Origin of the sequence: Pseudarthrobacter sp. NPDC055928 (assembly GCF_042270935.1) — a bacterium.
Classification (GTDB): Bacteria; Actinomycetota; Actinomycetes; order Actinomycetales; family Micrococcaceae; genus Arthrobacter.
On record NZ_JBHJZH010000008.1, the window covers coordinates 57,672 to 114,370 of the forward strand.

53 protein-coding genes and 1 pseudogene (2 of these 54 cut by a window edge) are annotated in these 56,699 nt (G+C 64.6%); 38 read left to right on the top strand and 16 right to left on the bottom strand.

The genetic code is table 11. The annotated features are described in order from the left end of the window. The 5 genes from pcrA to sucD all read left to right on the top strand — a co-directional run. A protein-coding gene (gene pcrA / locus ACFC25_RS11765; protein ID WP_376045526.1) for a DNA helicase PcrA crosses the window boundary here: on the top strand, nt 1-51 show its final stretch. It extends 2,442 nt beyond the left edge of the window; the window shows 51 of its 2,493 coding nt (coding positions 2,443-2,493); the start codon falls outside the window, past its left edge; the stop codon is at nt 49-51. A gap of 109 nt (nt 52-160) precedes the next feature. After that, a complete protein-coding gene (locus ACFC25_RS11770; RefSeq protein WP_376045295.1) occupies nt 161-1,459 on the top strand; it encodes a glycosyltransferase in 1,299 nt (432 codons plus the stop codon). An 18-nt stretch (nt 1,460-1,477) separates the two neighbouring features. Then, a complete protein-coding gene (locus ACFC25_RS11775; RefSeq protein ID WP_376045296.1) occupies nt 1,478-2,185 on the top strand; it encodes a hypothetical protein in 708 nt (235 codons plus the stop codon). A 222-nt stretch (nt 2,186-2,407) separates the two neighbouring features. After that, nucleotides 2,408-3,577 carry an ADP-forming succinate--CoA ligase subunit beta gene (gene sucC / locus ACFC25_RS11780; protein WP_337350367.1) on the top strand — a complete coding sequence of 390 codons (1,170 nt, stop codon included), beginning with the start codon at nt 2,408-2,410 and terminating at the stop codon, nt 3,575-3,577. Between the two features lie 11 nt (nt 3,578-3,588). Then, nucleotides 3,589-4,491 carry a succinate--CoA ligase subunit alpha gene (gene sucD / locus ACFC25_RS11785; RefSeq protein WP_337346361.1) on the top strand — a complete coding sequence of 301 codons (903 nt, stop codon included), beginning with the start codon at nt 3,589-3,591 and terminating at the stop codon, nt 4,489-4,491. A gap of 149 nt (nt 4,492-4,640) precedes the next feature. Here the strand turns inward: sucD and ACFC25_RS11790 are convergent, their stop codons facing one another. The 3 genes from ACFC25_RS11790 to ACFC25_RS11800 form a co-directional block, all read right to left on the bottom strand. Continuing rightward, nucleotides 4,641-5,123 carry an SRPBCC family protein gene (locus ACFC25_RS11790; protein ID WP_337350366.1) on the bottom strand — a complete coding sequence of 161 codons (483 nt, stop codon included), beginning with the start codon at nt 5,121-5,123 and terminating at the stop codon, nt 4,641-4,643. After that, a complete protein-coding gene (locus tag ACFC25_RS11795; protein WP_337346363.1) occupies nt 5,120-5,485 on the bottom strand; it encodes a metalloregulator ArsR/SmtB family transcription factor in 366 nt (121 codons plus the stop codon). Before ACFC25_RS11795 ends, ACFC25_RS11790 begins: the two co-directional genes overlap by 4 nt. A 171-nt stretch (nt 5,486-5,656) precedes the next feature. Further along, entirely contained in the window at nt 5,657-6,106 is a 450-nt protein-coding gene (locus tag ACFC25_RS11800) for a MarR family transcriptional regulator (protein WP_337346364.1), read from the bottom strand. A gap of 169 nt (nt 6,107-6,275) precedes the next feature. Between ACFC25_RS11800 and ACFC25_RS11805 the strand changes: the two genes are divergently transcribed. The 10 genes from ACFC25_RS11805 to ACFC25_RS11850 all read left to right on the top strand — a co-directional run bounded on the left by ACFC25_RS11805 (nt 6,276) and on the right by ACFC25_RS11850 (nt 18,353). Further along, the gene (locus tag ACFC25_RS11805; protein ID WP_376045297.1) at nt 6,276-7,487 is read left to right on the top strand and encodes an MFS transporter; all 1,212 of its coding nucleotides are present in this window, start codon (nt 6,276-6,278) and stop codon (nt 7,485-7,487) included. A 373-nt stretch (nt 7,488-7,860) separates the two neighbouring features. Continuing rightward, nucleotides 7,861-8,265: a tautomerase family protein gene (locus ACFC25_RS11810; RefSeq protein WP_337346366.1), complete on the top strand. Its 405-nt coding sequence runs from the start codon at nt 7,861-7,863 to the stop codon at nt 8,263-8,265. A gap of 202 nt (nt 8,266-8,467) precedes the next feature. Continuing rightward, nucleotides 8,468-9,469 carry a 5-dehydro-2-deoxygluconokinase gene (gene iolC, locus ACFC25_RS11815; RefSeq protein WP_376045299.1) on the top strand — a complete coding sequence of 334 codons (1,002 nt, stop codon included), beginning with the start codon at nt 8,468-8,470 and terminating at the stop codon, nt 9,467-9,469. Continuing rightward, nucleotides 9,466-10,407, top strand: coding sequence for a deoxyribose-phosphate aldolase (locus tag ACFC25_RS11820; RefSeq protein ID WP_376045301.1), 942 nt, complete (start codon nt 9,466-9,468; stop codon nt 10,405-10,407). The genes iolC and ACFC25_RS11820 overlap by 4 nt, the downstream gene beginning before the upstream one ends. A 39-nt stretch (nt 10,408-10,446) precedes the next feature. After that, on the top strand, nt 10,447-12,375 hold the full coding sequence (gene iolD / locus ACFC25_RS11825; RefSeq protein WP_376045303.1) for a 3D-(3,5/4)-trihydroxycyclohexane-1,2-dione acylhydrolase (decyclizing): 1,929 nt from the start codon (nt 10,447-10,449) through the stop codon (nt 12,373-12,375). A gap of 45 nt (nt 12,376-12,420) precedes the next feature. After that, nucleotides 12,421-13,932 carry a CoA-acylating methylmalonate-semialdehyde dehydrogenase gene (locus tag ACFC25_RS11830; protein WP_376045305.1) on the top strand — a complete coding sequence of 504 codons (1,512 nt, stop codon included), beginning with the start codon at nt 12,421-12,423 and terminating at the stop codon, nt 13,930-13,932. Between the two features lie 79 nt (nt 13,933-14,011). Further along, nucleotides 14,012-14,929, top strand: a complete 918-nt coding sequence (locus ACFC25_RS11835) for a sugar phosphate isomerase/epimerase family protein (RefSeq protein ID WP_376045307.1) — start codon at nt 14,012-14,014, stop codon at nt 14,927-14,929. A 34-nt stretch (nt 14,930-14,963) separates the two neighbouring features. Beyond that, entirely contained in the window at nt 14,964-15,977 is a 1,014-nt protein-coding gene (locus tag ACFC25_RS11840) for a Gfo/Idh/MocA family protein (protein ID WP_376045309.1), read from the top strand. A gap of 34 nt (nt 15,978-16,011) precedes the next feature. Then, on the top strand, nt 16,012-16,884 hold the full coding sequence (locus ACFC25_RS11845; protein ID WP_337346373.1) for a sugar phosphate isomerase/epimerase: 873 nt from the start codon (nt 16,012-16,014) through the stop codon (nt 16,882-16,884). Nucleotides 16,885-16,913: 29 nt separating this feature from the next. Next, nucleotides 16,914-18,353, top strand: coding sequence for a sugar porter family MFS transporter (locus tag ACFC25_RS11850; protein WP_376045310.1), 1,440 nt, complete (start codon nt 16,914-16,916; stop codon nt 18,351-18,353). A 99-nt stretch (nt 18,354-18,452) separates the two neighbouring features. Here ACFC25_RS11850 and ACFC25_RS11855 read toward each other — a convergent pair whose 3' ends face one another. From ACFC25_RS11855 to ACFC25_RS11870, 4 genes and pseudogenes are all read right to left on the bottom strand, one after another. Further along, nucleotides 18,453-18,677, bottom strand: coding sequence for a Gfo/Idh/MocA family oxidoreductase (locus ACFC25_RS11855; RefSeq protein WP_376045528.1), 225 nt, complete (start codon nt 18,675-18,677; stop codon nt 18,453-18,455). 101 nt (nt 18,678-18,778) lie between these two features. Continuing rightward, nucleotides 18,779-19,474, bottom strand: a pseudogene (locus ACFC25_RS11860) (Gfo/Idh/MocA family protein); the annotation flags it as partial. 149 nt (nt 19,475-19,623) lie between these two features. Continuing rightward, nucleotides 19,624-20,643: a sugar phosphate isomerase/epimerase gene (locus ACFC25_RS11865; RefSeq protein WP_337346376.1), complete on the bottom strand. Its 1,020-nt coding sequence runs from the start codon at nt 20,641-20,643 to the stop codon at nt 19,624-19,626. Further along, nucleotides 20,640-21,818: a Gfo/Idh/MocA family protein gene (locus ACFC25_RS11870; RefSeq protein ID WP_376045312.1), complete on the bottom strand. Its 1,179-nt coding sequence runs from the start codon at nt 21,816-21,818 to the stop codon at nt 20,640-20,642. Before ACFC25_RS11870 ends, ACFC25_RS11865 begins: the two co-directional genes overlap by 4 nt. A gap of 152 nt (nt 21,819-21,970) precedes the next feature. Between ACFC25_RS11870 and ACFC25_RS11875 the strand changes: the two genes are divergently transcribed. The 9 genes from ACFC25_RS11875 (at nt 21,971) to ACFC25_RS11915 (ending at nt 30,693) form a co-directional block, all read left to right on the top strand. Continuing rightward, the gene (locus tag ACFC25_RS11875; RefSeq protein WP_376045314.1) at nt 21,971-22,990 is read left to right on the top strand and encodes a LacI family DNA-binding transcriptional regulator; all 1,020 of its coding nucleotides are present in this window, start codon (nt 21,971-21,973) and stop codon (nt 22,988-22,990) included. 140 nt (nt 22,991-23,130) lie between these two features. Next, nucleotides 23,131-24,126, top strand: coding sequence for a substrate-binding domain-containing protein (locus tag ACFC25_RS11880; protein ID WP_337346379.1), 996 nt, complete (start codon nt 23,131-23,133; stop codon nt 24,124-24,126). Between the two features lie 52 nt (nt 24,127-24,178). Further along, nucleotides 24,179-25,234: an ABC transporter permease gene (locus ACFC25_RS11885; protein ID WP_337346380.1), complete on the top strand. Its 1,056-nt coding sequence runs from the start codon at nt 24,179-24,181 to the stop codon at nt 25,232-25,234. An 11-nt stretch (nt 25,235-25,245) separates the two neighbouring features. Next, a complete protein-coding gene (locus ACFC25_RS11890) occupies nt 25,246-26,172 on the top strand; it encodes an ATP-binding cassette domain-containing protein (protein ID WP_337346381.1) in 927 nt (308 codons plus the stop codon). Between the two features lie 107 nt (nt 26,173-26,279). Further along, entirely contained in the window at nt 26,280-27,278 is a 999-nt protein-coding gene (locus ACFC25_RS11895; protein ID WP_376045316.1) for a Gfo/Idh/MocA family oxidoreductase, read from the top strand. Continuing rightward, complete coding sequence (locus ACFC25_RS11900) at nt 27,275-27,751, top strand: Gfo/Idh/MocA family protein (protein WP_376045318.1); 477 nt, start codon at nt 27,275-27,277, stop codon at nt 27,749-27,751. Before ACFC25_RS11895 ends, ACFC25_RS11900 begins: the two co-directional genes overlap by 4 nt. Nucleotides 27,752-27,788: 37 nt before the next feature. Next, nucleotides 27,789-28,877, top strand: a complete 1,089-nt coding sequence (locus ACFC25_RS11905) for a Gfo/Idh/MocA family oxidoreductase (protein ID WP_376045320.1) — start codon at nt 27,789-27,791, stop codon at nt 28,875-28,877. Then, nucleotides 28,877-29,662 carry a TIM barrel protein gene (locus ACFC25_RS11910; RefSeq protein WP_376045322.1) on the top strand — a complete coding sequence of 262 codons (786 nt, stop codon included), beginning with the start codon at nt 28,877-28,879 and terminating at the stop codon, nt 29,660-29,662. The genes ACFC25_RS11905 and ACFC25_RS11910 overlap by 1 nt, the downstream gene beginning before the upstream one ends. Beyond that, nucleotides 29,659-30,693 (top strand): Gfo/Idh/MocA family oxidoreductase, encoded by a 1,035-nt coding sequence (locus ACFC25_RS11915; protein ID WP_337346386.1) that lies wholly within the window; start codon nt 29,659-29,661, stop codon nt 30,691-30,693. Before ACFC25_RS11910 ends, ACFC25_RS11915 begins: the two co-directional genes overlap by 4 nt. A gap of 64 nt (nt 30,694-30,757) precedes the next feature. Here ACFC25_RS11915 and iolB read toward each other — a convergent pair whose 3' ends face one another. Together iolB and ACFC25_RS11925 are read right to left on the bottom strand one after the other, a co-directional pair. Further along, complete coding sequence (iolB, locus tag ACFC25_RS11920; protein WP_376045324.1) at nt 30,758-31,651, bottom strand: 5-deoxy-glucuronate isomerase; 894 nt, start codon at nt 31,649-31,651, stop codon at nt 30,758-30,760. An 18-nt stretch (nt 31,652-31,669) separates the two neighbouring features. Further along, the gene (locus tag ACFC25_RS11925) at nt 31,670-32,410 is read right to left on the bottom strand and encodes a GntR family transcriptional regulator (RefSeq protein ID WP_337346388.1); all 741 of its coding nucleotides are present in this window, start codon (nt 32,408-32,410) and stop codon (nt 31,670-31,672) included. A 218-nt stretch (nt 32,411-32,628) separates the two neighbouring features. On the opposite strand from ACFC25_RS11925, the gene ACFC25_RS11930 reads away from it, so the two are divergent. After that, the gene (locus ACFC25_RS11930) at nt 32,629-33,762 is read left to right on the top strand and encodes an LOG family protein (protein ID WP_376045326.1); all 1,134 of its coding nucleotides are present in this window, start codon (nt 32,629-32,631) and stop codon (nt 33,760-33,762) included. Nucleotides 33,763-33,801: 39 nt separating this feature from the next. On the opposite strand, the gene ACFC25_RS11935 is transcribed toward ACFC25_RS11930, so the two are convergent. Genes ACFC25_RS11935 through ACFC25_RS11945 form a run of 3 tightly spaced genes read right to left on the bottom strand, consistent with a single transcriptional unit; the run spans nt 33,802 to nt 35,911 of the window. Continuing rightward, nucleotides 33,802-33,933, bottom strand: a complete 132-nt coding sequence (locus ACFC25_RS11935; protein ID WP_376045328.1) for a hypothetical protein — start codon at nt 33,931-33,933, stop codon at nt 33,802-33,804. After that, the gene (locus tag ACFC25_RS11940) at nt 33,933-34,637 is read right to left on the bottom strand and encodes a peptidase M10A and M12B matrixin and adamalysin (RefSeq protein WP_376045330.1); all 705 of its coding nucleotides are present in this window, start codon (nt 34,635-34,637) and stop codon (nt 33,933-33,935) included. Before ACFC25_RS11940 ends, ACFC25_RS11935 begins: the two co-directional genes overlap by 1 nt. A gap of 59 nt (nt 34,638-34,696) precedes the next feature. After that, complete coding sequence (locus tag ACFC25_RS11945) at nt 34,697-35,911, bottom strand: VIT1/CCC1 family protein (protein WP_376045332.1); 1,215 nt, start codon at nt 35,909-35,911, stop codon at nt 34,697-34,699. A gap of 257 nt (nt 35,912-36,168) precedes the next feature. On the opposite strand from ACFC25_RS11945, the gene ACFC25_RS11950 reads away from it, so the two are divergent. Continuing rightward, entirely contained in the window at nt 36,169-36,399 is a 231-nt protein-coding gene (locus tag ACFC25_RS11950) for a hypothetical protein (RefSeq protein WP_337346391.1), read from the top strand. A 111-nt stretch (nt 36,400-36,510) separates the two neighbouring features. Here the strand turns inward: ACFC25_RS11950 and ACFC25_RS11955 are convergent, their stop codons facing one another. Beyond that, nucleotides 36,511-38,025: a sodium:solute symporter gene (locus tag ACFC25_RS11955; RefSeq protein WP_337346392.1), complete on the bottom strand. Its 1,515-nt coding sequence runs from the start codon at nt 38,023-38,025 to the stop codon at nt 36,511-36,513. Nucleotides 38,026-38,323: 298 nt separating this feature from the next. On the opposite strand from ACFC25_RS11955, the gene ACFC25_RS11960 reads away from it, so the two are divergent. Continuing rightward, entirely contained in the window at nt 38,324-38,899 is a 576-nt protein-coding gene (locus tag ACFC25_RS11960; protein WP_337346393.1) for a cupin domain-containing protein, read from the top strand. 135 nt (nt 38,900-39,034) lie between these two features. Here the strand turns inward: ACFC25_RS11960 and ACFC25_RS11965 are convergent, their stop codons facing one another. Then, on the bottom strand, nt 39,035-39,862 hold the full coding sequence (locus tag ACFC25_RS11965) for a DUF559 domain-containing protein (RefSeq protein WP_376045336.1): 828 nt from the start codon (nt 39,860-39,862) through the stop codon (nt 39,035-39,037). A gap of 305 nt (nt 39,863-40,167) precedes the next feature. On the opposite strand from ACFC25_RS11965, the gene speB reads away from it, so the two are divergent. From speB to ACFC25_RS12015, 10 genes are all read left to right on the top strand, one after another. After that, nucleotides 40,168-41,244 carry an agmatinase gene (gene speB, locus ACFC25_RS11970; RefSeq protein WP_337350343.1) on the top strand — a complete coding sequence of 359 codons (1,077 nt, stop codon included), beginning with the start codon at nt 40,168-40,170 and terminating at the stop codon, nt 41,242-41,244. A 5-nt stretch (nt 41,245-41,249) separates the two neighbouring features. Continuing rightward, entirely contained in the window at nt 41,250-42,944 is a 1,695-nt protein-coding gene (locus ACFC25_RS11975; protein ID WP_337350342.1) for a thiamine pyrophosphate-binding protein, read from the top strand. 150 nt (nt 42,945-43,094) lie between these two features. Further along, nucleotides 43,095-43,568: a MarR family transcriptional regulator gene (locus tag ACFC25_RS11980; protein WP_337350341.1), complete on the top strand. Its 474-nt coding sequence runs from the start codon at nt 43,095-43,097 to the stop codon at nt 43,566-43,568. A 10-nt stretch (nt 43,569-43,578) separates the two neighbouring features. Beyond that, nucleotides 43,579-45,615, top strand: coding sequence for an MDR family MFS transporter (locus tag ACFC25_RS11985; RefSeq protein ID WP_376045341.1), 2,037 nt, complete (start codon nt 43,579-43,581; stop codon nt 45,613-45,615). 124 nt (nt 45,616-45,739) lie between these two features. After that, entirely contained in the window at nt 45,740-47,473 is a 1,734-nt protein-coding gene (locus tag ACFC25_RS11990) for an ABC transporter ATP-binding protein (protein WP_337346397.1), read from the top strand. Continuing rightward, nucleotides 47,470-49,530: an ABC transporter ATP-binding protein gene (locus tag ACFC25_RS11995; RefSeq protein WP_337350340.1), complete on the top strand. Its 2,061-nt coding sequence runs from the start codon at nt 47,470-47,472 to the stop codon at nt 49,528-49,530. Before ACFC25_RS11990 ends, ACFC25_RS11995 begins: the two co-directional genes overlap by 4 nt. Before the next feature lie 146 nt (nt 49,531-49,676). Further along, a complete protein-coding gene (locus ACFC25_RS12000) occupies nt 49,677-50,093 on the top strand; it encodes a thioesterase family protein (protein ID WP_337346399.1) in 417 nt (138 codons plus the stop codon). Nucleotides 50,094-50,169: 76 nt separating this feature from the next. Next, a complete protein-coding gene (locus tag ACFC25_RS12005) occupies nt 50,170-50,409 on the top strand; it encodes a PLD nuclease N-terminal domain-containing protein (RefSeq protein ID WP_376045344.1) in 240 nt (79 codons plus the stop codon). A 70-nt stretch (nt 50,410-50,479) separates the two neighbouring features. Further along, nucleotides 50,480-52,705, top strand: a complete 2,226-nt coding sequence (locus tag ACFC25_RS12010) for an McrB family protein (protein WP_376045346.1) — start codon at nt 50,480-50,482, stop codon at nt 52,703-52,705. Between the two features lie 166 nt (nt 52,706-52,871). Then, nucleotides 52,872-54,068, top strand: a complete 1,197-nt coding sequence (locus ACFC25_RS12015) for an McrC family protein (protein ID WP_376045530.1) — start codon at nt 52,872-52,874, stop codon at nt 54,066-54,068. 28 nt (nt 54,069-54,096) lie between these two features. Here ACFC25_RS12015 and ACFC25_RS12020 read toward each other — a convergent pair whose 3' ends face one another. Next, nucleotides 54,097-55,752, bottom strand: coding sequence for a sensor histidine kinase (locus ACFC25_RS12020; protein ID WP_376045349.1), 1,656 nt, complete (start codon nt 55,750-55,752; stop codon nt 54,097-54,099). Nucleotides 55,753-55,854: 102 nt separating this feature from the next. Here ACFC25_RS12020 and ACFC25_RS12025 point away from each other — a divergent pair, with 102 nt between their 5' ends. Next, nucleotides 55,855-56,628 (top strand): response regulator transcription factor, encoded by a 774-nt coding sequence (locus tag ACFC25_RS12025; protein ID WP_337346403.1) that lies wholly within the window; start codon nt 55,855-55,857, stop codon nt 56,626-56,628. On the opposite strand, the gene ACFC25_RS12030 is transcribed toward ACFC25_RS12025, so the two are convergent. Next, nucleotides 56,601-56,699: the end of an Hpt domain-containing protein gene (locus ACFC25_RS12030; RefSeq protein ID WP_337346404.1), read on the bottom strand. The gene runs 312 nt beyond the window's last position; only the last 99 of its 411 coding nucleotides appear in the window; its start codon lies off the right edge, out of view — the gene reads right to left on this strand; its stop codon occupies nt 56,601-56,603. The genes ACFC25_RS12025 and ACFC25_RS12030 overlap by 28 nt on opposite strands.

Here is a 56,699-nt window from a genome sequence, read left to right on the forward strand (position 1 = left end):
GAGAAGCGGCTCCTCCTGCGGTACGCGCCGTTGACCAAGCTCGACGCCTAGGCTGCGTGCCCTTGTCCAAGGACTAGGTCTGTCATACAGTTCAGGAACGCGCGGGCAGCCACGGAACCGGGCTGGGGCGTCTCCATAACGGCAGATTCGGGGCACTACCGTGAAGATCCTGTTCGCAAGCCAGGCAATCGACGGCCACTTCAACCCGATGACAGGCGTGGCGATGCGGCTTAAGGACCGCGGCCACGAGGTTGCCTGGTACACGGGTCCCACTTTCGCTGACCGGCTCCAGAGCCTGGGAATCCGGCATTTCCCCTTCCACCGGGCCATCGAGCACCGGGCTGACAACCTGAACGAACTGTATCCGGAACGGGCTAAGCTCAAGGGCCCATTGGCGATCGGTTTCGACGGCGAAAAGATCTTTGCCAGCAACGTCAGCAATTTTTTCGAGGACATCCGGGAGTTGGAAGCGGACTTTCCCTTCGATGTTGCGGTGGTGGATAGTTCCAATTTCGTTCACCGGCTGGTTTCCCACTTGATGGGCAAGCCCCTGGTGAATTTTGTAGCTATCCCGAACATGGAGAGCGACCCTTTGGTGCCGCCGCTGTTCTTTGGGTTCAAGCCGCCCCGCAATCCCGTGGAACGGGTGGTGCAGGCTGCTGCAGGCCTTCTTTCCGACAAGGTCATCCTGAGGCCTGCCAGTCAAAGCTACCGGAGGCAGCACGATGCCTACGGCCAAGTGGTACCCCGCCGCGGGCGGTTGACCGACGAGCCCTATCGGTGTTCTGAAGCCATCATCCAGACAGGCCCGGAGTCGTTCGATTTCCCGCGCAGGCACGTCAACCCGAAAGTCCATTACGTGGGAGCCCTCCTGCCCTATCGGCCCACAACTCCCGCCGGTCCGGCGGCGGTCGACGGTGAGGCATGGCCCGCCTATCCTGCCACTTTGGTGGTGACGCAAGGGACAGTGGACAACCTGGATCAGGACAAACTGATCATTCCCGCCCTCGAAGCCGTGAAGGACATGGGCGCCCTGGTGATCGTTGCGACCGGCGGCCGTGGAACGGAGGCACTCAAGGCCAAATACCCACAGGGCAACATCGTCGTCAGGGATTTTGTCGATTTCGCCCGCGTCTTCGAGTTCACCGATGTGTTCATCACTAACGGTGGCTTCGGAGGTGTGCAACTGAGCCTGTCGATGGGTGTTCCGTTGGTGGTTTCGGGCATCAACGAGGGAAAGAGCGACGTCAACGCCCGGGTGGAATATGCCGGTGTAGGCATAAACCTCCACTCGGACTCACCAAAGCCAGCCGCCATTGCCAAAGCCGTGGAGAATATTCTGGCCAATCCCAGCTGGAAAGAGCGCGCGCGGAAGATGCAGGAGCAGTTCGACCGGACGGACCCAGCTGAGGCTGCTGCCGCCGTCGTCGAGGGTGTGCGGAAGCCGACCGGCGGATAAGGTCACCGGACCGGCATAATGGAGCCCATGCGACGGACTGTCTTGGGGATCCTGGCCGCCTTCTTCCTGCTGGCTGGCACGGCGTGCACCATCACCACTGAGGACCCCGGCTACGTGGCTCCGCCGCCGCTGCCCGCACTGGAACAACTGGAACAGGCGGCCCTGGTGGATACTGCCCCGTTCAGGGCCGGCGAAGACATCCTGTCCTTCGTGACCGAGGACCGCAGCGTCGTTTGTTCGCTGACCTCGGCCCGGGGTGAACACGTCAACCTCCCCTATGAGCAGAACAACTTCAGTGACGGCGCGAACAACAAACTGCCCACCGTTCCCGTGGCGCACTGCGAGCTCGCGAAGTTTCCCATGCCGGCAGCCGATGACGTGAAGGACGATTGCGCCGGCACGGGCCTGGGGTATCTCGGCGGAACCGCGCTTCTGACCCCGGAATCTGCCACGTATGGCGGGTGCCGTTCCGGCGTCACACAAATGGAGGCAGCTTATGGGCCGAAGGGAAACAAAACCGGCCCGATCACCCAGCTGCCGGTGCTTGCCGAGGGGCAGAACGTGGAGCGGAACGGGCTGCGTTGTTCGGCCTACAACGGCGGCGTGGCGTGCGGAAACGTGTCCGCCGGCGTCGGGTTTTTTGTTACCAGGGACCGCTACGAACTTATTTCCGAGGCTTCAAAAACTGCCTCCCCGGCCCCGTCAGAGGCCGCAAAAACCCCGTAATCTAGGGCTTTTTCTACGTCCCATAGAATAGTGTCCTTACTCACATAAGCGGTAGTCTGGGACGGGCCGGTCCCCACAAAGGACTAGAGTTCCCCATGGAGCATCACGCCGCGTGGCTCGTTTCCAACAGGCCGCCGGTGCGTGCAATTCCGCAGCCCGGTCACCGTCTTCGATGGTGTCCGACTGTACAGAAACTACTTCGACGTAGAAGGACACTAAACCGTGGACCTGTTTGAATACCAGGCGCGCGATATGTTCGAGGCGCACGGTGTACCCGTGCTTGCTGGCATCGTGGCGTACACCCCAGAAGAAGCAAAGGCAGCTGCCGAGAAGATCGGCGGCGTAACTGTCGTTAAGGCCCAGGTTAAGGCCGGTGGCCGCGGTAAGGCCGGCGGCGTCAAGGTTGCCAAGACCGCCGATGAGGCACTTGAGCACTCCACAAACATCCTGGGCATGGACATCAAGGGCCACACCGTCAACAAGGTGATGATCGCCCAGGGTGCGGACATCGCCGAGGAATACTACTTCTCCGTCCTGCTCGACCGGGCAAACCGCAACTACCTGGCCATGTGCTCGGTTGAGGGCGGCATGGAGATCGAGCAGCTGGCCGTCGAACGTCCGGAAGCGCTGGCCAAGATCGCCATCGACCCCGCCGTCGGCATCGACCAGGCCAAGGCTGACGAAATCGTTGCAGCTGCAGGCTTCGCTGAGGAACTGCGCGGCAAGGTCGCCGCCGTGATCCTCAAGCTCTGGGATGTCTTCAAGAAGGAAGACGCCACGCTGGTGGAGGTCAACCCGCTGGTCAAGACCGGCGCAGGTGACATCGTGGCACTGGACGGCAAGGTCTCGCTGGACGAGAACGCCGACTTCCGCCACGCCAAGCACGCCCTCCTTGAAGACAAGGACGCTGCCGATCCGCTCGAGGCCAAGGCCAAGGCGCAGGACCTGAACTACGTCAAGCTGGACGGCTCCGTAGGCATCATCGGTAACGGTGCGGGCCTGGTCATGTCCACCCTGGACGTGGTTGCCTACGCTGGCGAAAACCACGGCAACGTCAAGCCCGCCAACTTCCTGGACATCGGAGGTGGAGCTTCTGCCGAGGTCATGGCAGCCGGCCTTGACGTCATCCTCGGTGACGAGCAGGTCAAGTCCGTGTTCGTGAACGTCTTCGGTGGCATCACCGCGTGTGACGCCGTCGCCAAGGGCATCGTTGGTGCGCTGGCCGAGCTGGGACACTCCGCGAACAAGCCGCTGGTAGTCCGCCTCGACGGCAACAACGTTGAGGAAGGCCGCCGCATCCTGGCCGAGGCCAACCACCCGCTGGTTACCCTGGCCGCCACCATGGACGAGGGCGCCGACAAGGCCGCCGAGCTCGCCAACGCAGCTAAGTAAAGGGACGCACCATGTCTATCTATCTGAACAAGGACTCCAAGGTCATCGTCCAGGGCATCACCGGCGGCGAAGGCACCAAGCACACCGCCCTGATGCTCAAGGCCGGCACCAACATTGTTGGCGGCGTCAACGCCCGTAAGGCCGGCACCACGGTCCTGCACGGCGAAACCGAGATCACTGTTTTCGGCACCGTCAAGGAAGCCATGGCCGAAACCGGCGCCGACGTCTCCATCGTCTTCGTGCCCCCGGCCTTCACCAAAAACGCCGTTGTTGAAGCCATCGAGGCAGGCATCGGCCTGGTCGTTGTCATCACCGAAGGCGTTCCGGTCCAGGATTCCGCCGAGTTCTGGGCGCTGGCCCAGTCCAAGGTTGACGCAGACGGCAACCAGGTCACCCGCATCATCGGCCCGAACTGCCCCGGGATCATCACTCCGGGCGAGGCCCTTGTGGGCATCACCCCGGCCAACATCACGGGCAAGGGCCCCATTGGCTTGGTTTCCAAGTCGGGCACCCTGACCTACCAGATGATGTACGAACTGCGCGACCTTGGCTTCTCCACCGCCATCGGCATTGGCGGCGACCCCGTCATCGGTACCACCCACATCGACGCCCTGGCCGCGTTCGAGGCCGACCCCGAGACCAAGGCGATCGTCATGATCGGCGAAATCGGTGGCGACGCTGAAGAGCGTGCGGCTGACTTCATCAAGGCCAACGTCACGAAGCCGGTTGTTGGCTACGTGGCCGGCTTCACCGCTCCCGAGGGCAAGACCATGGGCCACGCCGGCGCCATCGTCTCCGGTTCCGCCGGAACCGCCCAGGCCAAGAAGGAAGCCCTTGAGGCTGCAGGCGTCAAGGTTGGCAAGACGCCTTCCGAGACCGCCAAACTGCTTCGCGAAGTTTACGCGGCGCTCTAGGCTCCACAGCTTCACACAGCAGCGCGGGGTCACCCGCCGTCCCTCGGGACGGTGCGGTGACCCCGCGTTTCTTGCTTAACGCACGACGTCGGACGGTCACCTTCACGGGAAAGGTGACCGTCCGACGTCGTACTTTTGTGTTTTGGATTTCAGACTTTGGCGCCGCTGAGCAGTTCATCCAGCCGCTCGTAGCCTTCCGTCATTCCACCCTCCATGCCGGACTGCGCCATGCCGTCCCGTGCCTCCTGCGTGGGGTAGACCGAGTGGCCCTTCAGTCGGGTGCGTCCGTTGCCGAGGTCCTCGAAGGTCATGAACTCGAGGCTGACAATGTCCGGGTAGCCGCCGAATTCGAAGGTCTGGATGGCGAACTCGTTTTCACGGACGGTGTGAAAGATTCCCTTGAACTCGTAGGCGACGCCGTCCGGCCCCGTGTGTATGTAGCTGTAGCCGCCGCCGGTGCGGAAATCGTAGTGGTTGATTTCCATCTTGAGTCCCCGCGGACCGAGCCACTGGACGATCAGGTCCGGGTCCTTGTGGGCGCGGAACACGTCCGCGACCGGGAAGTCGAACTCCCGCTCGTAGTCGATAAAGGGGAGTCCCTCGGGGATGCTGAGTTTCAGTTCGTTGCTCATGATGGGTCCTTTGCCTGTGTGCCGCTCGCGGCGGCGCTGGATTGGTGCAGCACGGCATCGAGGCTGCGGAACTGCCCCTCGCGGACCAACCGGTACTGGTCAATCCATGCGGTGAGCGCCTCCAGCCGTGCGGGGTTCAGGTGGACGGGCCGGCGTTGCGCGTCGCGGGTCCTGGTGACCAGCTGTGCCTGCTCGAGTACCTGGATGTGCTTCGAGACCGCCTGCTTGGTGATCGCGAATGGTTCCGCCAATTCGTTTACCGTGGCCGGGCCCCGGCTGAGCCGGGCGATGATGAGGCGGCGCACGGGGTCGGCCAGGGCCATAAAAGCCGAGTCCAGTGAGGCGTCGTCGGTGGACTTCATCGTGCTGCGGGGCCTTCCTGAATCAAAATCAACCAAATCGTTGATCAACTAATTGGTTGATTACAAATCTATGCCTGATGTGGCCGCCGGTCAAGGAGTTTTTGTCCAGCTAATGCCGCGCGTGAGGTTTACCGGGGGTTATCTGGATAGAAACGCGATGCGGCAGCGCGGCTAGACCGGGGCGTGGAGGCCGGGGAGGGCGTCCACCAGGGCGGCCAATTCGGGAACCTCATGGGCCTCGGCCAGGGCGCGTTCCAGGGTGGCATCGTGTACCGGCCGGGCCTCCTCCAGCAGCTTGATCCCACCGGCCGTGAGCTCGGTGTAGATTCCGCGGCGGTCGTCCGCGCAGAGGATCCGGGTCAGGAGGCCCCTTTCCTCGAGCCGATTTACCAGGCGGGTGGTGGCGCTGGCGCTGAGGGCGGTGGCGCGGGCCAGTTGCTGCATTCGCATGTGCCAGCCGTCCTGCCGGCTGAGCGCGTCCAGCACGGTGTACTCCACTACTGATAGCTGTGATTCGGCCTGGAGCGAGCGTTCCAGCTCACCTTCGATCATCCCGTGAAGCGCCGCCAGGGTGCGCCAACCCTGCGCCCGGACCTCCATGGCGTCGTCCTTGATGCCCATTTCTTTATCCTCTTCCGATGCTGTCCAGCGGCCCAATGGGATGCGTGCGGACACGACCAATAATAGTTGCTTGCGCGCTGTATTTGCGTGTGCAACAATAAATAACGCGTCTGCAACTACTAGCTTACGCGTCCTATCTCATTCCGTACAGTTTTTGAAGGAGCATCCCATGCCCATTGGCCTGATAGCCCTCGCCCTTGGCGGGTTCGGCATCGGACTCACCGAGTTCGTCATCATGGGCCTGCTGCCCGAGGTTGCCGCCGATTTCCAGGTCAGCGAGGCCACGGCAGGCTGGCTGATCTCCGGCTACGCCCTCGCCGTCGTTGTTGGCGCCCTGCTGCTCACCGCGGCCGTCACCCGGTTCGAACGCAAGCCCGTCCTGGCGGTGCTGCTGGTGCTGTTCATCGCCGGCAACCTCATCTCCGCGATCGCGCCCGGCTACGGGATGATGATGATCGGACGCATCATCGCCGCCCTGGCCCACGGTGCCTTCTTCGGCATCGGTGCCGTGGTGGCCGCGGACATGGTGGCTCCCACCAAAAAGGCCGGGGCCATCGCCATCATGTTCACCGGGCTCACCGCCGCCAATGTCCTGGGCGTGCCCTTCGGCACCATGCTGGGGCAGGCGGCAGGCTGGCGCTCCACCTTCTGGGCCATCACCGTCATTGGCGTCATCGCCCTGGCGGGAATCCTCACCCTGGTTCCCAAAACCGGTCACGGAGACACTACTCCGGGAACCCTCCGCAGCGAACTGCGTGCCTTCCGATCCGGCCAGGTGTGGCTCTCCATCCTGGTTACGATCCTCGGCTACGGCGGCATGTTCGGCGCCTTCACATATATTGCCTTCACGCTCACCGAGGTCTCCGGCTTCGCCGCGACCACTGTGCCGTGGCTGCTGATCGTCTTCGGCGTGGGGCTCTTCATCGGCAACACCCTGGGCGGCAAAGCGGCGGACCGGAACGTGGACCGCACCCTCATGGTGGTACTCGCCGTCCTGGTGGTTGTCCTCGTCGGCTTTGCCCTGACCGCTGGCAATCAGGTCCTTACGGTCGCCTCGATAATCCTGATGGGCGGCTTCGGATTCGCCACCGTCCCAGGCCTGCAGATGCGCGTCATGAAATATGCCAGCAGCGCCCCCACCCTGGCCTCGGGCGCCAACATCGGTGCCTTCAATGTAGGCAACGCCCTCGGAGCCTGGCTCGGCGGCGTGACCATCACCGCCGGGCTCGGCTACACCTCGCCCATCTGGGCCGGCGCCGCCATCACCCTCCTCGGACTCGGCGTGATGATCATCGCCGCCGCCCGGGCCAAGCGGACTGCCGCGCAGCAGGTACCCACCGGCGGCCCCGTTGCCGCCGAGCCTGTCACCGTCCTTTCCTAGGCCGTTCTTTCTTATTCCACCCAACAGGAGAACCCCAAAACCTGAATGTCTTCGGCTTCGAGCTGACCGCCGACGAGTTATCAGTCATCGATGGCCTCGAAAAGGACGGCCGCACCGGCCCGCACCCCGCGGAGTTCAATGGCTAAGCATCTCCGGGACCCTGATTCCGGCCGCGTGTCCGCGGAACCGCACAACTGCATAAGTACGACGACGGACGGTCACCATCGCTGCGACGGTGACCGTCCGTCGTCGAACTTGGTTTCCTGTCTGTCCTCGGGGAGCGGGTGGCGCTGGGTGCACCGGCGTTGCCGGGACTCTTGCTTGCCGAGGACAAAGTTTGTTAGTATGTCAGGACAAACTTGAGGAGAAAAAAATGCCACTCGTTCGCATCGACGTCAACCAGGGACGCAGTGCCGAAGACCTGCGCCGTCTTAGCCAGGGGATCCATGACGCGATCCTCGCGGAATACAAGATCCCGGAGCGGGACTACTTCCATATCCTGACCGAGCACCCTGCCGGGCAGATTTTTGCCCAGGACGCGGGCCTCGGATTTGAGCGCACGAGCGAGGTGGTGATGATCCAGATCTTCACGCAGGGCGGACGCTCGCAGGAGGCAAAACAGCGACTCTTTGCAGCTGTAGCGGAAAAGCTTGCTGACGCAGGCATTGCCGGCGAGGACGTCTTTATTGGATATGTGGAGAACACTGCGGGCGACTGGTCTTTCGGTTTCGGGCGGGCCCAATATGTCACGGGCGAGCTGGCTGTTCCCCGGAAGTAGCCCCTCCCTGGCATCGTCCGGCGTCGTCCGGCGAGCCTCGCGTCATGGTCATAAACCCTGTTGTAAGTATGTCAGTACAAACCTTTGACAGGACATGTTTTCTAGGGCAAAGTAGTGGTTGTGGCCCCGCTCACGGGGGTCGGAACCGGAGCTCTAGCTGCTCAGAGGTACAGAGTTCAAACGAGAAAGGTCCGCGATTACCGTGACCCACGAACTGCTCACGATCGGGCGCATCAGCGTTGATATCTACCCGAACGACATTGGTGTGGACCTCGAGGACGTGACGTCCTTCGGGAAGTACCTCGGCGGATCGCCGTCGAACGTTGCCGTAGCAGCTGCCCGGCACGGCCGCCGGACCGGTGTGATCACCCGCACCGGTGATGACGCGTTCGGGACGTACCTGCACCGGGAACTGAAGAAGTTCAATGTGGATGATTCCTTTGTTACGCCGGTGAAGGAGTGGCCCACCGCCGTGACGTTCTGTGCGATCAAACCGCCGGAGGACTTCCCGCTCTACTTCTACGGCCGGTTCCCCACCGCCCCTGATCTTCAGATCAAGGCCGAAGAGCTGGACCTGGCCGCCATCCGGAACGCCGGGATCTTCTGGTCCACTGTCACCGGCCTGTGCCAGGAACCCAGCCGCGAAGCACACATCAAGGCGCACGAGGCCCGCCCGAAGGCCGGCTTGGAACAGGGCCAGTTCACTGTCCTGGACCTGGACTACCGGCCCATGTTCTGGGCATCGGAAGAGGAAGCCCGGGCCCAGGTCGCGAAGATCCTGCCGCACGTCACGGTGGCGATCGGCAATGACAAGGAATGCGCCGTCGCGGTAGGCGAGGGGACCCCTGATGAGCAGGCGGACCGGCTGCTGGCTGCGGGTGTGGAGATCGCCGTTGTCAAGCTCGGACCGGAAGGGGTCATGGCCAAGACCCGCACCGAACGTGTGGTGTCCGCCCCGGTTCCGGTGGATACCGTCAACGGCCTCGGTGCCGGAGACTCCTTCGGCGGGGCGTTCTGCCACGGGCTGCTGTCCGGATGGCCGCTGGCGCAGGTCCTGGACTACGCGAATGCCGCCGGTGCGATTGTTGCCTCCCGTTTGTCCTGTGCCGATGCGATGCCGACGCCGGACGAGGTCACCTCGCTGCTGGCGGAACGCGGCCGCCTTGTCCCTGGACAGTTCGCTACTGAAGGAGCAGCGCTGTGACACTCACGCCCCTTGCCTCGAACAATGCCGTGGACGATGATCCCCGCCGCTATGCGCACCTGAGCACCATCCGGCTCGAAGATCCGGACGCCATTGCCCGGGCAGCCGGGGCGCGGCGCCGGCACCCTGGCCTGAAGTACGGCCGGCAGAATTTCATCGTTGCGGCCGACCACCCCGCCCGCGGTGCACTCGCCGTCGGGAATGATCCGGTGGCCATGGCCGACCGCCGCCAGTTGCTGGACCGGCTGCAGATTGCGCTGGCCAATCCGGACGTGGACGGCGTGCTCGCCTCGCCGGACATCATGGACGACCTGCTCCTGCTGGGGGCGTTGGAAGGAAAGCTGGTCTTCGGGTCCATGAACCGCGGCGGCCTCGCCGGCCTGGTCAACGAGTTCGATGACCGCTTCACCGGCCACACGGCCGCTGCACTGGAGGCGCTGGGGGCCGACGGCGGCAAGATGCTGACCCGTATCTGCCTCGGCGACCCGGACACTGTGTCCATGCTGGAAGCGACCGCGAAGGCCATTGACTCCCTCGCTGAGCGGAAGCTGATCGCCATGGTGGAACCGTTCCTGTCCATCCGCGAACACGGCAAGGTCCGCAACGACCTGTCCACCAACGCCGTTATCAAGTCGATCGCGATTGCCGAGGGCCTGGGTTCAACAAGTGCGTACACGTGGATGAAGCTGCCCGTCGTGGCGGAGATGGAGCGTGTCATGGCTGCGACCACCATGCCCACGGTTTTGTTGGGCGGGGATCCGGACGGTACGCAGGACGAAGTCTTCGCCAGTTGGGAAGCCGCCCTGGCGCTTCCCGGCGTGCAGGGCCTCACTGTCGGGCGGACGTTGTTGTATCCGGCCGACGGCGATGTTGCCGGCGCCGTGGCCACCGCAGCTTCCCTCCTTAACCACACCGCATCAGCAGAAGTATCGGAGTAACTTCCCATGGGGACGAGAACAGCATCAGGGACCCGTCGAATGACCGTGGCCCAGGCCGTCGTCGAGTATCTTTCCAAGCAGTACACCGTCGATTCCGTCGGCGGGGTGGACTTCCGTGAACGCCTGATTCCGGGCACGTTTGGGATCTTCGGGCACGGCAACGTCGCCGGTGTCGGACAGGCTTTGAAGCAATACCAGCAGCTTGACCCGCAGATCATGCCCTACTACCAGGGCCGTAACGAGCAGGCGCAGGCGCACCAGGCTGTCGGGTACGCCCGGCACACCCGTCGGCGCCAGACGTTCGCGATCAGCACTTCGATCGGGCCGGGTTCCTCGAACCTGCTCACCGGTGCGGCCTTGGCGACGACGAACCGGCTCCCGGTACTGCTGCTGCCGTCGGATACGTTCGCCACCCGCGCCGCGGACCCGGTCCTGCAGCAGCTCGAACAGCCCTATGCCTACGACATCACAGTCAACGACGCGTTCAGGCCGTTGTCTAAATTCTTTGACCGGGTTTCCCGGCCGGAGCAGCTGTTCTCGGCGTTCCACCATGGCCTGCGGGTCCTGACGGATCCGGCGGAGACCGGTGCTGTGACGATTTCGCTGCCGCAGGATGTCCAGGCCGAGGCTTTTGATGTGCCGGAGGAGTTCCTGGCCGAGCGGGAGTGGCGGATCCGCCGCCCCGACGCCGACGACGACGACATCGCCCGAGCCGCCGAGGCCATCCGTGCTGCGAAGCGGCCGCTGATCATCGCCGGCGGCGGCGTCCTCTACGCCTACGCCAACGACGAACTCGCCAGGTTCGCGGAGCTGACCGGTATCCCGGTGGGGAACACGCAGGCCGGTGTGGGCGTCCTGCCCTGGGACCACGCCCAGTCCCTCGGCGCGATTGGTTCGACGGGTACGACGGCGGCGAACGCCATTGCTGCCGAAGCGGACCTGATCATCGGGATCGGCACCCGCTACGAGGACTTCACCACCGCGTCCCGCACGGCGTTCCAGAACCCGGACGTGCGCTTCATCAACATCAACGTCGCCGCGATTGATGCGTACAAGCACGGCAGTACGCTGCCGATTGTGGCCGACGCGCGCAAGGCCCTGGTCAAGCTCAATGCAGCCCTGGGCGGGTACCGCGTCGGTGCGGACCTCGAAGCGGCCATCGCGGCGCAGAAGCAGCGCTGGGACGCCACCGTGGACGAGGCGTTCGATACCCGGTTCACGCCGCTGCCGGCGCAGAACGAGATCATCGGCGCCACGTCCCGGGCCATGGACGCGCCCGATGTCGTCATCTGCGCGGCCGGTTCCCTTCCAGGTGACCTGCACAAGATGTGGCGCGTCCGTGACCCGTACGGCTACCACGTCGAATACGCGTACTCCTGCATGGGCTACGAAATCCCCGGCGGCCTGGGCGTCAAGCGCGCGGCCCTGGCCGAAACCGCACGCGGCGGAACCCAGCGCGACGTCGTGGTGATGGTGGGGGACGGCTCCTACCTGATGATGCACACCGAACTGGTCACCGCCGTCGCCGAACGGATCAAACTTATCGTGGTCCTGATCCAGAACCACGGCTACGCCTCCATCGGCTCCCTCTCCGAAATGCTGGGTTCGCAGCGGTTCGGCACCCAATACCGGGCCCTGAACGAAGAACAGCACAGCTTCGACGAGGGCGAAACCCTCCCCGTGGACCTGGCCCTTAACGCCGAATCCCTGGGCGTGAAGGTGGTCCGGATCGAGCCCGGCGAGAAGGTCATCGCTGAACTCAAACAGGCCATCCGCGACGCCAAAGCAGCCCCGGAACGCGGCGGGCCCATCTTGATCCACGTCGAATCCGACCCGCTGCTGGACGCCCCATCCTCCGAGTCCTGGTGGGACGTTCCGGTCTCCCAGGTCTCCGAGCTCGACTCCACAAAGCAGGCCTACCAGACCTACACCGACCACAAGTCCCGCCAGCGCAAACTGCTCGGCTAGAACCCCTGAACTTCATCCCCCTTCGACTACTCAAGGAAGAGTCCCATGACTGTCACCACTGAGACCACCACCATCAGCCACTTCATCAACGGTGCCGAGACTGTCGGCGAGGGCGATCGCACGCAGCCGGTCTATAACCCGGCCACCGGTGCCGTGTCCGGGGAGTTGCGGCTGGCCAGCCGGGCGGACCTGGACGCCACGGTGGCCGCTGCCCGGAAGGCTGCGGATACCTGGGGTGATATTTCGTTGGCGAAGCGGACCGCGGTGTTGTTCAAGTTCCGTGAACTGGTCGCGGCGCACGTGGATGAGTTGGCTGAGCTGATTACGGCCGAGCACGGGAAGGTCCTTTCGGATGCGAAGGGTGAGATCGGCCGCGGCCTGGAAGTCATTGAATACGCTTGTGGGATCCCGACCCTGGTTAAGGGCGATTACTCGGACCAGGTTTCCACGGGCATCGATGTGTTCTCTTTCCGTGAGCCGCTCGGTGTGGTCGCGGGGATCACGCCGTTCAACTTCCCGGTGATGGTGCCGTTGTGGATGGCGCCGATGGCGATCGCTACGGGTAACGCGTTCATCCTCAAGCCCTCCGAGCGTGACCCGTCTGCCTCGATGCTGCTGGCCAGGTTGTGGAAGGACGCCGGGCTGCCTGATGGGGTGTTCCAGGTCCTGCACGGCGGCAAGGAGACCGTGGACGGGCTCCTGACCCACCCGGATGTGGACGGGATCTCCTTCGTCGGGTCCACCCCGATCGCCCAATACGTCCATGAGACCGCCACCAAGCATGGCAAGCGGGTCCAGGCCCTCGGCGGGGCGAAGAACCACGCGATCGTGCTGCCCGACGCCGACCTGGACAACGCCGCGGACCACCTCGCGGCCGCCGCGTTCGGCTCCGCGGGGGAGCGGTGCATGGCGATTTCCGTGGCCGTCGCGGTCGGGGACGCCGCGGACCTGCTCGTCAAGAAGGTCGAAGAGCGTGCCTTGGCCGTGAAGGTGGATAACGGCACCGCGCCGGGCGCGGAAATGGGCCCGGTCATCACCCCGGCCTCCAGGGAGAGGATTGTCCGGATCGTCACGGAGGCAGAAGCCGCCGGAGCTGCGATGGTGGTGGATGGCCGCGACCTCGTGGTCCCCGGCCATGAGGACGGCTTCTGGGTCGGCCCCACCGTGCTCGATCACGTCAAGACCGGGATGAGCGCGTACACCGAGGAAATCTTCGGACCCGTCCTCGTGGTGGTCCGCGTGGACACCCTGGAGGACGGCATCGCGCTGATCAACGCCAACCCGTACGGGAACGGCACCGCGATCTTTACTTCCTCCGGCGCGGCCGCCCGGAAGTTCCAGCGCTCCGTGACCGTGGGCATGATCGGTATTAACGTGCCCCTGCCCGTGCCGGTGGCCTACCACTCCTTCGGCGGCTGGAAAGCCTCCCTGTTCGGCGACAAACACATCTACGGCCCCGAAGGCGTCTCCTTCTACACCCGCGGCAAGGTCATCACGTCCCGCTGGCCCGAACCCACCCACGCCTCCGGCGCCTCCTACAACTTCCCCTCCAACTGACCACGATCGATTGCTCCCTAACCGCCGTTTTGAACGTCCAAAAGGGCACCCACGGAGCAATCGATGAGAAGGAATGATCATGACTGACGTAGAGAACAAGCTGATCATCGGCACAGCGCCGGACTCCTGGGGCGTCTGGTTCGCGGATGACCCCAAGCAGACCCCCTGGGAGCGGTTCCTCGACGAAGTGGCCGAATCCGGCTATAAGTGGATCGAACTCGGCCCCTACGGCTACCTCCCGAACGACCCCGCCCGGCTCGCCGAAGAGCTCAAGCAGCGTGACCTGAAAGTCACCGCGGGAACTGTTTTCACGGCGTTCCACCGCGGACTGGACCAGTGGGAGACCGCCTGGGAGCCGGCCCGAAAGGTCGCAGAACTCACCGCAGCCATGGGCGGCGAGCACATGGTGGTCATCCCCGCGATGTGGCGCGATGACGTCACCGGCGAGGCCGTGGAAAGCGGCCAGCTCACCGAAAAGGCCTGGAGTGACCTGTTCGCCGGCCACAACCGCCTGGGCAAGACCCTGCTCGAAGACTTTGGCCTGAAGCAGCAGTTCCACTCGCACGCAGACTCACACGTGGGCGCCCAGGAAGACATCGAACACCTCCTCGCTGCCACGGATCCGAAGTACCTGAATCTGTGCCTGGACACCGGCCACGCCGAATACTGCGGAGCTTCCAGCCTTGAGCTCATCAAGAACTACCCGGACCGGATCGGCTACCTACACCTGAAGCAGATCAACCCGGACATCTTGAAAAAGGTCAACGAGGAAAACATGACCTGGGCCGCGGCCAACCTGGCCGGCGTCATGACCGAGCCACCGAACGGGCTGCCGGACCTGCGTGCAGTCATCGAAGCCGTCGAGGCACTGAACCGCCCCATCTTCGGAATTGTGGAGCAGGACATGTACCCGGTAGCGTTCGACGTCCCCATGCCGATCGCCAAGCGCACCCGCAACTACCTGCTGTCCTGCGGTTCCCGTACCGCCGTCAGCTGACGCCGCCCAGGCACACCAAACGTAAGGAAGAACCATGACTGAAACCCTTCGCGTCGCCGTCATCGGCGCCGGCCGCATGGGCGCGGACCACATCCAGCGCCTCAACAGCCGCATTCACGGCGCTGAAGTAGCCGCCGTCGTCGACGTTGACCTGTCCCGTGCCCAGGCAGCCATCGAAGGCATTCCCGCCGCCGTCGCCTTGGCCGATGCCAACGAGGCGCTGAACAACGGCGACGTTAACGCCGTCCTCATTGCCACGCCGGGTTTCCTGCACGAGGACATCCTGCTCAAGGCGATCGCCAAAGACATCCCCATCCTCTGCGAAAAGCCGCTGACTCCGGGCGCCGAGTCCTCCTGGAAGATTGTCCAGGCCGAAGTGAAGCTGGGCCGCAAGCGCATTCAGGTGGGCTTCATGCGCAGGTTCGACGCCGAATACGCCGCCTTGGGCGGCATCATCCGCAGTGGTGAACTTGGCGAGCTGCTGATGCTCCACCACCAGCACCGCAACCCCACCACCCCGCCCGGTTTCACCAACGAGATGCTGATCAACGACTCCGTGGTGCACGAATTCGACGCCATCCGCTTCTTCACCGGCGAGGAAATCACTTCCGTGCAGGTCCGCCTGGGCAAGGCAACAAAGAATGCGCCCGCCGGCCAGCACGACCCCCAACACGTCCTGATCGAAACCGAATCAGGCGTCCTGGCCGACGTCGAAATCTACGTCAACGCCAAGTTTGGCTACGAAGTGGCCACACAGGCCTCCTTCGAGGACGGCATCGTCACCATCGGCGGCGACGGCGGCCCGTACATCCGCACCTCGGGCCGTTGGGGCGGCAAGATCACCCCCGGATTCGAGGACCGCTTTGGTGCCGCGTACGACGTCGAAGTCCAGGCCTGGGCAGACGCCGCCCGCCGCGGCGAGATCGGTGGCCCCACCGCCTGGGACGGCTACGCCACCGCGGCGTGCTGCGAGGCCGGCGTCGAGGCCCAGAAATCCGGCGAAAAGGTACAGGTCCGGCTCAACACCAAGCCTGATCTCTACAGCTAGCCCCTGCCGACTGAACCACAACGGAGTGTCCCACGTGAAAATTGCCCTCGACCCCACCCCGTACCATCACAGCCACAGCCTGCTGGAATTTCCGCGCGTGGCAGCTGATCTCGGTTACAAGTACCTGCAACTGACGCCGCATGCAGACATGATCCCTTTCTACAACCACCCCAAGGCCGACGACGAGCTCGTGGCTCAGATGAACAAGGCCTGCAAGGACGCCGGCGTCGAAATCGCCTCAGTGCTTCCCGTGCTGCGTTGGTCCGGCCCCGATGAGGATGCCCGCGAAGCGGCCGTTCGCTACTGGAAACGCGCTATCCGCATCGCCGTGGACCTCGGCGTCAGCACCATGAACACCGAATTCAGCGGCCGCCCGGAAAAAGCCGAGGAATCCGAACGCGCCTTCTACCGGTCCATGGAGGAACTGCTCCCGATCATCGAACGCGAGGGACTGGATGTGCTGATCGACCCGCACCCGGACGACTTCGTCGAAGACGGCCTGGCCGCCATCCGCGTCATCCGCGGTGTCAATTCGCCCAACATCGGCATGGTCTACGTGGCCTCACACACATTCCACATGGGCAACAAACCCCTTGACATCATGCGCGCAGCGGGGGACAAGCTGCGCTTGGTCCACGTCTCGGACACGATGGACCACCACGCCTCCCACGGCCTGCGGTACATCACCAACCCACCCGGAAACGCCGTGCGCGTGCACCAGCACCTGAAGATCGGCGACGGCGACGTCAACTGGGACGAGTTCTTCGGCGGGCTCAAGGAAATCGGCTTCCTGGCCAAGGACAACACCGTGATGGTGTCCAGCGTCTTCGCCGAGGATGAAAACGCCGACGACGTGTCCCGCTACCAACTGGAGACCATGCGCAACTACGTCGCGAAGGCCAACTGATGGCAGGGACGGAACTAGACAAAGGAACCATGACAAAATCCGCGACAGTCCAGGCCGCTGCCACCGACGCCGCCCGGGCCGTCGGTGCGACCAACCCGAACCCGAAGAAGTTCATGCGGAAGGTAGCGTTGTTCTCCACCTTCGGCGGGTTGCTGTTCGGCTACGACACCGGCGTCATCAACGGCGCCCTTCCGTTTATGCAGAGGGACCTGGGGCTGACCCCGCTTACGGAAGGGCTTGTCACCTCCACCCTCCTGTTCGGTGCGGCCTTCGGCGCCATCAGCGCGGGACGGCTCTCGGACCGCTTCGGCCGCCGAAAGACCATCATGGGGCTGGCCTTGATCTTCGTGGTGGCCACCATCGCCTGCACCCTCTCACCCAGCACTGAACTGCTCATTGCGGCGCGGACCCTGCTGGGCCTGGCCGTGGGCGGTGCCTCCGTGATTGTCCCGGTGTACCTCGCCGAGATGTCGCCGGCAGCCCAACGCGGCCGCATCGTCACGCAAAACGAACTGATGATCGTTACCGGCCAGTTCCTGGCCTTCACGTTCAACGCCGTCCTCGGCAACGCCTTCCCCGAAGAAACGCATGTGTGGCGCTGGATGCTGGTTATCGCCACGCTCCCGGCCGTGGTCCTGTGGTTTGGGATGCTGGTCCTGCCGGAGAGCCCGCGCTGGCTGGCGTCCGCCGGCCGTTTTGGGGCCGTCCTTGACGTGCTGCGGTCCACCCGGGCCGCCGGCGACGTTTCTGCAGAGTTCGACGAGGTCCGGCAAGCGGCCAGGGAGGACTACAAGGCCAACCTCGGGACCTTCAGGGACCTCACCGTGCCCTGGATCCGCAGGATCTTCGTGGTGGGCCTGGGAATGGCCATCATCAACCAGATCAGCGGCGTCAACGCCATTATGTACTACGGGACGTCCATCCTGTCCTCGTCCGGATTCGGCGATCAGGGCGCCTTGATCGCCAACGTCCTGAACGGCGTGACGTCCGTTGTGGCCGTGATCATCGGCATGTACCTGATGACGCGCGTACCCCGCAAACCCATGCTGATCGTGGGGCTGTGCGGCACCGCTTCTTCCCTGACGGCCATTGCGCTCGTCTCCATGCTCCTGCCGGAGAGCACGTTACGCGGCTATCTTGTGCTGCTGTTTATGGTGACGTTCCTGGCTTCCATGCAGGGCTGCATCGGTACCGTCACATGGTTGACCATGTCCGAGATCTTCCCCATGCACGTCCGCGGCATCGCGATGGGCATCTGCGTCTTTGTGCTGTGGATGATCAACTTCCTGATCGGGTTCTCGTTTCCGCAGATGGTCTCGTGGATCGGTGTTTCGGCGACGTTCTTCATCTTCGTGGCACTGCAGCTGTCCGCCATTGTCTGGGTCAAGCGCGTCGTTCCGGAGACAAAGGATAAATCGCTGGAGGAGCTGGAGCACCTGTTCAAGCAACGCTCGGGCGTGCCCGTCTAGGGCGCCGAAAATGAGGCAGCAACAAACGCCCGACGCCGGCCGGCGTCGGGCGTTTATTCCTGTACCTCGCGGTGCGGGCCGGCGGGTGCGTTGTGGGTGCTAGAGCGCGATCACCACTTTTTCCTGCGCGCTGCGGCGGGCCGCGTCCAGGACCTCCAATGTCTGAATCCCCTCCGATGCGGGAACGGGTTCCGGCCCGTCGCCGCGGACCGCGCGGGCGAACTCGGCAAAAAGCCGGCGTAATTTCCCTGCGCAGGGGCAATGACCCTGCGGGCCTCCCTTGTGGCCAGGGTTCCCCAATTTTTGGCCGCATCGATGCCCCACGTTGCGGGTTCGTTCGCAGGCCTGCGCCCAGCAAACACGGCGTCCGCCTGGACGTCGGCACCTGAGGCCACGTAACTGCCCTTGCTGCCGTATGCGCGCAACTCCCGGGTGGCGGAATGGTTCAGTTTGCTGGCGGACACTGTGGAGACGACACCGGATGCATGCGTCAAGGTGACAACAAAGCCGCAGTCAGTCCGCTCCCCGAAACGGTCCGTCCAGTCCAGTGTTGCGTGCACGTGGGTCGCCGGTCCCAGGAGCCACAGCATCTGGTCAACCAGGTGGCTGCCGAGATCCCGAAGGAGCCCGCCGCTGGCCCCAAGTTCAAGGCTGTCCGCGTTGTCCTGGTCCATGGTCGAATGGATCCGCCACAACTCACCAAGTTCCCCGGCTGCCAAGACGTTCGCCAGCGTGAGGATGTCCACGTCGCGGCGCCGGTTGTGGTAGACGTTCAGGACAACACCTGCATGGTCCGCGGCCACGGCCAGTTCCCGGGCAGCGTCCGCATTGGCGGCGAAGGGCTTGTCTGCCACAACGTGCACACCCGCTTTGATGGCTTCCAGGACAAGCTCCTGGCGGGTGTGTGGTGGCGTGGTGATGGTCACCGCATCCACGCCGGCGTCCAGCAGCTCGGCGAGGCTCGCGTAGACCGGCAGTCCGGGGAAGTCTGCTTCGACCTGGGCTCTTTTCGTGCCTGAACGCGCTACGACGCCAACGAGTTCCACTCCGGCGGCGGCTTCAATGAACGGTGCATGGAAGTATCTGCCGCCTGCTCCGTAGCCGACTATGCCAATGCGCATCTGCAGTGGTCCTATTCTCCGAAGGCTGTTCGGGGGTACTAGGGGTGTTCCGGGCGTGCCCCGATGCCGAGTTCGCCGGAAGCGCGCCAGCTCGCCGGAAATCTCCGGCGAGCTGGCGGTGTTCCGGCGACCTCGTGGGTGCCAGGAGGCTAGGCCGTCAGGTTCAGCGATGCGGAGAGCGCCGCGTCAGCGTCCCGCAGGACCTTGGCCGCGACCTCGAGGCCCTCGATCCGGCCCAAGGACACATCCTCATGCTCGATGTTGACCAGCATGTCCGGGTCCACCTCGTGCAACGCCCGCAGGAATTCGGTCCAGAAGGCGGTGTCGTGCCCGCGGCCCAGAGCCACGAAGTCCCAGGCCGAGTTCTTGGGCCACTCGTTTGCCCACTCGTCGCCGCCGAGGTTGGTGCGGTTTTCGTCCGGGGCAAGCCTGCGGAAGCTGTTGTCCAGGACGCCGTATAGCGCGGCGTTTTCAGTGTTGACCCTGACATCCTTCGCGGCTGCCTGGAAGATCAGGGGGCCGAGTTCGCGGACAACGGCCACAGGGTCCATCTGCTGCCAGAAGAGGTGGGAAGCATCGAGTTCGACGCCGACATGCGTGGCGCCGGTGAGCTCGATGAGTTTGCGGACATCGGCGGTGTTGAAGACGATGTTCTGCGGGTGCAGCTCGAGGGCGACTTTGACGCCATGGTCGGCGGCGAGGCGATCGGTTTCCTTCCAGAACCGGGCAGCTACGTCCCACTGGTAGTCCAGCACGTCCAGTGCCGCTGAATTCCAGGCGTTGACCACCCAGTTGACCGTGGTGGCGCCGGGTTCTCCGCCGGGCAGGCCGGACATGGTTACTACCCGGTTCTGGCCGAGGCGGTGCGCCAGCCTGATGGAGCGGCGGATGTCCTCGGCATGCTTCTCGCCGATCTCACGTTTCGGGTGCAACGGATTGCCGTTGCAGTTCAGTCCGGCGATGGAGACACCGGTGCCTTCGAAAATCGCGAGGTAGTCGTCCCGGGCGGCGTCGCTTTCGAGGATCTGATCCATGGTGGGTACATGGACGGCGGGCAGGAAACCGCCGGTGTTGATCTCGATGCCGGTAAGGCCAAGGTCTGCGATGACCTTCAGTGCCTCGGGAAGCGGCCGGTCGTGCAGGATCGCGTTGTACACGCCGAGCTTCATAGCGTGATCTTCTTTCCGTTGTTGAGGGCGGATTCGGTTACCGCGCCGAGCAGTTCCATGTTGCGCACACCTTCGTCGAAGCTGGCGCAGCGGGGTAGGGATTCCTCTTCATTGATGCCGGCAACTTCCTCGAGGAATGCCCGGGCCTGGTAGCCGAAGGCGTCGTTCTGGCCGAAACCGACCTCGGGAGCATCCATGGCGAGGCCGCCGGCGATGTAGGGGTGGCCCGGGCCGAGGATGACCTGGCGGTAGCCGTTCTGATTGCCTGAGCCGTCGTTGAGGAACAGCTGGATTTCAGCGGGGCGGCGCTGGTCGAACTTTGCGGCACCGTTTTCGCAGAACACCTCGAACTGCAGGCTGTTCGCGTGCCCGGCTGCGACGCGGGAGACTTCAAAGCTGCCGGCGCCGTTTTCAAACTCCGCGTTGAACGCTGCGTAGTCGTCATTCTCGACGGCTTCGAAGGTATCGCTGACGGCAACATGGTCGTGGCCCATCACGGCGGCGAGCGGCAGCGGGCGCTTCCCTATGACGGTGCTCAATTGCCCGCCCGTGACGGACTTGATGTCGCCGCACAGGAATTCCGAGATGTACGTCAGGTGGCTTCCTACGTCGGCGAGGGCACCGGAGCCGGGGCCGCCCTTGTAGCGCCAGCTCATGGGGGCGGCGGGGCTGAAGCCATAGTCGGTCCAGTAGCGGCCGCTGAAGTGCAGGACGTTGCCGAGGACACCGTTGCGGATGAGGTCCCGAATGTAGGCGATGCCGGGGGTACGGCGGAACGTGAAACCGATCCGGGCAATGCTGCCGGCGTTCCGGGCAGCATCTGCCATGGCGCGGGCATCTGCCAAGGAGTCGCTCAGCGGCTTCTCGCACAGGACATGCTTGCCCGCGGCCAGCAGGCCTTCGACAACCTCGCGGTGGAGGGAGTTGGCGATGACGACGCTGACAACGTCGATGTCGTCGGCTTCGGCGATTGCCTGCCAGGACGTGTCGTTGCGCTCGTAGCCGAAGCGGCGGGCGGCCAACGAACCGAACTCGGCGTTGACGTCGCCGATTGAGACCAGCCGCACCGGCGGCAGCACAGGGCTGTACAGGGCAGATGCTGTGCGGTAAGCGGCAGCGTGGGCCTTGCCGGCCATGCCTGCACCGATGACGGCGACGCCTAGGCTTTCAGCCATTGATTTCTCCTTCGAAATTCAGCCGCGGCGGGACACTCTACGGCATTTTGTAGCGCTACAATTTGTACGCTGGATTCGAGCGTAACTATGTTCATATGTCCTGTCAATCATTCGGCAGATATCCTCGTAGCCAGAGAAGAGAGGCACTTCCGATGACGTTGAATCGCCCCAAGACGCGACGCCCCACGATCTACGACGTAGCAAGGCAGGCCGGCGTCTCGCCGTCTTTGGTTTCGCTGGTGCTGCAGAATCCCGTGCGCGTGAGCGAGAAGCGGCGCGAAGCCGTCCAAGCGGCCATATCGGACCTTGGGTACCGCCCCAGCCGGGCCGCGACGACGCTTGCCAGCAGCCGGACCAAAAGCATTGGACTGGTCATTGACGATTACCGGAACCTCTGGTTCGTCGACCTGCTCCGGGGTATGGAATCCGCGCTCACCGAGCATGGCTATCAGGTCATGCTGGCCGACTCCCGGCCGGGGGAGAATCGCATCAAGGAAGCCGTTGACGGGCTGCTTGCCATGCACGTTGACGGGCTGGTGATCGCTGCGGAGCCCAGCCCGTCCATGCTGAGCGGGGCGGGGGTGCCCACGGTGGTGGCCGGCTGGCGCGACGGCGTGCCAGCCGGCGCCGATCTCATAACCAATGACGACGACGGCGGCGGCGCGATGGCGGCGGATCACCTTCTGGGGCTCGGTCATAGGCGGATCGGCCACCTCACCGGGTCGGGCGGCGCCGCTGCCCATCGGCGGGAAGGCTTCCGCGCGCGGCTGCAGGAGGCCGGCGCTGAACAACGGATCGTTGGGGACGCGGGTGGCACGTCCGAGGAGGACGGCTACGCCTCGGCGTGTTGGCTGCTGGACAACCATCCGGACACCACCGCCATCTTTGCCGCCAACGACACGATGGCACTGGGGGCCTTCGGTGCGATCAAGGCGCGCGGCCTGGCTGTCCCGGCCGACATCTCCGTAATCGGCTACGACAACTCAACCTTGGCAAAGTCGCGATATCTGGATCTGACGTCGGTGGACAACCGTAGTGACCTCGTGGGAGTGGATGTGGCGAACGCGCTGCTGGCGCGCATTCAGGAGCCCGCTACTGGCCCGCAACGCAGGCTGATCGAGCCCACCCTGGTGGTTCGGGGTACTACGGCGCGGCGTGTGCACCAGGCGTAGGAGGACGTCTCACGTTAAAACATCCTAATGTCAGGACAAACTATTGACATTGGTGAGCCGGGTCACCATGATCGAGGTAGACAGTGCTCCGAGGGCTGCAGAGTGGCGGCCCGGAGCCTGAGAGATCAAAGGAGATTTAGGTGGCTAATTTTTCTTGGCGCAAGGCTGCACTGGTGGCGGCAGTAGTACCGATGATGGCGTTGAGCGCATGTTCGAGCACCGGCGGGCGGACCCCAGAAGCTGCGAACGGCGGTGGTGGCGGCCAGGTTGCCACGACGGAGCGGATGAAGATCGCTTTGATCGCCCATGCTCCCGCGGGCGACACATTCTGGGACACGGTCCGCAAGGGTGCCGAGGAGGCAGCCGCGAAGGACAACGTTGAACTGCTTTACACCTCCGATCCGGAGGCCGGACGGCAGGCACAGCTGATCGAGCAGGCCATTGACCAGAAGGTGGACGGCATTGCGGTTACCCTGGCCACGCCCGACGCCTTAAAGGAGGCGCTGAAGAAAGCCACTGATGCAGGCATTCCGATTGTCAGCTTCAACGCCGGCGAATCGGCCTCCGCGCAGCTGGGAGCGTTCACCCACTTCGGCTCCAACGAGCAGCTTGCCGGCCAGGCAGTGGGCACAAGGCTTGCAGAGGGTGGTTACAAGCACCCGGTATGTGTCATTCAGGCGCAGGGCCACGTGGGCCTCGAAGCCCGGTGCGCCGGCGTGAAGGCCAAAGTTCCCGGCACGGAAATTCTTTACGTCAACGGAGCGGACATGACGTCCGTTGAATCGACGGCAACCGCGAAGCTGCAGGCATCCAAGGATGCTGATGTCATCATCGGCCTGGGTGCTCCCATTACCCTGACGCTCCTGAAGTCTGTGGCTACCGCCGGAAGCTCGGCCAAGGTTGCCAGCTTCGACCTGAACAAGGAATTGGCCCAAAAAGTTTCCGACGGCAGTGTGCTGTTCACGGTGGACCAGCAGCCATGGCTGCAGGGCTACGGTGCAGTGGACGCGCTGTGGCAGAACAAGCGGGGCGGATTCAAGCTCGGCGGCGGGCAGTCGGTCCTGACGGGCCCGGCCATCGTCGACCAGTCCAACGCCGCTGATGTCCTGAAGTTCGCCGAACAGGGTATCCGCTAACAGCCCGCTGGCCGGGCCGGTGAACGCCGGCCCGGCAGCAAGGAGAGTTCTCATGACCATTACCCAGACAAAAACAACCACAAAGTCGGCAGTGTCCGACGAACGTGTGGCCACGCGCAGTGCGTTCCAGAAGCTGTTGGGCCGGCCTGAGGTCGGTGCCCTCGTGGGCGCGATCGTCCTCTTTATCTTTTTCGCGTTGGTGTCCTCTACCTTTACGCAGCCCAATGCCCTGGCGACCATTCTTTATGGCAGTTCCACGATCGGGATCATGGCGGTGGGGGTGTCGCTGCTGATGATCGGCGGGGAGTTTGACCTTTCCACCGGCGTGGCGGTGATCTCCTCGGCGCTGACGGCGTCGATGTTCAGCTGGTACTTCAGCACCAACGTGTGGGTCGGTGTTGGCTTGGCCCTCGTGGTCTCGGTGGGCATCGGTTACATCAACGGCTGGATCCTGATGAAGACCAAACTGCCGAGCTTCATCGTGACCCTTGCGACGTTCCTGATGCTGACGGGCCTGAACCTGGGCCTCACCCGTTTGATCGGCGGGTCCGTGTCCTCACCCTCGATCTCCACGATGGATGGTTTCGCCTCTGCCCGGGCCGTGTTCGCGTCCTCCGTGACCATCGCCGGGGTTGATGTGAAGATCACGGTGTTCATCTGGATCGCGTTGGTCGCGGTAGCTACGTGGGTGCTGATGCGGACCCGCGTGGGGAACTGGATCTTCGCCGTTGGCGGGGATGAGAACGCGGCCCGCGCCGTGGGTGTCCCGGTCAAGGCGACCAAGATCGGTTTGTTCATGGGCGTGGGGTTCTGCGGCTGGGTGCTGGGAATGCACAACTTATTCGCGTTCGATACCGTGCAGTCCGGTGAGGGCGTGGGCAACGAATTCCTCTACATTATCGCCGCGGTGATCGGCGGGTGCCTGCTGACCGGCGGCTACGGCTCGGCTGTGGGCGGGGCGATCGGCGCGTTCATCTTTGGCATGGCCAACAAGGGCATCGTTTATGCCCAGTGGAATCCGGACTGGTTCAAGTTCTTCCTGGGCCTGATGCTGCTGCTGGCCACCATCGTCAACCTCATCGTTAAACGCCGCGCGGAACTCAAGTAAAGGGGCCGGGAATGAATGCCAACCAGATTGACCAGCAAACCCTGCTCCAGAATGAACGGGACCCGCTCACGCACACCCCGGTGCACCTGCTCTCCCTGGACGGGGTGGGCAAGCACTACGGCAACATCATCGCCTTGTCCGATGTGACGATGGCCGTGGACAACGGCCGCGTCACCTGTGTCCTGGGTGACAACGGCGCGGGCAAGTCCACCCTGATCAAGATCATCGCCGGCCTGCACCAGCACGACGCCGGGGTCCTGAACATCATGGGCGAGGAACGCAAATTCAGTTCCCCCAGGGACGCCTTGGACGCCGGCATCGCCACCGTCTACCAGGACCTCGCGGTGGTGCCGCTGATGCCGATCTGGCGGAACTTCTTCCTCGGCTCGGAACTGACCTCGGGCTGGGGGCCGTTCAAGAGCATGGACGTCGAGAAGATGAAAGCGATCACGCTCAAGGAACTCGCCGAAATGGGCATCGACCTGCGCGACGTCGAGCAGCCCATCGGCCAGCTCTCCGGCGGTGAACGCCAGTGCGTCGCGATCGCCCGCGCCGTGTACTTCGGTGCCAAGGTCCTGATCCTGGACGAACCGACGGCGGCCCTGGGCGTGAAGCAGTCCGGCGTGGTCCTGCGCTACATCCTGCAGGCCCGCGACCGCGGACTCGGCGTCATCTTCATCACCCACAACCCGCACCACGCCTTCCCCGTCGGGGACCGGTTCCTGCTGCTCAAGCGTGGCAAATCGATCGGCTACTACGACAAAAAAGACATCACCCTCGACGAACTCACTGCCCAGATGGCCGGAGGCGCCGAACTCGCCGAACTCGCCCACGAACTCGAACAACTCGGCGGGCACGGAGACGTCGTCAAGGAGGTACAGGCCGAAGTCGCCGAAGTCACGGACACAGCCAAGGCCGGCGCCCCAAAGCACGCCTAGCGGCAGCACCCGGCGGGGTGCTCCGGATATCCCTCCAGAGGACCCCGCCATGCCTGTGCGCACCGGCCCGGGACCACGCACACACGAACACACACGAAGGGAACACCATGCCGATCCGGGTAGGCGTCATCGGCGCCGGAATCATGGGCGCGGACCACATCAGGAACCTCTCTACCACCATCGGGGGTGCCGAAGTCACCTTTGTGGCAGATCTCGACGCCGACCGAGCCGCCGCGGCAGCGCCGCCGTCCGCACGCATCACCACTGACCCTGCGGAGCTGATCAACTCCAGCGACGTGGACGCCGTCGTGGTTGCTTCGCACGATGCCACGCACGCCGGATTGGTCCTGCAGTGCTTCGAAGCGATGATGCCGGTCCTGTGCGAAAAGCCGCTGGCCCCTACTGTCCTGGAAAGCCTGGAGGTGGTGGCCGCCGATGCCGACATGGTTGCTGCAACGGGAGCGTCCCTGCTCTCGCTGGGCTTCATGCGGCGCTTCGACCCGGGCTACGTCGCACTGCGGCAGGCCGTGCAGGACCGGGCGCAGGGCGAGCCCCTGATGGTCCATTGCATCAGCCGTAATGCCTCTGCGGCTCCCGGTGCAACCTCAGAATCGGCCATCACCAATTCAGCCATCCACGAGCTGGACATCATCCCCTGGCTGCTGGACTCTCCCATCACGGAAGTGTCGTGGCAGGCCGGAAAAAGTACTCGAAACGCCGGGGCCGGACTGCGGGATCCCGCGTTCATGACGCTCCGCACCGCTGATGGGACCCTCACCACCCTGGAGCTGTACCTGAATGCGCAGTACGGCTACACCACCCGCTGCGAGGTCGTTTCCGAGCGTGGCACCACTGCCCTGCAGGATTCGGCGCTGCTGGGCTTTGAGCAGCAGGGAACCAGGCAGGCGCAGATCCCAGCGGACTGGCGCCCCAGGTTCGCCGACGCGTACCGGCTGCAGCTGCAGGCCTGGATTTCCGCGCTCGCCGCAGGAGAGAAGCCCACCCTCGCCGGCGCGCAGGACGGACTCAACGCCTCTGTTGTTGCCCAAGCCATGATCCAGTCGCTGCAAAGCGACGGCGCATCTACGAAAGTGAGCTACGCATGAGCGCTGCAACCCTCCCGCAGTCCCGGGTGCCCGGATCCCGGGCTGCCCCCGTACTGCGGTGGGGCATCGTGGGCCCGGGCTGGATTGCCGAACGCTTCACCGAATCCATCCAGACGAACACCGGGCAGGTGATCGCGGCTGTCGGATCCCGTTCGCTGAGCCGTGCCAAGGCCTTCGCGGAAACGTACGACGTGGCTGCGGCCTACGGCAGCTATGAGGAACTGGCCGCCGCCCCGGACATCGATATCGTTTACGTCTGCACACCGCACACGGGCCACCACGCGGCCGCGCGCCATTGCCGCAGGCAGCACGCAATCCGGCCAGCGGACCCTCGCAGCCTCTATCCGCACCCTGGAAGTGGCCGACGAGATCCGCCGGCAGCTTGGCGTGGTGTTCCCCGGCGAAGCTGGCATTGCGGCGTCGCCGTGATCCCCGGCGAGACCACTCACTCCGGAAACACCCTCCGGCACTGATCCACCCCCACGTTATGACCAGCGAAAGGACCAGCCCATGGCCTATCTCACCCACAACCCCGCTCCAGTCCAGGCACCCGCACGGATCGGACTCATCGGCTCCGGCTGGATGGGGGCATTCCATGCCGAAAGCATCGCCCGCCGCGTCCCCGGCGCCGTCCTGGCGGCCATTGCGGACCCTAATCTGGAATCCGCGCAGACCCTCGCCCGCGCGCTGGGCACCACACAGGTGACGGCCAACGCAGCAGACATCCTGGCGGACCCGGAGATCCATGCTGTGGTGATCGCCAGTCCCGCACGCTTCCACTCGTCACTGATCGCCCAGGCCGCTGCCGCCGGAAAGCACGTCTTCTGCGAGAAACCGGCCGGTCAGGGGCTCGATGAGCTCGACGCCGCCCTCGCAGCAGTGGAAGAAGCCGGCGTGCACTTCCAGGTGGGCTTCAACCGGCGGTACGCGGATGACTTTCGGGCCGCCAAGAAGGATCTGGTCGCCGGCATCGCCGGAACACCGCAGCTCCTGCGCTCACTTACCCGCGATCCAGGGAACGGAAGCATCCCCAACGCTGCCAAGGTCCCGGCCTGGACCATCTTCCTGGAGACCCTCATCCACGACTTCGACACCCTCAACTGGTTCAACGAAGGTGCCGAGCCCGTGGAGGTCTACGCCGTGGCGGACGCGCTCGTAGAGCCTGACCTGCGCGACGCGGGTTTCCTGGACACAGCAGTGGTGACCATCCGCTACAGCAACGGTGCGGTGGCCGTCGCCGAGGCAAACTTCAGCGCGCTGTATGGGTACGACATCCGCGGCGAGGTCTTCGGCTCCAAGGGCATGGTCCAGGCCGGCCGCGTCACGGAAACAGCGGCCCGGCGCTACACGGCGGAGGGGCTCTCCGCGGACACTCCGAGGCTCAATGTTGAGCTTTTCCGCCAGGCCTACACGGACGAACTCGCCGACTTCGCCGATGCGGTGCGTGCCCGGCTCGACGGCATGCCGCCCTCGTCGTCCGGCTCTACGGTCACCCCGGATGGCGCAGATGCCCGCCGTGCGCTGGCCATGGCACTGGCGTGCATCGAATCGGTCAAGAGCGGCGCCCCGGTCTCGGTCGACCAGACGGCGGCCGTCTGATGCGCCTTGCAGTCTGCGCTGAGATGGTCTTTACGGACCTTCCGTTTGTGGAACGCGTCCGCCGGATCCACGAGTCCGGCTTCGATGTGGAGCTGTGGGATTCGCGGACCAAGGATATCAGCGCGCTCAAGGCCACCGGTGCCGTGTTTTCCTCCATGACGGGGTACACCTCCGGCAGCGTGGTGGACCCCGACACTGCCGATGACGTGGTGCGCACGGCGGAATCGCTGATCCCCACCGCCCTGGAACTCGGCGTCAGCCGCATGGTGGTGCACCCGGCAGAACTCATCGACGGCCACGCGGCCCGCCCTGCATACCGTTCCACCGGCCGGATGTGGAGCACCGGTGCCCGGACCCTGGAACGCCTCGGCAAGCTGGGCGAAAAATACGGCGTGACGTTCTGCCTAGAGAACCTCAACACCATCCTTGACCACCCCGGCATCCCGCTGGCACGCGCCAAGGACACGCTGGCACTCGTTGAGGCCGCCGGGCACTCCCACGCCAAGCTGATGCTGGACCTTTACCACGCCCAACTCGGGGAGGGGAACCTCATTGAGCTGGTGCGGACGGCCCTGCCCTTCATCGGCGAGATCCAGGTGGCCGACGTCCCGGGGCGCTGCGAACCCGGGACAGGGGAAATCAACTACGCGGCCGTCGCCAGGGCGCTCGCCGAGGTCGGTTATGACGGCACGGTGGGCATGGAAGCCTGGGCGCAGAGCGACAGCGACGCGGCCCTGGACGCGTTCCGGGCTGCCTTCAACGTTTATTCGGCGGAAAAACTATGAAAGACGTCGTTCTGGGCCTTGTGGGAGTGGGCCGGATCGGTGTGATGCACGCGAACAACATCGCCGCACTGAACGGGGTGCTCAATCCGGAGGGCATCAACGTCCGGCTGCGGCTGACCGACGTCGCCGCAGAGCACGCCAGGAACGTCGCGGGCGGTCTGGGCGCGGAGTTCTTCCCGTCAGTGGAAGCGCTGCTTGCCTCCGGGCTGGACGGCCTGGTGGTGGCCACCGGGACGGGTACCCACCCCGAGCTGATCAAGGCGGGGGTAGACGCCGGAATCCCGGTCTTCTGCGAAAAGCCGGTGGCCATGAACGTGGCGGATGCGCTCCCGGTACTGGACTACATCAGGGACCGGCACGGCGTGGTCCAGATCGGCCACCAGCGCCGCTTCGATGCCGGCTATCTTGAGGCCCGGCGCGCCTACCAGGCCGGCGAGCTGGGCTGGATCCACTCGCTGCGGGCAGTCACGTGCGACATGGCGCCGCCACCGGTGGAATTCCTGGCCAGCTCCGGCGGCCTGTTCCGGGACTGCTCGGTCCACGATTTTGATATCCTCCGGTGGCTGACGGGCCGCGAAATCGTTGAGGTATATGCGAAGGGCTCCAACAACGGGGACCCGGCCATCGGCGCCGTGGGGGATGTGGACACCGCGCTCGCGCTGTTGACGTTCGACGACGGGACTGTGGGTACAGTCTCCGCCACCCGCTACAACGGGGCGGGCCATGATGTCCGCCTGGAAATCCAAGGGTCCCTGCGGTCGCTGATGGTGGGGCTGGATGACAAAACCGCGTTGGCCTCGGCGGAACCCGGCATTGGATTTCCTGCAGGTGAGCCGCACCGGACCTTTGCCGAGAGGTTCGATGCGGCCTACCGCGACGAAATGGCGGCCTTTGTGGAACTCACCCTGGGCCGGCGGGACAACCCCTGCACACCGGAGGACGCGGTGGCGGCGTCCCGGGTGGCGGACGCTGCCCAGGAGTCCCTCGCCACTGGCGTTGCGGTGAAGGTGGCTATCAGCGTAGCCAGGTGAGCGTGCAGCTGCGACGCAAAATGCCCCTCCGGAATCTGTTCCGGAGGGGCATTTTTGTTGATCCCTAAGCTGTGAAAGGCAGCCGTGGATCGATGTCCACGCCGTCCCAGCTCTGGCGCACCCAGCCATGATGCGGGTCGTCACTGATGAGCCATTCACGGACGGGGCCAGGGCCGGCCATCACGTTCAGGTAGTACAGGTCGTAGCCGGGGGCCGCCATCGCGGGGCCGTGCCAGCCGTAGGGCACCAGCACAACGTCGCCCGTGCGGACCTCCGCCGAGACATCGATGGGCCGCTCGTCCGAGGCATAAACCCGCTGATAACCGATGGCATCAGCGTCGGCAGGCGCCGCGGAGCCGGCGGCCACCTGCGTTTCGAAGTAGTAGATCTCCTCGAGGTTCGTCTCGCCGTCCTTTTCCTCATCGTGTTTGTGGGGCGGGTAGGAAGACCAGTTTCCGGCCGGGGTGAGCACCTCGCACACTATAAACCGGTCGGCCTCAAGGGCTGCCGGCGTGCCGAAGTTGTGAACCTGGCGGGAGCAGTTGCCCGCTCCGCGCAGCTCGACGGGTGTCTCCGCCCCGGTGACCAGGCGGGTGGGATAGGAGGCTTTGGCCGGGGCCGTTGCAACGGCGAACCTGCCGCCGTTGTCGGAGCTGACGGTGACGGCGCGGCCAGTTCCCGAATACAGGACATCGCTGGGGCCGTGGAACACGGAAGCGCGCCCCTGCAGCACATAGTCTTCACCGTCGACCGTGACCGTGAAGGAACCGTTGAGCGGAATCACTATCCGCTCCTCTCCGGCAGCCGGGAGTTTGAGGGCGGCACCGGCCGCGAGGGTCGCGACTTTCAGCCCTGTGTGGGCCCAGCCCTCCACTGCCAGGGGTGAATCAGAAGTTCCGAGCGAGACGTCCCAACCGCCGTCGGCGGCGCTGCCAAGAGGGTAGACCCAGTTAGTCATAGATAAGTATTCCTTGCGCTATCGCTGTACGAGTGTCATTTCAAAGCTGTACGAATCCGCCCGGTACACGTGGTGTCCGGTCTCCACATTGCGGCCTGTATCGTCCACGGCGGTCCGCTCCATGGTGACCAGGGCCGAGCCTGGAGCCGCGTCGAGCTGCGTGGCCTGGTACTCGTTGGCCACCACGGCGCCGATCCGCTGCGTGGCGAGCCGGAAATTCACTCCGCCGTTCCGCAGGACGGAGTACAGGCCCTGGCTGGCCAGGAGTTCCTCGGTCAGGGGGGTGATGTCGTCGCGGACCCAGTTTTCCATCAGGGCCAGCGGTTTCCCGGCCACTTTCCGCAACCGGGTGAAGTGGTACACCGTGGCGCCTGGGGGGAGATGGAGCGCCTCGCGCGTAGCGTCGTCGGCCTCGTCATGGCTGAAGGTCAGTACGTCGGTGGTGGGTTTTGCGCCGTTGTTGCTTAGATCGTCAAAGAGGCTGGAGAGTTCCAGTGGCCTCCGTACCTGGCTGGAAACCACTTGGGTACCTACGCCGCGCTTACGCACCAGCAGGCCGGAGCGCACCAGTTCATCCATGGCTTTGCGCATGGTTGGCCGGGAGAGGTTGAGCTGCGCTGCAAGGTCGATCTCGTTGTCCAGCCGGCTGCCAGGCGGAAGCAGGCCCGTATGGATGGCGGCCTCGATGCCCTGCACCACTTGGTGGTAGAGGGGCACCGGCGAAGAGCGGTCGATGCTGAGGTTTAGTTGATTCGCCATTGAGATGCATCCTTCGCGCCGCTAGGGTTGCTGCGAAGCAACTCCCCTTTGTCCTGCCTATGTCCGCTTGATAGGACATACTGCCTTTATTGTTGATAATAACAGGGCGTTGGCAGGCGGCAAAGAAGCCGTCCCGGCCCGCCGTGGAGGCCTGACTAGGCTGGGGAGATGAACAACCGATACCGGGCACAGCCGGGGTCTCGAACCAGGCCGCCGGCATGAACCCCTCCGGCAGCGTGCACCCCAGCCCGCGGACCCTCGAAGTCGAGAGTCTTGCCAGCTTCGACCGGCTGGTGGCGGCCGGAGCTGTGGCCATGCACGGCTGGCACGCCCAGTCTTTGGACCTGCGCGGCCGGAGGGCAGCGCTGGAGACCCTTGATGTGGAAGGCGCTATCTTCCTTGGGTGCACGTTTGACGAGGGTGTTGAGGACGGCCTGCGGCGCCGTGGCGCGCTGATTTTCCCCAAGCTTGTTGGTGTGCCCTTCGACCCCTACCGGGCGAGGCTCTACACCCCTCAGGAGCTTTATGCCGGGCTGGACCACGCCCCCTATGAAGAACTGCCCGACGCCCTCGTCTACCAGTGGAGCATCCGGCCCGGGCAGCGGCACCGCCTGGACGCCACCCTGGCTTCGGCCCTGCATGACCACGCCATCGGTGACGCCCTGGACGAACTGGTCCGCTCCGATGCCGTAGCCGGGCTGACCGTGGTGGGCGTGATGGGAGGCCATAATGTCCAGCGAGGTACTCCGGAGTTCGCGCAGGCTGCCTCGTTGGGCCGGCTGTTGGCTGGAAGCGGGAAGCTGGTAGCCACCGGAGGCGGTCCAGGGGCCATGGAGGCCGCCAACCTGGGCGCCTACCTCAGCGGGATCCCCGAAGATGAGTTCGAGGCGGCCCTGGTTTCACTGGGGGCCGTCCCTGGCTTCCGTCCCTCGGTGTCCGCGTGGGTGCGCGCGGCGGCCGCCGTCGTCGCACGTTTTCCGGCGGGAACGCCGTCGCTGGGTATCCCCACCTGGTTCTACGGGCATGAGCCGCCGAACTACTTTGCCACGCACATTGCCAAATACTTCGCCAACGCCGTACGCGAGGCGATCCTGCTCGAAGTCTGCAACGGCGGCATTATCTTCCTGCCGGGAGCAGCCGGAACTGTCCAGGAAATGTTCCAGGACGCGTGCGAGAACTATTACAGCGCCCGTGAGGCCGTGACGCCGATGGTCCTGGTGGGCAGCCGTTACTGGCAGCACGAATACCCTGCCTGGCCGATGCTCCAGAGGCTGGCAGCCGGGCGGGCCATGGCGGACCGGATCTTCCTGGTCGACACCGTTGACGAGGCGCTCGCCGTGATCGGCGGGTAGCTTCGGCGCCAGGTCCGGGGACGGCGGAGATTGCCGGGTCTAGAGATCCTTACGGCACAGGGCGCCGGCCAGTTTGTACAGGCCGTTGAGATCGCCCGCGGCAAGGCCTTCCGGGGTGCCGATTTCCGGAAACATCAGCTGCCGGTGGTCATCCACGTGTTCGAGTCCCATCACATGGCTGAGCTCGTGCAGGATGACGGCCGTGGCGTACAGCTCCCCGTCGGGCTGCTCCAGCTCTTAGCAATCTGCGGGGCGTCCAGCTCCAGGCTGCCAGTGACGAAGGTCTTGGGACCGTTCTCGTAGCTGAAGTGGGTGCTTCCCCCGGTGCCGATCACTTTACCCTTGAGCTGGGGAGCCACCTCGGGAGTGGTCCAGGAGACCAGCAGCGGCGCCCAGCGGTCACCGTACGAATCCGGCTGGTACGGAGCGCGCTTGGCAGAAGGCTCTTCGGTGGTGGCGCCGTCGTAAATGAACCGGATCCCGGTGGCCCGCGACATGGTGTCGATTGCTTCCGGGATAAGGGCCTGCGCGCCGGCCGGGACCAGGTCCGCGTTCACCACGTAGTGCAGCGGCCGGCACGGCGAATATCCCACCGGTGTGCCGTCGTCGTTGGTGGCCAGGAATTGGTAGGAACTGCTCGCGTACGGGGGCGGCTCGGGCCTTCCCAGCGGCGCGTCCTCCTCCTCGAGCCCGGGCGGGGGAGCCTCGGGCCGACCCTCGGCAGCGGGCCGGACGCCACCCGATTCGCCCGGCTGAACGGCTCCGGGCCCGAGCCGAACATCCAGTAGTTCACCAACGCGTGGGCCGCCGTAAAAGACTCCGCCGACCACCAGTGCCGTGGTGCCGGCGGTAATACCCAGCAGGGCGTTCCGCATGGAACGCCCCGCAGAACGCCTCCCGCTGCTGTGCGGGCGGTCCGGTGGAACGCTGTCCATCAACCCACCACGGTGCCGAAGGCCAAGCCAAGCACATACGTGACGGCCGCGGCGCCCAGGCCGATGGCCAGCTGCCGCAGCCCGCGAGTCAGCGGCGACGTGCCTGAAAGCAGGCCAACGACGCCGCCAGTCATCAGCAGTGCCACACCCACCAGGACTCCGGCCACCACCAGCGCGGCCACGCCTGTCATGCCGAACAGGAAGGGAAGGATGGGCACGATGGCACCGGAGGCAAAGAAGCAGAAGCTGGACAGTGATGCGCCCCAGGCGGTGCCTACGGCTTCGTGCTGGTCCTCAGTTTCAGGGAGTTCAGGCTGGAGGGACAGGCTGGGATCGCAGTCGCAGGAGAGGAGCCCCATGCGTTCGGCCACGCGGTGTTCGGCTGCTTCGTGGGACATGCCGCGTGCCAGGTACACGAGCAGCAGCTCGTTATGTTCGATGTCCAGCTTGGGGGCCGCCGCCAGGGTGACCTGGGTGGGCCGTGTGGCCGCGAGGAGTTCACGCTGCGAGCGGACGGAGACGAATTCGCCGGCGCCCATCGACAGTGCGCCGGCCAAGAGCCCGGCAATACCACTCAGGAGTACTACGCTGCTGGCCACGCCGGACGCTGCCATGCCCATAACCAGGGATAGATTGCTGACCAGGCCGTCGTTGGCTCCGAACACGGCGGCGCGGAATGTTCCGGCGAGCCGGTTGCGGCCCCGTGTTGCCAGGCCGCGCACTACTTCCTCATGGATCTGTTCGTCGGCGGCCATGGCGGGCGTGGCGGACGGGTCCTTGGCGTACGGGGAGCGACCTTCGGCGCGCTGGGCCAGCGCGAGGACAAAGACCGAGCCGAAGTGGCGGGCCAGGAAGCCCAGCAGCTGGCTGCGCAGCGACGCTTGGCGGGACTTCCCGGCGTGATCGCCCAGGAGCCGGAGCCAGTGGGCCTCGTGCCGGCCTTCGGCTTCTGCAAGGGCGAGAAGGATGTCTCGCTCCTCGCCCAGCCGGTTCTGCGCGAGGTCCCGGTAGACAGCGGCCTCGGCGCGTTCATCGGCCAGGTATTGGCGCCAGCGCCGGATGTCCGCAGGAGTGGGCTCGGCATTTGTCGGCTGGCCTGCCGGGCGGCGATCAGTCTGGGCAGAATTCGACGGAACAGAATCCGAGGGCGCCGGAACGGGCTGGGCAGAATCCCGGGCGGCGCGGTGTTGGCCGGGACTGGCGTGCTGAGACACAGAAGCTCCTGAGCTTGATGGGGCATGGTTCGGCCCCATTGCAAGGCCCAGCTTACCGCGGAATTTCGCGGATTTTCGGCTGGCCAACCTCACTTCGGGGTTTCGGGTACCCTCAAAATCCCCGGCTCCGGGTGGCTTTTGCACTCCTGTCTGCGGACCCTTGACCGGGGCCACCGGCGGTGCTGTGATGAAGGTGTGGCGCCCGCCAGCGCCCAGCCGAAAGAGCACGTCAGTGGCGAACAAACGGAGGTTGCACAATGAACACCACCGGACAGCACCCGGACATGCCGCACCTTGATGCCGTAGAAGCCGACCCCGCTTATGACTACGCCGAGGATGCGCCGGTTGACGCGAACGACTGGGATGCAGAGGACGAGTTCCTGGACGCTGAAGACGTAGTCATTCCGACCCCTCCGGTCGAAGTTGACGCCGAGGAGCGCGTGGTTCCGCTGGACCCCGAGGAGTTCCGCGAACCAGAACCTGAGTAGGACGGACGACGGCGGCGCCTCCGGTTCGCTGATGAGCGAAAGGAGGCGCCGCCGTCGTGCTTTGTGCTGCTCGAATCTGTCCCTGGGGTGGTTCGAGCCCTGTCGAAATCCTTACGGCGCAGTCACGGTGACAGGAACTTCGTTTTCCTTGCCGGCTACGCGCCGCGCCCAATTCCGCATGACCTGCGGGTCCGTGGGCTTGGTGAGCAGCGAGACCGCCACATAAACCACGGCTGAGCTGATGAGGCCGAAGTAGATCGGTTCGTTGGCGAAGACGCCGTCCAGCGGGGCCTTGGCGTTGACCTCCAGCACGATCATGGTGCCCAGCGTGACAACCGAACCCACCGCCATGGAGGCCGCGGCAGCCAGGCCGGTTCCGCGCTTCCACACCAGGCCGCCCAGGATGGCGACCAGGAGCCCGCCCACGAGGATGTCGTAGGCGATTGTCAGGGCGGCCACGACGTCCTTGGTGATGATCGCGATCAGGATGGCCACGATGCCGAGCGAGAGGACCCACATGCGGTTGGCCTTGACGTCGTGCTCTGGGTTGTCGGTGTCGTCGGTGTTGATGTCCTTGCCGAACCAGCTGGCAACGAACGGCAGGACGTCGGCGCGGGCAACCGTGGCTGCGGCGATCAGGGCGCCGGAAGCGGTGGACATCATGGCGGCCACAGCTGCGGCAAGTACCAGTCCGCCGATACCAACAGGGAGGATTGTCTGGGCAACCTCGGCGTAGACGTCGTCTTTGGCCGCAATGTCGATCCCGGAGAGGGCCACGCTGGCAGCCATGCCGATCAGGGCGCCGGCAACACCGTAGAGGATGCAGTAGATGCCGGCGGTGGCGCCGCCCCAGCGAGCTACGCCCGGGGTCTTGGCGGTGAACACGCGCTGCCAGATATCCTGGCCGATCAGCAGGCCCAGGGTGTAGACGACGAAGTAGGTGATGATGGTCTGCACGCCGATGCCATCCATCTGGAAGAAGCTTTCATCCACACGGCTGCGGATGCCGTCGAGGCCGCCCGCTGCATTGAGGGTGAAGGGAAGCATCAGGGCGAAGATGCCCACGGTTTTGATGACGAACTGCACCTGGTCCGCCAGGGTGATGGACCACATGCCGCCGATGGTTGAGTAGACCAGCACGATCGCTCCGCCGATGGCGATGGCGAGCCAGCGGTCCCAGCCGAAGAGGACCACGAAGATGGTGGCGTAAGCGCTGGTGGAGGTCGCGCACAGCATCAGTGTGTACGCCAGCATGACAATGCCCGAGGTCTGCGTTGCCTTGCTTCCATAGCGAAGGGTGAGCATCTGGGAGACCGTGTAGATCTTGAGCTTCTGGATAGTACCGGCGAAGAGGAGGCTCAGTAGCAGCACGCCGGCGCCGATGGCCACCACCAGCCACATGCCGGAGATGCCGAACTTGTAGCCGAGGCCAACGCCGCCGACGGTGGAGGCGCCGCCCAGGACAACGGCGGCCATGGTGCCTGTGTAGAGGAACGGGCCGAGCCGGCGGCCGGCCACGAGGAAGTCGCTGTTGTTCTTGGTGCGGGACTTACCCCACCAGCCGAAGGCAAGCATTGCGATGAGGTACACCACCACAATGGCGATGTTGACGAAGTTAGCGTCCATGTTGGGGCTCCTTGGAGCTGATCTGCAGCGTGGCTCGAACCCGGCGGCGCTGCTGGGGAGGCCGGTGTTCCGCTGCTCTTACGAGGTGGGGATGAGGGGAATCCTCGGATGTTGTCTGTCTGCAATATTGCATAGGAGACAACACTTGTTGCCTAAAAGAGTAGGCTGTGACCGTGGTAACAGTCAAGGGCCCGCCGCAACGTCGCCTGGCTGTGGCGTAGCGGCGTCACATGGGTACGTGGCCATTAGGATTGCTCCAGAGATGGGGCCGGGGTTGCCGGCCATGAAAGGTCTGCACATGAAGGCACTGCCAGTAGAACCGAGCAACGTTCCGGTTGCCATCGGGTCCCGTATCCGGGCTGCCCGGCAGTCCCAGCGACTCACCATCGAGCAGGTTGCCGACGCCACCGGGCTGACCAAGGGCTTCCTGAGCCGTGTGGAGCGGGACCTCACATCGCCCTCTGTCGCTTCGCTGGTGACCCTCTGCCAGGTGTTGTCCATTTCCATTGGGGACCTGTTCGCCGCTCCCGAAACCCACCTGACCAAGCGCAACGACGGGCCCCGAATTTCACTGGGTGGCGAAGGGATCGTCGAGCGGCTGCTGACGGCCCGCTCGGAGCGGCGGATCCAGATTATCCAGGCTGTTATCGAGCCCCATGGCCGCGGTGAGTCCGAGCTCTACGCCGTGGACTGCGACGTAGATGTGCTGCACGTTATCAAGGGCAGCATCAAGCTGATCCTCACCAACGAAGAATACGAGCTCAGCACCGGGGACACCGTCACGTTCCCCGGACGCGAACCCCACACCTGGATCAACCCCACCGGCGAGGCCGTTGAGGTCCTCTGGGTGCTGGTCCCCGCCGCCAGTCGGTAGCGCGCGCTTTTCGGCTGGAGTTGTGCGTTCCTGCCCGGTTTGTGGCCGGGCTTCCGCGGGCGTGCCCTGTGCGGGCGCGGGCTGCCGCCCAGGCACAGCGATCTGGCCCGGAGTAACTGGGAAGGAGCGCTCGCCTTACCTGGCCGAGGCGTTCCTGGCATCGAGCACCGCCCTGATTTCCGCCACCACCTGCTCCGGGTTGAACCAGATGTGTTCGGGCATGTAGCGGAGGACAGCGAAGCCCTTGACCGTTGAGGTGTTGTTCCTGTGGCGGTCCCTGAGCATGTCCGCGCGCTTTGAATGAAAGGCGAATCCGTCGATTTCCACGATCAGGAAACCGCCCAGCAGGAAATCCACCCGCCCGATGCCGGGCAGCGGCACCTGGGCCTCGAAATCGATCCCATTGCTCCGAAAGAGATGCTGTGCGTCGACTTCCACTATCGATTCTGCCCGCAGGTCAAGCTCCTGCAGCGCGCGTCGAATGGGCCCCGAGCGGTCACCGCGTACCTCGGCCCTGAGTAGCTCCATTGGTACGCCGTGCAGCCGGACCGCCGATGTCGCGATGGCCGTGGACGACGGCGGCGCCAGGCACCCAAGTGCGTGCAGGACCACGTCTTCCACCGCCGCCACCGGCAGTTCCGGGTGGCCCTCGAATCGCACCGTCCGGTGCCGGACGAAGCCTTTGCCATGGCCGTGGTTGCAGGCCAGGTGCAGCCGGAACGGAGGGTTCCGGAGCCATAACCCGTGGCGTGCGGCTGCGCTGGCGCAGGTCAGCCGGCCGTTATGGTGGATTGCGGCGGCGAGGTCCGCGTCGCAGTTAGGTGCGAGGAAAACTCCCCGCCTGGGTTGCATGGCACCCAGCCCGGTCAGGCGCCCTAAGTCCCGTCTGGAGAATCCGGCGCTGAGGAGTTGGGCGGTGCGGGCAACCCCGCCGGCCTGTACAAGGTATTCGAAGATATCCATGGAGCCCATTGCAGGCTGCCGGAGCCGGATCTGACAGAGGAAGCAGGCCCTATGTGGGCAACGCACGCCACTTGCTGTGCGTTCCTGCCCAGTTACTTCCGCCAACGTCGCCTCCTGGCAGGGGATGTTCCCGGGATCCCGCGGCGCGAGATGGGCGCCGGCCGTGGACCGGGACAGTAACTGGGCAGGAGCGCCCGTGACACCTGCGCCCCCGGGCCGCTTGTAAACACTTGATGCGCATAAGGAAACTTCAAGGTATGATGGCTGTCACACCCGCCGACCAATCCTCGAAGGAGAGGCTCACTGTGAAAGAGCTGCGCATCGAAGCCAACGGCAACCTTGGCCCGATCGATTCATCCCGCATCCCGCGTTATGCGGGCGCTGCCACCTATGCCCGACTGCCGCGCCTGGACCAGGTGGCGAAGGCTGACGTGACGGTGGTGGGCGTGCCCTTCGACTCCGGCGTTTCCTACCGTCCGGGTGCCCGTTTCGGCTCTAACCACATCCGTGAGGCCAGCCGCCTGCTCCGTCCGTACAACCCCGCGTGGGACGTCAGCCCGTTCGAAAACATCCAGGTGGCTGACGCCGGCGACATGGCGGTCAACCCGTTCAACATCAATGAAGCCATCGAAACCATCCAGCAGAACGCCCTGGACCTCACCTCGGCCGGCAGCAAACTGGTAACCCTCGGCGGTGACCACACCATCGCCCTTCCGCTGCTCCGGGCAGCGGCCGAGCGCGCCGGCGGACCCATCGCCATGCTGCACTTTGACGCCCACCTCGACACCTGGGACACCTATTTCGGCGCCGAATACACGCACGGAACCCCGTTCCGCCGGGCCGTTGAAGAAGGCATCCTGGATACCGAAGCCATCAGCCACATCGGCACACGCGGCCCCCTCTACGGCAAGAAGGACCTCGACGACGACCACCGCTTCGGGTTTGGCATTGTCACCTCCGCCGACGTCTACTACCAGGGCGTCCTGGAAACTGTGGCCAAGGTCCGTGACCGGATCGGGAACCGCCCGCTCTACATCTCGGTGGACATCGACGTCTTGGACCCCGCCCACGCCCCGGGCACCGGAACGCCCGAGGCCGGCGGCATCACCAGCCGCGAACTCCTGGAGATCATCCGCGGCTTCCGCGGCATGAACCTGGTGGGTGCCGACGTCGTGGAGGTCGCCCCTGCCTATGACCACGCCGAAATCACTGGAGTGGCCGCCAGCCACGTGGCCTATGAACTCATCACCCTGATGGCGGACAATGCTGTTGAAGGTGACCGCTTCGGGGCAGCCAACGGTTACGCCGCCCAAGCCCTTGGCCAGGAAGTCCGCCAGCCTGCCGGGTTCGCGGCCAGCATCCCCGCCGGAATCAAGGAGTAACCAATATGATCGATTTCGATCCCGGCACAGCAGCCCCCACGAAGGGTACCGATGTGCGCAACGGCGGGGATCTCGTCGTCGAAACCCTTGAAGCCCTGGGCGCCAAAACAGTCTTTGGGATTCCCGGCCAGCATGCACTGGGCTTGTTCGACGCCATGGGCCGCGGCAACCTGCATTTTGTCTCCTCGCGCGTGGAGAACAACTCAGCCTTCGCCGCGGACGGCTACTCCCGCGCCACGGGCGAAGTGGGCGTGCTGTTCCTTTCCACCGGACCGGGCGCGCTGACCTCGCTCGCCGGGCTGCAGGAGGCTTACGCCACTGGTGTGCCAATGGTGGTGGTGGCCAGCCAGATTCCGCTCGAAGGACTCGGTGCCCGTCGTAAGGGCATGCTCCACCAGCTCGATGACCAGAAGGCCTCGGCCGCAAACGTCACCAAGAGCCAGCGGCTGATCCAGCATGCCTCCGGGATCCCGTCGGCCATCCAGGATGCCTGGACCGAGGCCATCTCCTCCCCGCAGGGGCCGGTTTGGCTGGAAATCCCGCAGAACGTCCTGCTGGATCCCATCATGGTCCCGCCGGTAGAGGATGCCCTCGCGGAGGCTGCGGACAACCCGCCGCGCGTGGAACTGGTCCGCGAAGCCGTGAAGTGGTTGTCGACGGCGGAACGTCCCGCCATCATCGCAGGCGGCGGGACGCGTCGGGGCCGGGCCGAGAAGTCCCTGCTCTCGATTGCCGAAAAGCTTCGGGCACCGGTGATCTGCACTCCCGGCGGTAACGGGGCATTCCCGTGGAACCACGAACTGTCGCTGCAGTCCTGGATCGAGGACCGCCACATGACCGACGTCCTGGAGGACGCGGACGTCCTGATCGTGATCGGCTCCTCCCTGGGCGAGGTCACCTCCAATTACTTCACTTTCGAACCCCGCGGGCGGATCATCCAGATCGATGCCGAACCCCGCGTGCTCGAGTCCAATCGTCCCGGCCTGGGCATCCGCGCCGACGCCGGCCAGGCGCTCGCCGCCCTCGATGAAGCCTTGGTTGTTCCCGTCGACGCCACGCGCAACTGGCACGGTGTCAGGCCCGAGGACCTGGTGAAGGAGTCCCTTGCCAAGGTCAAGGCCCGGCTGGAGTCCCAGGACCTGGCCAAGGAACTGAAGTTTATGGCCGACATCCGCGAAGCCGTTCCGGCCGATATGCAGACCTTCTGGGACATGACCATCTCCGCATACTGGGGCTGGAGCTGCTGGGATGCCCGGCAAGGCCAGTTCCACTCCGCCCAGGGCGCCGGCGGCCTCGGCTATGGTTTCCCTGCTGCGATCGGCGGCGCTGTCGGCCTGGAAACGGTGGGCAAGCCAAGTCGCGTCCTGGCTGTATCCGGTGACGGTTCGTCCATGTACTCGATCTCCGAACTGGCCACGGCCAAGCAGCACAACATCCCGGTCACGTGGCTGATCGTGGACGACGGCGGCTATGGCATCCTGCGCGAATACATGGTGGGTGCCTTCGGCAAGGCCACCGCCACCGAGCTGGCGCGCCCGGACTTCGTCAAACTGGCCGAAGCCTTCGGTGTGCCGGCCACCCGGGTGGCCCCGGAGGACGTGGGGGACGCGCTCAAAGCTGGTTTTGCCGCCGACGGCCCCAACGTCGTCGTCGTTGAGACCCTGCTCAAAATGTTCGGCCCCACCCACCTGGACTACTGAGCACCTCTTCCACAGCCGCGCGAGCTGGCAGCTATTAGCTGCCAGCTCGCGCTTTGTGGTTAAAAGGACCGTCCGGCGCGATTAGTTTCCTAAAGCAACCTTTTGGGTATATAGTTGCCTGAGGCAAACAATCAAGGAGCGTCCAGACCCATGTCAGTTGCGCCGGATACCGCGGCAGACCTCGTCTACCAAATATTTGACCTCCAGCGTGCGGTGCGATGCGTCGCCACAGCCAGCCTTCGCGGACAGGAAACCGGTGTGGCGCTGCAGGGTGTACTCCGGTTTGTGGGGGAGGGGGAGACCCGCGCCACGCGGCTGGCCGAGCGGCTTGGCGTCAGCGCCCCGGTCCTCAGCCGCCATATCGCCGAGCTGGAGGAACAGGGCTATGTCACCCGCCGGCAGGATCCCGACGACGGACGGGCCCAGCTGGTTGCCCTGACCTCCGAAGGTGCGGGCAAGCTGCGCCATATCGAGGAACAGCGCACGGCGGCGCTGCAGGACTACCTCCGCGAATGGAGCCAGGAGGACGCCGAGGACACGGCAAAGATCCTTCGGAAACTCACCGAATCCCTCAAACATTCAGCCCGGGCAAAGGCGGCCGGACCCAGTACAACTAACCACTAGGAGCAGATTTATGGCCAGCCACGCCGCCGCCCCCGCATCATCGTCCACCCTGTCCCAACAGCCGCCGGCCCCGCTGGCACCCGCACCCGGTCCGGAAGCGCAACCGGCGATGTCGCACCGCCAGATCATGGAAGCCCTGACCGGGCTACTGGCCGCCTTCTTCACCGCCATCCTGAGCAGCACCATCGTGGCGAATGCCCTGCCCACCATCATGTCCGAACTCAAAGGCACCCAGACCGACTTCGCCTGGGTCATCACAGCAGCCCTGCTGGCCAACGCTGCCACCACCCCCATCTGGGGCAAACTCGCTGACCTGTTCGACAAGAAGCTGTTGGTCCAGCTCAGCATCGTGGTGTTTGTGGCCGGCTCCGTCATGGCTGGCCTGTCCGAGACGATTCCGCTGCTGCTGACTGCCCGCGTGATCCAGGGAGTGGCGATGGGCGGGCTGACAGCGCTGGCCCAGGCCATCATCGGATCCATGATCCCGCCCCGGGACCGCGGCAAGTACTCCGGCTACATGGGCGGCGTCATGGCCGTGGGCACGGCCGGTGGGCCGCTCCTGGGCGGATTCATCGTGGACAGCCCGCTCGGCTGGCGCTGGACGTTCTTCGTCTGCGTGCCGCTCGCCGTCGTCGCCCTCATCCTGCTGCAGGTCACGCTCAAAATCCCGCACGTCAAGCGCCCGGCCAAGATCGACTGGCTCGGCTCCATCCTCCTCACGTCAGGGGTCAGCCTGCTCCTGATCTGGGTATCCTTCGCCGGCAACCCGGACTACTACGACTGGTGGTCCTGGCAGTCAGGGCTGATGGTGGGTGGCGGCGTCCTGCTGCTCGCGCTGCTGGTGCTGGTGGAATCCAAGGTGGAGCAGCCCATCATTCCGCTCAAGATCATCTCCGAGCGGACGACTGCCCTGGCCATTCTCGCCTCGGTGGCAGTGGGCGTGGCCATGTTCGGCTCGTCAACCTTCCTGGGCCAGTACTTCCAGGTGGCCCGCGGCGCCACCCCCACCGAAGCGGGCCTGCTGACCCTGCCCATGATCGCCGGTAACCTCATCGGTTCCGTGGTGTCGGGCCAGCTGATCAGCCGCACCGGCAAATGGAAGCGCTACCTCGTGGGCGGGTCCATCCTGCTGATCGCTGGCCTCGGCCTGGCCGGCACCGTGGACCACACCACCGAGCTGTGGCTGACCGGCGTCTACACTGCCATCCTGGGCCTAGGGCTGGGCATGGTGATGCAGAACCTGGTCCTCGCCGTGCAGAACACCGTCAAGGCCACGGATATCGGCACCGCCAGCGCTTCGGTTGCCTTCTTCCGCTCTGTTGGCGGCGCGATCGGGGTATCGGTCCTGGGCGCGGTACTGGGCACCCGCGTCACCCAACTCGCCAACGAAGGGCTTGCCGCCGCCAACATCCCAGTGCAGGGCGACGGTGCCGGCGCCAGCATGGATCTTGTGGACCTTCCCGAACCCGTCCGCGAAATCATGCGTGCCGCTTACGGTGACGCCACGGCGCAAATCTTCCTGATCTCCGCCGTCATCGGCGTGATCGCCTTGGTGGCGGTCCTCTTCATCAAGGAGAAGCCGCTCCGCCGCACGGTAGACGTCCGTCCGGAGGGTGATGGTGCGGAATCCGTGGCGGCTTCGCTTCCGGCTGCACCTTCGGCCACGGCGGGCACGACGGCGGCACCCGGGCCGGGTGCGGACGTGGACGATATAGACCGTGAGTTCGTCGAGGTGCTGAGGCGGCAGCGCAGCAGCGAAAGCGGCACCGGACGCGGAACGGAGGCAGCTGCCGTGAAGATGGTGCCGTTGATCCTGGAAACGCAGCAACTGCTCGCAGAACAGCAGCTGCAGCTTTCCGCAGCCATGTCTTCGGTGCAGCGGCAGGCGGCCCTCCAGCAGGGAATTGCCGCCGAACAGGCGAAGACGGCGTCCATGCTGAAGGCCGTGGCCAAGGAACTCGGCAAGGAACGGAAACTGCAGAAGGCGGCCGCGCACTACCTGGCCTCCGGCGGCAATCAAAAGGACCAGGGTACGCCGATTGGATGATCTTTGGGTGCAGATGTTTCGCACGGGCAACAGATTTCGTAGAGTGGGAAGGCTAAGAATGTCAGCCCCGGCTGCTAGTACTTATCCACACCATTTCGCGCTCTCTCCCTAAGGATCCGTGGGCATGCTCCTCACCCTCATACGGCGCTATTCCAAGCCGTATTTGCCGTACATCGTTGCCGTCATCGTGTTCCAACTGGCGTCCACCATCGCGGCGCTCTACCTTCCCAGCCTCAACGCCCAGATCATCGATGAAGGCGTCTCCCGCGGGGACACGGATTTCATCTGGCGGACCGGCGGCGTGATGCTGCTGGTCGCCTTTATCCAGGTCGGAACCGCGATTGCCGGTGTGTACTTCGGCTCCAAGGCGGCCATGGCCATGGGACGCGACCTGCGCCGTGGGGTCTTCCGAAAGGTCACCAGCTTCTCCGCCAAGGATGTGAACACCTTCGGCGCGCCCACCCTCATCACCCGCGGCACGAACGACGTCCAGCAGGTCCAGATGCTGGTTCTGATGGGGCTGAACTTCATGGTGGCCACGCCCATTATGTGCATCGGCGGCATCATCATGGCGCTTCGCGAGGACATCAGCCTGTCCTGGCTTGTCTGGGTCTCCGTACCTGTGCTGATCGTCGTGGTGGGCTACCTGGTAGTCCGGCTGATGCCCCTCTTCCGCTCCATGCAGAAGAAGATCGACCGCATCAACGCTGTCCTGCGCGAACAGATCATCGGCATCAGGGTGGTACGCGCCTTTGTCCGCGAACCCTATGAAACTGAACGCTTTGGCGAGGCCAACAAGGAACTGACCGACGTGTCGCTGAAGATCGGCTCACTGTTTGTCCTGATGTTCCCTGCCATCGGCATGATCCTGCACCTGTCCACCGCCGCCGTACTGTGGTTCGGCGGTCAGCGCGTTGATTCCGGTGAGATGCAGGTGGGCGCCCTGACAGCGTTCCTGCAGTACCTGCTCCAGATCCTGATCGCGGTCATGATGGGCACGTTCATGGCCATGATGATCCCGCGTGCCTCGGTGTGCGCGGACCGCATTGGTGAGGTGCTCGACGTCGAACCCTCCATCCACGACCCCCAACGGCCGGAAACTCCCGCCACCCTGGCCGGCGTGGTTGAATACCGGAACGTCACCTTCGCCTACCCCGGTGCTGAGTCGCCGGTGCTGAGTAATATCAGCTTCACCGCGAAGCCGGGGGAGACCGTGGCGATCATCGGGTCTACCGGTGCAGGAAAAACCTCGCTGCTGTCCCTGTTGCCGCGCCTCTACGACATCGCTGAGGGCGAGGTACTGCTGGACGGTGTGTCCGTGGCCAACCTGGACCGGGCCGAGATCACCAAGCGCGTGGCCCTCGTGCCGCAGCGCCCCTACCTTTTCTCCGGCACCATCGAGCACAACCTGCGCTTCGGCAAGACTGAGGCCACCGACCAGGAACTCTGGGACGCGTTGCACGTGGCCCAGGGTGAGGACTTTGTCCGCGAGAAGAAGAACGGGCTCAACGCCCGCATTGCCCAGGGCGGCACCAACGTCTCCGGCGGCCAGCGGCAGCGGCTCTGCATTGCACGGGCACTGGTCACGAAGCCCAGGGTTTACCTCTTTGACGACTCTTTCTCGGCGCTGGACGTAGCCACCGACGCCAGGCTCCGTGCGGCCTTGAAACGGACTACCGCCGACGCCACCGTGATCATCGTGGCCCAGCGCATCTCCACCATTACCGAGGCGGACCAGATCCTGGTCCTGGACAACGGTCGGATCGTGGACCGGGGCACCCACGAGGAACTCTTGGAAACCTCGCCCACTTACCAGGAAATTGTTGAATCCCAGCTGAGCGTGGAGGAAATGGCATGAGCGCCCCTAAGAAAGACTCCGCAGGCTCGTCCACCGAAACGCCGGATTCCGTGGCATCGCCCGAGGTCCTGGAAGACGACGAATTCTTCGAGGAGGAGTACAAACCCTCGGAGGCCGACGGCGACATGTTTGGCGGCGTCCCCGCCAAGAAGGCGGAACACTTCTGGCCCTCCGCCAAGCGCCTGATGGGGCTGTTGAAGCCCGAAGCTGCTGGCATCTACGCCGTGGTTGCCCTGGTGGTGGTCGCGGTGGTCCTGAACGTTATCGCCCCCAAGATCCTGGGCCAGGCCATGGACGTGATCTTCGGTGGAGTAGTGGGCAAGCAGCTCCCCGCCGGCGCGAGCAAGGAAGAGTTCGTGGAAGGGCTCCGCCAGCAGGGGCAGGACAACTTTGCGGACATGATCTCGAAGATGGAGCTGGTGCCCGGAAGCGGCATCGACTTCCAGAAGCTGTCCTTCCTCATTGCCATCGTGCTGCTGATGTACTTTGTGGCCAATATCTTCCTGTGGCTGCAGGGCTACGTCCTGAACCGCATTGTCATGAAGGTCATCCGCCAGCTTCGCGACGACACCGAAAAGAAGCTGAACCGGCTGCCGCTAAACTACTTCGACACCCGGCAGCGCGGCGACGTCCTGTCCCGGGTGACGAACGACGTCGACAATATCCAGCAGGCACTGCAGCAGGCCTTCGCGCAGCTGATCAACTCCCTGCTGACGGTCATCGGCATTGTGGTCATGATGTTCATCGTTTCCTGGCAGCTGGCGCTGATTGCCTTGATCGCCCTGCCGCTGTCAGGTGTCGCCGCCGGCATCATCGGATCACGCAGCCAGAAGCTCTTCGCTGCGCAGTGGAAGAACACCGGCGCTCTGAACGGTCAGATCGAAGAGTCCTTCTCCGGCCACGACCTGGTGCGGGTCTTCGGCCGCGACGCCGACATGCTGGAGCGTTTCGAGGAACGTAACGAGGCCCTGTACAAGGCAAGCTTCGGCGCCCAGTTCGTCTCCGGCATCATCTTCCCGGTGATGCAATTCGTCTCCTACCTCAGCTACGTCGGCATCGCCGTGGTGGGCGGCCTCCGCGTAGCCTCCGGATCCATGTCCCTGGGCGATGCCACGGCGTTCATCCAGTACTCGCGTGAGTTCACCCAGCCGCTGGGTCAGATGGCCGGAATGGCCAACATGCTCCAGTCCGGCGTGGCTTCCTCGGAGCGGGTCTTTGAATTCCTGGACGCCGACGAGCAGGATGCGGAAACCGCCACCGACCACCTTCCGGCCAAGACCGACGGGCATGTGGAGTTCCAGGACGTCACGTTCAGCTACACCGAGGACAAACCTTTGATCGAGAACCTGTCCTTCACGGCTGAGCCCGGGCACACGGTGGCCATCGTCGGGCCCACCGGCGCCGGCAAGACGACACTGGTGAACCTGGTGATGCGCTTCTACGAGCTCAACTCCGGGTCCATCACCCTGGACGGCGTGGACATCACCACCCTGAGCCGTTCCGAGCTTCGCTCGAAGGTGGGCATGGTGCTGCAGGATGCCTGGCTCTTTGGCGGTTCCATCTACGACAACATCCGGTACGGCAACCTGGACGCCACCGAGGAGCAGGTCATGGCAGCAGCCAAGGCCACCTTTGTGGACCGCTTCGTCCGCGCGCTGCCGGAGGGCTACAACACGGTGATCGACGAGGAAGGCAACAACGTCAGCGCCGGCGAAAAGCAGCTCATCACCATCGCCCGCGCGTTTGTGGCCAACCCGTCGCTGCTCATCCTCGATGAAGCCACCAGCTCTGTGGACACCCGCACGGAACTGCTGGTCCAGAAGGCCATGGCCGCGCTGCGGACTGACCGGACCAGCTTCGTGATTGCTCACCGCCTCTCCACGATTCGCGACGCCGACACCATCCTGGTGATGGAGAACGGGAAGATTGTGGAGCAGGGCAACCACAAGACGTTGCTCGCGGCCGAGGGCGCCTACTACAGGCTCTACATGTCCCAGTTCGCCGGAGCGAATGCTGAGGAATCGCCCGTGGATGACTCGACGGCGGTGCACAGCTGACCGCGCAGGAGGCCGGTACGCGGGCGACTGGTGCGCCTGCGGCCGGAGACACGGCCGCAGGAACACCGGCGGCCGGCCCGGCCGACACCGGAACGGCCGCAGCCGAAAACAAGGCAGCACCCCGGCGCATCGAGGTGCTGGTCCCCATGCGCTGGGGCGACATGGACGCCTATGGGCACATCAACAACGTCCAAATAGTGCGGATGCTGGAGGAGGCGCGGATTGGTGCCTTCGGGCCGCCACGCGGTGCCGGGCTGCCGGGCATCGAGCCTGAGGTGTCTCTGTTCAACGACGTACCAGAAGGCGTTATGGCGCTGGTGGTGGATCACCGGATCCGCTATGTCAGGACCCTGGAATACCGCAATGTCCCGGCCGTGGTCCAGGTGTGGGTCGGAGCGATTAAGGGCGCCAGCTTCGATATCCACTACCTTGTCCAGGACCCCGTCACCGGTGAGGACTGCGTCCGTGCCAGCAGCCACCTGGCATTTGTTGACGAGGCCACTGGGCGCGTGGTCAGGCTGACGCAGGAGCAAAAAGACCGGATGGCACCGTTCGCCGCCTAAGCCGTTGCGTTGGTCCTGTCCACACCGGAAACTGAAGACCTGGGCCACTGATGGCCCGGACTAAGGAGCTTTAACCATGGCTAAGCTGAAAAAGAAGACCTGGAAAGAAATGCCACCGGCGGCGCGGGCAGGAACTGTGCTGATCGGGATCGCCCAGATGGCGCTGATGGTGGCTGCGCAGCGGGATATCTCGAAGCGCCCGGCGGAGCTCATTAATGGGCCCAAGGCAGCCTGGCGGATGGCCGCCCTGATCAACTTCATCGGTCCCATGGGGTACTTTATCTTCGGCCGGAAGCGGACAGTGACGGGAAAGTAGGCACGTCCGGGTGCGCCGGGGTCAGGGTCCTTGGAGCGGGCGTTCAGCTTAAGCCTGTAAATTTGAACCCATGACCCCGACCGCTAAAACTGCCATGCCCCGCGCCCTTGGTATCTCCCAGGAGATTGAGGACGCGGCGTGGTTTGTGCTCGGGCCGGGCCTGCAGGGCAAGCCGTCCGCCTTGGACGGCCTGACCCTGACCTGGACATCGGAAGCAGCCGCTGAACTGCACGACCGCCTGGACCGGGGCGTCCCAGATCCCAAGGCGCCCATGATGACCAACTTGCGCCAGAACCTCCAGGACTCGTCCCGTGCTGCCAAGCAACTGGCCGTTGAACTCCTGTTCCTCCAGTCCCTGCCGCTGGCACACGAGGTCAAATCGCTCAAGGTCAAGCGTGCCCGGGTGGCGGAGGCTGCGTCCTGGCTGGAGCCGCCGCTGGAACTGCCCGAGGAGCTGTACAAGGGCATGACGGACCACGGCGTCATCAGGGACCGCACAGCAGAATTCAACTGGACAATCTGGGACCACCTCAAGTGGCTCTGCCGTTTTGTGCAGCATGTGGACCAGCAAATTCCGGCCGCCATCAGCAAGGCCCTCAAGGATCCGCTGAAGTTCCACGAGCTTGCGGCCGGCACCCCCGGGGACCAGCCCGCCATCCGGCGCAGCATCGAATACTTGGCGTGGCCCAGCTACTTCGAGCCGGTAGTTGCCGACGTGGAGCGGCAGGAAATCCGGGACGCCTTCGCGTCCCTGGTGGGCGGGGCGAAAGGCGACACCGACGAGGACATCACGGCGGACATCCACCGCATCAGGCTGCACCTGGACGAGCAGGCGGGGCAGCGCATCGACTGGTATGCCCGCCAGCTGGTGAGCCAGTGGCGGAAGGTGGGCGATCCCGGCCGCCGGGCGTGGCTGCTGCGGACCCACAGCGATAACGCCGAGCTGCTTGCCGCCTGGCAGGGGGAGGAGAAGGTGACGCTCGACGTCGAACATCTCCGGCTTCTTGACGCCGGGGTGACTGCCGGGCTGGTGCAGCACGCCGTGGACGAGGACTACAAGCACCTCGGCTACGTCGAACGCGAGGACACCAAAACCGCGGTCTTTGCGATCCTCACTGTCATGAAACCGGGCGACCTTGTCCTGTACCAGAGCTCTGGAAAGGTGCGGCTTGGCGTCGTGCTGGGGGAGCCCGAGTACAACGACGACAACCGCCGGATCCGCCGCAAGGTGCGCTGGTTCGACGAAGCCCACACCACCACCGACCTTCCCCGCCATGTGCAGCGTCAGCTCGCCACACCGGGGATCGTCGTGGACGTCACCAAGGTTGTACAGGCCCTGCAGGCGCTGCTGCCCGCAGAGGCGGAACCGGAAGACGACGACGCCGGTGCTGCCGCCGCCGTTCCCCACCAGGAGGGTTTCCGTCCGCTGACGCGCGAATTCGCCGATTCGCTGCACATGGACCTGGAACCGCTGCAGGAGATCGCGGAACTGCTGGAGGAGAACCGCCAGCTGGTGCTCTACGGCCCGCCCGGCACCGGCAAGACGTACTTGGCCAAGCATCTCGCCGCGGAACTCGCTGATGACAGTACGGATGAGCGCGTGAAGCTGGTGCAGTTCCACCCCTCGTACGCCTACGAGGACTTCTTCGAGGGCTACCGGCCGGACAAGACCGACGAAGGCCAGGTGTCCTTCAAACTCGTCGCCGGACCGCTGCGCCGGCTGGCCGAGGAGGCCGCCAAACCTGGGAACGAAAAGAAGCCCTACTTCCTGATTATCGACGAGATGAACCGGGCCAACCTCGCCAAGGTGTTCGGCGAGCTGTACTTCCTGCTGGAATACCGCGACGACCGGATCTACCTGCAGTACAGCCCCAACGAGCCGTTCACCCTGCCGGACAACCTCTACATCATCGGCACCATGAACACGGCCGACCGCTCCATCGCCATGATGGACGCGGCCATCCGCCGCCGCTTCGCTTTTATCGAACTGCACCCGCAGACCGAACCCGTACGGGGTTCGCTGCTGCGCTTCCTGCAGGCCCGGCAGCTGGACGCCACGCCCGCGCTGCTGCTGGACGCCCTGAACGCCGCGATCGATGAGTGGGACCGGGACCTGATGATCGGGCCGTCGTACTTCATGAAGCCTGCCGCCCAGACCCCCGCCGGGCTGCGCCGGATCTGGAAGTACGAGCTGATGCCGCTCCTCGAGGAGCACTACCACGGCCAGTTGACCCGGGCGCAGCTTGAGGAGCGCTTCGGGCTGGACCAGTTGCTGGGACGCCTTGCTGCCAGCTAGGCCGGCCCAGGCCCCCTCGCTGGCAACGGGACGGGCAGCCGGAAATGCAGCCGGAGAGCCCGCAGGAGGGCTGGCCGGAAAAGCCGCAGGCCAGGCGCTCAGAACAGCAACCGTCCAGCCAGGCGCTGGACGCCGGGGACCCGGCAACCCTCCGAGGCACCTGGTCCTGGACGAACTGTCCAATGGCATAGTGGACCGGCTCGATGCTGCCAGTGCGGCTTTCCTGAATTCCAGCGGCCTCGCGAAGGCCTCGCCGATGGGCATGGGCCTCTACCGGATCGAACCGGTGGGGAAGGTAGGCTCAGTCCGCACCTCCACGGTCCAGCTGGACGTCCGTCCCAAGGACCGGCTGGGCCTTAGCCGTCTCCTGTTCCTGCTCAGCTACGCCGGCAACCAGGGCTTCCGGAACGATTCTGTCGCCGCAGCGGAGGACCGCGATCTATGGAGCGCGCTGGCCGAATCCCTGGCCCAGCTCGCCGAACGCTCATTGGGGCGCGGAGTGCTCCAGGGCTACCTCAACGTCGACGAGTCGCTCCGGACCGTGAAGGGCAGGATCCGGATTTCGGACCAGATCTCCCGCCGCCCCGGCATGCTGGTTCCGCTGGAGGTGTCCTACGACGAGTTCACGGAGGATATCGCCGAAAACCGAATACTCCGGGCCGCGCTGGAGCGCATGGGCAAGGTCCCTGGTGTCCGTCCCGAGGTCCTGAGCCGGTTGCGGCAGCTCAAGGGCAAGCTCGACGCCGTGACGCGCCTTCCCTCCGGCGCGCCGCTGCCGCCGTGGTCCCCCAGCAGGATGAACGTCCGCTACCAGGCCGTGCTTCGGCTCGCGGAGCTGATCCTGCGGAACGCGTCCGCGGAGGCAGGGGAGGGGAAGCAGCAGACGGCGTCGTTCGTGGTGGACATGGCCCAGGTGTTTGAGGACTTCGTGGGAGCAGCCCTCCGTGGAGCCATGACGGCATACCCCGGGGAGCTGCGGCTGCAGTACAACGCCCTCCTCAGCGAAGCAGTGGACGACGCCGACCGGCTCTCCGTGCGGCCGGACGCGGTGCATCTTTTGGGCGGGCGTCCCGTGGTGGTCTATGACGCCAAGTACAAGGCCGCCTCAGACCTTGGCGCGTCACTGTCCGCTGACCACTACCAGATGCTCGCCTACTGCACGGCTCTGAGGGTGCCTACGGCCTGGCTGGTCTACGCCGGCTCGGGCGAGGTGAAGCTTCGGCGGATCCTCAACACTGACATCGACGTCGTTGAGTTTCCGCTGGACCTTTCCCGGCCGCCGTCGGAGATCCTGGCAGCGGTGGCGGACCTGGCACGGCAGTCCTGGGGCGAAGTGGTCCGGGCCTCCAGGGTGGGAGGCTAAGCGCCCGTTGAGAATTTCGGCGGGCGTTTTAGACCGGCAGGCGGAACGTGAAAGTGGTTCCCTTTCCCAGCGAGGAATCGACCTCAATGGTCCCGCCGTGGGCTTCCACGATGGCTTTGCTGATGGGCAAGCCCAGGCCCACGCCCGGAATGGCAGTCCTGCGCACGTTGCTGGTGCGGAAGAACTTCGCGAAGACTTCGCCCTGATCGTCGGGGCTCATGCCCATCCCGGTGTCGCTGACCCGACACGTCAGGTGGCCGGCTTCCTGTTCCAGTGAGACCACTACGTTGCCGCCGTCAGGGGAGTACTTGATGGCGTTCGATACGAGGTTGTCCAGCACCTGGGAGATGCGGGGGCCGTCCACATGGGCATCGAGCCGCGCGGGCGTATCGGCTTTGAGCACTACGCGGGAGGCATCAGCCTTGGGGAGGGCGGCGGACACCGTTGCGCGTACCAGCTCCGCAACGTCCACAGCGTTCGGCGACACGATCAGCTGGCCCTGCCTGCTGACCAGGAGGTCGGACACCAGGGTGAGCAGGCGTTCAGAATTGCGCCTGATGATTTCCAAGGGCCCAAGTTGGTCATCTCCGGGATCGTCCTCCAGCAGGATTTCGACGTACCCCAGGATGGATGTCAAGGGCGTCCTGAATTCGTGGGACACGCTGGAGACGAACTCGTCCTTCGCGGCCAGCGCGTTCACCAGGTCGGTCACGTCGCCGAAGACAATGACGGATCCGGCAAACTGCCCGTCAGCGTCCTTCATGGCACGGGCGCTGGTGGTGATCGCGCGCTGTTCCTTGCCTGAACCCAGCCAGACCAGGTAGTCCGTGAAGGTCTCGCCCAGGACGGCCCGGCGCACCGGCCGGTCCTCCACCGGGACCGGTGTGATGCGGTCTGCCGCAAAGACCAGCAGCTGGGATTCGTTCGGGTCCTCGATGTCCTTTGGCCGGGCCAGCTCGTGGTTGGCACGCTGTTTCCGGTTCATCAGGATGTCATGGCCGTCGGCGTCCACCGCTAGGACGCCCAGATGCACGGTGTCGAGAACGGTGTTGAGCAGCGCTTCCTGCTGCTTTGTACTGCGCAGGCTCGCCTGGAGCTGCTCGTCCTTCTCCTCCAGGGTGCGCTGCTGGCGCATCATGCTCAGGGTCAGGACGCTCACTGATACACCGATTCCCAGCATCATGACGGGCAGGAGCAGGGACCTGGACAAGCTGGGGCCCGATACGTCCCCGCGGAGCAGCAGCGGTACCCAGATGATGGCCAACGGGGCGAAGAAAGAGAGCCACAGTGAGGCCCTCGGATAATATCCTGAGGCGCAGAGCCAGATCACCGGGAATACCGCCAGGAGGCTGATGCCGGTCAGGCTCTCCTGGCCGCCCTCCCTGCCTACCGCGATGGAGACGAAATCCAGGAGCGGAATGAACAGGAAGCTGGTGTACGGCAGGCGTTCCCACGGCACCAGGTAGCACAGCGCCATGAGTACCAGTTGCGAAACCAGGAACGCCACAAAAAGCGGGTTGTCCATGGTCTCAGGGAAAAACGCCCATGTCAGGAACGCTGTGAAAAGCGTGGTGACAAACAGAGGCATCTGGCTCAGGGCAACGCGGTCCGTTAGCCGGTATTCGTGGAAGGGACGCCGGAAGAATTTCAGGCGGCCCGTGGCCCATGCAACGGGCTCACTCATGGTCAGTTGCCGGAGGCTCGATTAAGTCAAGACGCATGACAGCAGGATATCGGCAGCCAGCTATATACTTCAGACGGTGTCAAGCATGCTGAGGGGGCTGTAATGAGTGATCCACGTGTGGGCCTGGTTATTGAAGACGACCAGGACATCCGGGAACTGGTGCGCACAGTGTTGACGCAGGCAGGCTTTGACGTGACCGTAGCCGGAAGCGGAGCTGAAGGTGTCCTGGCGGCAAAGACCCTGAATCCGGACGTCATCACGCTGGACTTGGGGCTGCCGGACATTGACGGTTTTGAAGTGTCGCGCCAAATCCGGGAATTCTCCGATGCGTACATTGTGATGCTTACGGCCCGCACCGATGAACTGGACACCCTGATCGGCCTGGAATCCGGCGCCGACGACTACCTGACCAAACCCTTCCGCCCCCGGGAGTTGCGGGCCCGTGTGGCTGCGATGATGCGCCGCCCGCGCGCCGCCGCCGAGCCGGCAGATGCCGCAAGCGCCGCCGACGCGGCCACCCGTGCCGAGCCCAATCCCAGCGGCCGGGGCAACTACACCCACAACGGGCTGGACCTGAGCTACGCGTCGCGCTCCGTGACGGTGGATGGGCAGGAGCTGAACCTGACCCGCACCGAGTTCGAACTCCTGTACGCCCTCCTGGAGGCGGGCCGGACTGTCCGGACCAAATCAGATTTGGTGAGGCGCCTCAGGGACGAGGACTACGACGTCGGCAGTTACATTAGCGAGGCCGACGAACGGTCAGTGGAAGTCCACATGGGAAACCTGCGGAAAAAACTGGGCGATTCGCCGCAGCGTCCGCGTTGGCTTCAGACGGTACGGGGTGTTGGTTACCGGCTGGCGCCGGTCGAGCGCTGAGCCTGGAGGCGGTGCAGGGTCTGACGGCTGCACTGATTGATGGTTTTGAGGTATGCCGCCGCGAGCCGGGG

What these genes read in the sequence shown, in the direction of transcription:
- ACFC25_RS11930 (WP_376045326.1), top strand. Translation starts at nt 32,629, where the DNA reads ATGAACCCCTCCGGCAGCGTGCACCCCAGCCCGCGGACCCTCGAAGTC.
- ACFC25_RS11775 (WP_376045296.1), top strand. Translation starts at nt 1,478, where the DNA reads ATGGAGCCCATGCGACGGACTGTCTTGGGGATCCTGGCCGCCTTCTTC.
- ACFC25_RS11840 (WP_376045309.1), top strand. Translation starts at nt 14,964, where the DNA reads ATGACTGAAACCCTTCGCGTCGCCGTCATCGGCGCCGGCCGCATGGGC.
- iolB (WP_376045324.1), bottom strand. Translation starts at nt 31,651, where the DNA reads ATGACTAACTGGGTCTACCCTCTTGGCAGCGCCGCCGACGGCGGTTGG.
- ACFC25_RS11935 (WP_376045328.1), bottom strand. Translation starts at nt 33,933, where the DNA reads ATGGGACTCGAACACGTGGATGACCACCGGCAGCTGATGTTTCCGGAA.
- ACFC25_RS12025 (WP_337346403.1), top strand. Translation starts at nt 55,855, where the DNA reads ATGAGTGATCCACGTGTGGGCCTGGTTATTGAAGACGACCAGGACATC.
- ACFC25_RS11870 (WP_376045312.1), bottom strand. Translation starts at nt 21,818, where the DNA reads ATGGCTGAAAGCCTAGGCGTCGCCGTCATCGGTGCAGGCATGGCCGGC.
- sucD (WP_337346361.1), top strand. Translation starts at nt 3,589, where the DNA reads ATGTCTATCTATCTGAACAAGGACTCCAAGGTCATCGTCCAGGGCATC.
- iolD (WP_376045303.1), top strand. Translation starts at nt 10,447, where the DNA reads ATGACCGTGGCCCAGGCCGTCGTCGAGTATCTTTCCAAGCAGTACACC.
- ACFC25_RS11985 (WP_376045341.1), top strand. Translation starts at nt 43,579, where the DNA reads ATGGCCAGCCACGCCGCCGCCCCCGCATCATCGTCCACCCTGTCCCAA.
- ACFC25_RS11790 (WP_337350366.1), bottom strand. Translation starts at nt 5,123, where the DNA reads ATGAGCAACGAACTGAAACTCAGCATCCCCGAGGGACTCCCCTTTATC.
- ACFC25_RS11980 (WP_337350341.1), top strand. Translation starts at nt 43,095, where the DNA reads ATGTCAGTTGCGCCGGATACCGCGGCAGACCTCGTCTACCAAATATTT.
- ACFC25_RS11885 (WP_337346380.1), top strand. Translation starts at nt 24,179, where the DNA reads ATGACCATTACCCAGACAAAAACAACCACAAAGTCGGCAGTGTCCGAC.
- ACFC25_RS12010 (WP_376045346.1), top strand. Translation starts at nt 50,480, where the DNA reads ATGACCCCGACCGCTAAAACTGCCATGCCCCGCGCCCTTGGTATCTCC.
- ACFC25_RS11800 (WP_337346364.1), bottom strand. Translation starts at nt 6,106, where the DNA reads ATGGGCATCAAGGACGACGCCATGGAGGTCCGGGCGCAGGGTTGGCGC.
- ACFC25_RS11875 (WP_376045314.1), top strand. Translation starts at nt 21,971, where the DNA reads ATGACGTTGAATCGCCCCAAGACGCGACGCCCCACGATCTACGACGTA.
- ACFC25_RS11795 (WP_337346363.1), bottom strand. Translation starts at nt 5,485, where the DNA reads ATGAAGTCCACCGACGACGCCTCACTGGACTCGGCTTTTATGGCCCTG.
- ACFC25_RS11940 (WP_376045330.1), bottom strand. Translation starts at nt 34,637, where the DNA reads ATGCGGAACGCCCTGCTGGGTATTACCGCCGGCACCACGGCACTGGTG.
- ACFC25_RS12020 (WP_376045349.1), bottom strand. Translation starts at nt 55,752, where the DNA reads ATGAGTGAGCCCGTTGCATGGGCCACGGGCCGCCTGAAATTCTTCCGG.
- ACFC25_RS11900 (WP_376045318.1), top strand. Translation starts at nt 27,275, where the DNA reads ATGAGCGCTGCAACCCTCCCGCAGTCCCGGGTGCCCGGATCCCGGGCT.
- ACFC25_RS11910 (WP_376045322.1), top strand. Translation starts at nt 28,877, where the DNA reads ATGCGCCTTGCAGTCTGCGCTGAGATGGTCTTTACGGACCTTCCGTTT.
- ACFC25_RS11975 (WP_337350342.1), top strand. Translation starts at nt 41,250, where the DNA reads ATGATCGATTTCGATCCCGGCACAGCAGCCCCCACGAAGGGTACCGAT.
- ACFC25_RS11955 (WP_337346392.1), bottom strand. Translation starts at nt 38,025, where the DNA reads ATGGACGCTAACTTCGTCAACATCGCCATTGTGGTGGTGTACCTCATC.
- ACFC25_RS11995 (WP_337350340.1), top strand. Translation starts at nt 47,470, where the DNA reads ATGAGCGCCCCTAAGAAAGACTCCGCAGGCTCGTCCACCGAAACGCCG.
- ACFC25_RS12000 (WP_337346399.1), top strand. Translation starts at nt 49,677, where the DNA reads ATGCGCTGGGGCGACATGGACGCCTATGGGCACATCAACAACGTCCAA.
- ACFC25_RS11965 (WP_376045336.1), bottom strand. Translation starts at nt 39,862, where the DNA reads ATGGATATCTTCGAATACCTTGTACAGGCCGGCGGGGTTGCCCGCACC.
- ACFC25_RS11915 (WP_337346386.1), top strand. Translation starts at nt 29,659, where the DNA reads ATGAAAGACGTCGTTCTGGGCCTTGTGGGAGTGGGCCGGATCGGTGTG.
- ACFC25_RS11850 (WP_376045310.1), top strand. Translation starts at nt 16,914, where the DNA reads ATGACAAAATCCGCGACAGTCCAGGCCGCTGCCACCGACGCCGCCCGG.
- ACFC25_RS11835 (WP_376045307.1), top strand. Translation starts at nt 14,012, where the DNA reads ATGACTGACGTAGAGAACAAGCTGATCATCGGCACAGCGCCGGACTCC.
- ACFC25_RS11895 (WP_376045316.1), top strand. Translation starts at nt 26,280, where the DNA reads ATGCCGATCCGGGTAGGCGTCATCGGCGCCGGAATCATGGGCGCGGAC.
- ACFC25_RS11865 (WP_337346376.1), bottom strand. Translation starts at nt 20,643, where the DNA reads ATGAAGCTCGGCGTGTACAACGCGATCCTGCACGACCGGCCGCTTCCC.
- ACFC25_RS12005 (WP_376045344.1), top strand. Translation starts at nt 50,170, where the DNA reads ATGGCTAAGCTGAAAAAGAAGACCTGGAAAGAAATGCCACCGGCGGCG.
- ACFC25_RS11990 (WP_337346397.1), top strand. Translation starts at nt 45,740, where the DNA reads ATGCTCCTCACCCTCATACGGCGCTATTCCAAGCCGTATTTGCCGTAC.
- ACFC25_RS11950 (WP_337346391.1), top strand. Translation starts at nt 36,169, where the DNA reads ATGAACACCACCGGACAGCACCCGGACATGCCGCACCTTGATGCCGTA.
- ACFC25_RS11925 (WP_337346388.1), bottom strand. Translation starts at nt 32,410, where the DNA reads ATGGCGAATCAACTAAACCTCAGCATCGACCGCTCTTCGCCGGTGCCC.
- ACFC25_RS11810 (WP_337346366.1), top strand. Translation starts at nt 7,861, where the DNA reads ATGCCACTCGTTCGCATCGACGTCAACCAGGGACGCAGTGCCGAAGAC.
- ACFC25_RS11890 (WP_337346381.1), top strand. Translation starts at nt 25,246, where the DNA reads ATGAATGCCAACCAGATTGACCAGCAAACCCTGCTCCAGAATGAACGG.
- ACFC25_RS11805 (WP_376045297.1), top strand. Translation starts at nt 6,276, where the DNA reads ATGCCCATTGGCCTGATAGCCCTCGCCCTTGGCGGGTTCGGCATCGGA.
- ACFC25_RS11960 (WP_337346393.1), top strand. Translation starts at nt 38,324, where the DNA reads ATGAAGGCACTGCCAGTAGAACCGAGCAACGTTCCGGTTGCCATCGGG.
- ACFC25_RS11905 (WP_376045320.1), top strand. Translation starts at nt 27,789, where the DNA reads ATGGCCTATCTCACCCACAACCCCGCTCCAGTCCAGGCACCCGCACGG.
- ACFC25_RS11830 (WP_376045305.1), top strand. Translation starts at nt 12,421, where the DNA reads ATGACTGTCACCACTGAGACCACCACCATCAGCCACTTCATCAACGGT.